At 69.4% G+C, this 57,671-nt stretch carries 51 protein-coding genes, 3 tRNA genes and 1 riboswitch (2 of these 55 running past the window's edge); of the genes, 22 read left to right on the top strand and 32 right to left on the bottom strand.

The annotated features are described in order from the left end of the window. The 7 genes from AS25_RS02190 to AS25_RS02220 all read right to left on the bottom strand — a co-directional run. A protein-coding gene (locus AS25_RS02190) for an AbgT family transporter (protein WP_035960870.1) crosses the window boundary here: on the bottom strand, positions 1-483 show its 5' portion. It extends 1,152 nt beyond the left edge of the window; 483 of the gene's 1,635 nt are visible here — the first part of the coding sequence; the start codon lies at positions 481-483; the stop codon falls past the left edge of the window. A gap of 59 nt (positions 484-542) precedes the next feature. After that, the gene (locus tag AS25_RS02195) at positions 543-1,937 is read right to left on the bottom strand and encodes an amidohydrolase (protein WP_084117959.1); all 1,395 of its coding nucleotides are present in this window, start codon (positions 1,935-1,937) and stop codon (positions 543-545) included. A gap of 119 nt (positions 1,938-2,056) precedes the next feature. Continuing rightward, positions 2,057-3,079, bottom strand: coding sequence for a class II fructose-bisphosphate aldolase (fbaA, locus tag AS25_RS02200; RefSeq protein WP_035960871.1), 1,023 nt, complete (start codon positions 3,077-3,079; stop codon positions 2,057-2,059). Between the two features lie 248 nt (positions 3,080-3,327). Continuing rightward, positions 3,328-4,701: a lipase family protein gene (locus AS25_RS02205; protein ID WP_253270438.1), complete on the bottom strand. Its 1,374-nt coding sequence runs from the start codon at positions 4,699-4,701 to the stop codon at positions 3,328-3,330. An 85-nt stretch (positions 4,702-4,786) separates the two neighbouring features. Beyond that, a complete protein-coding gene (locus AS25_RS02210) occupies positions 4,787-5,482 on the bottom strand; it encodes a TrmH family RNA methyltransferase (RefSeq protein WP_035960874.1) in 696 nt (231 codons plus the stop codon). Next, positions 5,475-6,056, bottom strand: a complete 582-nt coding sequence (gene pyrE / locus AS25_RS02215; RefSeq protein ID WP_035960876.1) for an orotate phosphoribosyltransferase — start codon at positions 6,054-6,056, stop codon at positions 5,475-5,477. The genes AS25_RS02210 and pyrE overlap by 8 nt, the downstream gene beginning before the upstream one ends. 30 nt (positions 6,057-6,086) lie before the next feature. Further along, the gene (locus AS25_RS02220; protein WP_035960877.1) at positions 6,087-6,710 is read right to left on the bottom strand and encodes a thymidine kinase; all 624 of its coding nucleotides are present in this window, start codon (positions 6,708-6,710) and stop codon (positions 6,087-6,089) included. Between the two features lie 132 nt (positions 6,711-6,842). Here AS25_RS02220 and AS25_RS15160 point away from each other — a divergent pair, with 132 nt between their 5' ends. The 3 genes from AS25_RS15160 (at position 6,843) to AS25_RS02235 (ending at position 9,387) form a co-directional block, all read left to right on the top strand. Next, positions 6,843-7,196, top strand: a complete 354-nt coding sequence (locus AS25_RS15160; protein ID WP_239317171.1) for a hypothetical protein — start codon at positions 6,843-6,845, stop codon at positions 7,194-7,196. Between the two features lie 101 nt (positions 7,197-7,297). Next, on the top strand, positions 7,298-8,320 hold the full coding sequence (locus AS25_RS02230) for a DMT family transporter (RefSeq protein ID WP_035960879.1): 1,023 nt from the start codon (positions 7,298-7,300) through the stop codon (positions 8,318-8,320). A 146-nt stretch (positions 8,321-8,466) separates the two neighbouring features. After that, entirely contained in the window at positions 8,467-9,387 is a 921-nt protein-coding gene (locus AS25_RS02235) for an NADP-dependent oxidoreductase (protein ID WP_172644397.1), read from the top strand. 208 nt (positions 9,388-9,595) lie between these two features. On the opposite strand, the gene AS25_RS02240 is transcribed toward AS25_RS02235, so the two are convergent. Beyond that, complete coding sequence (locus AS25_RS02240) at positions 9,596-10,354, bottom strand: SDR family NAD(P)-dependent oxidoreductase (RefSeq protein ID WP_035960881.1); 759 nt, start codon at positions 10,352-10,354, stop codon at positions 9,596-9,598. A 277-nt stretch (positions 10,355-10,631) separates the two neighbouring features. On the opposite strand from AS25_RS02240, the gene AS25_RS02245 reads away from it, so the two are divergent. After that, positions 10,632-12,569, top strand: a complete 1,938-nt coding sequence (locus AS25_RS02245) for an AMP-binding protein (protein ID WP_035960883.1) — start codon at positions 10,632-10,634, stop codon at positions 12,567-12,569. A gap of 79 nt (positions 12,570-12,648) precedes the next feature. Here AS25_RS02245 and AS25_RS14855 read toward each other — a convergent pair whose 3' ends face one another. Next, positions 12,649-12,795, bottom strand: a complete 147-nt coding sequence (locus tag AS25_RS14855) for a hypothetical protein (protein WP_216594095.1) — start codon at positions 12,793-12,795, stop codon at positions 12,649-12,651. A gap of 226 nt (positions 12,796-13,021) precedes the next feature. On the opposite strand from AS25_RS14855, the gene AS25_RS02250 reads away from it, so the two are divergent. After that, positions 13,022-14,101: a permease gene (locus tag AS25_RS02250; RefSeq protein WP_253270439.1), complete on the top strand. Its 1,080-nt coding sequence runs from the start codon at positions 13,022-13,024 to the stop codon at positions 14,099-14,101. Between the two features lie 147 nt (positions 14,102-14,248). Here the strand turns inward: AS25_RS02250 and AS25_RS02255 are convergent, their stop codons facing one another. Further along, complete coding sequence (locus AS25_RS02255) at positions 14,249-14,881, bottom strand: hypothetical protein (RefSeq protein WP_035960884.1); 633 nt, start codon at positions 14,879-14,881, stop codon at positions 14,249-14,251. Positions 14,882-14,890: 9 nt separating this feature from the next. Continuing rightward, positions 14,891-15,184 carry a putative quinol monooxygenase gene (locus tag AS25_RS02260; protein WP_035960885.1) on the bottom strand — a complete coding sequence of 98 codons (294 nt, stop codon included), beginning with the start codon at positions 15,182-15,184 and terminating at the stop codon, positions 14,891-14,893. Positions 15,185-15,630: 446 nt separating this feature from the next. Between AS25_RS02260 and AS25_RS14080 the strand changes: the two genes are divergently transcribed. Both AS25_RS14080 and AS25_RS15165 read left to right on the top strand, forming a co-directional pair. After that, a complete protein-coding gene (locus AS25_RS14080; protein ID WP_437123703.1) occupies positions 15,631-15,903 on the top strand; it encodes a P-loop NTPase family protein in 273 nt (90 codons plus the stop codon). Continuing rightward, complete coding sequence (locus AS25_RS15165; RefSeq protein ID WP_239317143.1) at positions 15,894-16,115, top strand: hypothetical protein; 222 nt, start codon at positions 15,894-15,896, stop codon at positions 16,113-16,115. Before AS25_RS14080 ends, AS25_RS15165 begins: the two co-directional genes overlap by 10 nt. Before the next feature lie 330 nt (positions 16,116-16,445). Here the strand turns inward: AS25_RS15165 and AS25_RS15595 are convergent, their stop codons facing one another. The 4 genes from AS25_RS15595 to AS25_RS02290 all read right to left on the bottom strand — a co-directional run bounded on the left by AS25_RS15595 (position 16,446) and on the right by AS25_RS02290 (position 20,278). Continuing rightward, positions 16,446-18,182 (bottom strand): ABC transporter permease, encoded by a 1,737-nt coding sequence (locus AS25_RS15595; protein WP_035960888.1) that lies wholly within the window; start codon positions 18,180-18,182, stop codon positions 16,446-16,448. Further along, a complete protein-coding gene (modA, locus tag AS25_RS02280; RefSeq protein ID WP_253270440.1) occupies positions 18,179-18,949 on the bottom strand; it encodes a molybdate ABC transporter substrate-binding protein in 771 nt (256 codons plus the stop codon). Before modA ends, AS25_RS15595 begins: the two co-directional genes overlap by 4 nt. A 20-nt stretch (positions 18,950-18,969) precedes the next feature. After that, on the bottom strand, positions 18,970-19,371 hold the full coding sequence (locus AS25_RS02285; RefSeq protein WP_035960891.1) for a TOBE domain-containing protein: 402 nt from the start codon (positions 19,369-19,371) through the stop codon (positions 18,970-18,972). Positions 19,372-19,495: 124 nt separating this feature from the next. Beyond that, positions 19,496-20,278: an enoyl-CoA hydratase gene (locus AS25_RS02290; protein ID WP_035960893.1), complete on the bottom strand. Its 783-nt coding sequence runs from the start codon at positions 20,276-20,278 to the stop codon at positions 19,496-19,498. Between the two features lie 89 nt (positions 20,279-20,367). On the opposite strand from AS25_RS02290, the gene nadE reads away from it, so the two are divergent. From nadE to AS25_RS02305, 3 genes are all read left to right on the top strand, one after another. Continuing rightward, entirely contained in the window at positions 20,368-21,195 is an 828-nt protein-coding gene (gene nadE, locus AS25_RS02295) for an NAD(+) synthase (protein ID WP_035960894.1), read from the top strand. A gap of 130 nt (positions 21,196-21,325) precedes the next feature. Beyond that, positions 21,326-21,456: riboswitch (TPP riboswitch) on the top strand. 45 nt (positions 21,457-21,501) lie between these two features. Beyond that, positions 21,502-22,266 (top strand): 3-oxoacyl-ACP reductase, encoded by a 765-nt coding sequence (locus AS25_RS02300; RefSeq protein ID WP_035960896.1) that lies wholly within the window; start codon positions 21,502-21,504, stop codon positions 22,264-22,266. Between the two features lies 1 nt (position 22,267). Beyond that, positions 22,268-23,644: an LLM class flavin-dependent oxidoreductase gene (locus AS25_RS02305; protein ID WP_253270441.1), complete on the top strand. Its 1,377-nt coding sequence runs from the start codon at positions 22,268-22,270 to the stop codon at positions 23,642-23,644. 108 nt (positions 23,645-23,752) lie between these two features. Here AS25_RS02305 and AS25_RS02310 read toward each other — a convergent pair whose 3' ends face one another. After that, positions 23,753-25,012 carry a phospholipase D-like domain-containing protein gene (locus AS25_RS02310; RefSeq protein WP_035960898.1) on the bottom strand — a complete coding sequence of 420 codons (1,260 nt, stop codon included), beginning with the start codon at positions 25,010-25,012 and terminating at the stop codon, positions 23,753-23,755. A 245-nt stretch (positions 25,013-25,257) separates the two neighbouring features. Here AS25_RS02310 and AS25_RS02315 point away from each other — a divergent pair, with 245 nt between their 5' ends. The 3 genes from AS25_RS02315 to AS25_RS02325 all read left to right on the top strand — a co-directional run bounded on the left by AS25_RS02315 (position 25,258) and on the right by AS25_RS02325 (position 28,093). After that, a complete protein-coding gene (locus tag AS25_RS02315; RefSeq protein WP_052160633.1) occupies positions 25,258-26,091 on the top strand; it encodes a TIGR04086 family membrane protein in 834 nt (277 codons plus the stop codon). Between the two features lie 277 nt (positions 26,092-26,368). Next, positions 26,369-27,175, top strand: coding sequence for an exodeoxyribonuclease III (locus AS25_RS02320; RefSeq protein ID WP_035960899.1), 807 nt, complete (start codon positions 26,369-26,371; stop codon positions 27,173-27,175). Positions 27,176-27,178: 3 nt separating this feature from the next. Then, positions 27,179-28,093 (top strand): DUF8083 family protein, encoded by a 915-nt coding sequence (locus tag AS25_RS02325; RefSeq protein ID WP_035960900.1) that lies wholly within the window; start codon positions 27,179-27,181, stop codon positions 28,091-28,093. Between the two features lie 205 nt (positions 28,094-28,298). Here the strand turns inward: AS25_RS02325 and AS25_RS15180 are convergent, their stop codons facing one another. Further along, a complete protein-coding gene (locus AS25_RS15180) occupies positions 28,299-28,634 on the bottom strand; it encodes a putative endonuclease domain-containing protein (protein ID WP_253270442.1) in 336 nt (111 codons plus the stop codon). Positions 28,635-29,512: 878 nt separating this feature from the next. On the opposite strand from AS25_RS15180, the gene AS25_RS02335 reads away from it, so the two are divergent. Beyond that, positions 29,513-31,315 carry a glycoside hydrolase family 13 protein gene (locus AS25_RS02335; RefSeq protein WP_436433921.1) on the top strand — a complete coding sequence of 601 codons (1,803 nt, stop codon included), beginning with the start codon at positions 29,513-29,515 and terminating at the stop codon, positions 31,313-31,315. Between the two features lie 112 nt (positions 31,316-31,427). Here AS25_RS02335 and AS25_RS02340 read toward each other — a convergent pair whose 3' ends face one another. From AS25_RS02340 to AS25_RS02360, 5 genes are all read right to left on the bottom strand, one after another. Then, on the bottom strand, positions 31,428-31,886 hold the full coding sequence (locus tag AS25_RS02340; protein ID WP_035960901.1) for a hypothetical protein: 459 nt from the start codon (positions 31,884-31,886) through the stop codon (positions 31,428-31,430). A gap of 360 nt (positions 31,887-32,246) precedes the next feature. Beyond that, a tRNA-Phe gene (locus AS25_RS02345) sits at positions 32,247-32,319 on the bottom strand. A gap of 75 nt (positions 32,320-32,394) precedes the next feature. After that, a tRNA-Asp gene (locus tag AS25_RS02350) sits at positions 32,395-32,468 on the bottom strand. Positions 32,469-32,557: 89 nt separating this feature from the next. After that, positions 32,558-32,630: transfer RNA gene (locus AS25_RS02355), tRNA-Glu, on the bottom strand. A 214-nt stretch (positions 32,631-32,844) separates the two neighbouring features. Then, complete coding sequence (locus AS25_RS02360) at positions 32,845-33,792, bottom strand: universal stress protein (RefSeq protein WP_035960902.1); 948 nt, start codon at positions 33,790-33,792, stop codon at positions 32,845-32,847. A gap of 262 nt (positions 33,793-34,054) precedes the next feature. Here AS25_RS02360 and AS25_RS02365 point away from each other — a divergent pair, with 262 nt between their 5' ends. Continuing rightward, entirely contained in the window at positions 34,055-35,389 is a 1,335-nt protein-coding gene (locus AS25_RS02365; protein WP_035960903.1) for a D-arabinono-1,4-lactone oxidase, read from the top strand. A 171-nt stretch (positions 35,390-35,560) separates the two neighbouring features. On the opposite strand, the gene AS25_RS02370 is transcribed toward AS25_RS02365, so the two are convergent. Beyond that, on the bottom strand, positions 35,561-37,042 hold the full coding sequence (locus tag AS25_RS02370) for an FAD-dependent oxidoreductase (protein ID WP_084117961.1): 1,482 nt from the start codon (positions 37,040-37,042) through the stop codon (positions 35,561-35,563). 134 nt (positions 37,043-37,176) lie between these two features. Between AS25_RS02370 and AS25_RS02375 the strand changes: the two genes are divergently transcribed. Next, positions 37,177-38,637, top strand: coding sequence for an NCS2 family permease (locus AS25_RS02375; protein ID WP_172644394.1), 1,461 nt, complete (start codon positions 37,177-37,179; stop codon positions 38,635-38,637). 71 nt (positions 38,638-38,708) lie between these two features. Here the strand turns inward: AS25_RS02375 and AS25_RS02380 are convergent, their stop codons facing one another. Both AS25_RS02380 and AS25_RS02385 read right to left on the bottom strand, forming a co-directional pair. Then, positions 38,709-39,641, bottom strand: coding sequence for a spermidine synthase (locus AS25_RS02380; RefSeq protein ID WP_035960905.1), 933 nt, complete (start codon positions 39,639-39,641; stop codon positions 38,709-38,711). Between the two features lie 91 nt (positions 39,642-39,732). Beyond that, complete coding sequence (locus tag AS25_RS02385) at positions 39,733-40,086, bottom strand: thiamine-binding protein (RefSeq protein ID WP_035960907.1); 354 nt, start codon at positions 40,084-40,086, stop codon at positions 39,733-39,735. 195 nt (positions 40,087-40,281) lie between these two features. On the opposite strand from AS25_RS02385, the gene pta reads away from it, so the two are divergent. The 3 genes from pta (at position 40,282) to AS25_RS13710 (ending at position 45,412) form a co-directional block, all read left to right on the top strand. Beyond that, on the top strand, positions 40,282-42,375 hold the full coding sequence (gene pta, locus AS25_RS02390) for a phosphate acetyltransferase (RefSeq protein WP_035960908.1): 2,094 nt from the start codon (positions 40,282-40,284) through the stop codon (positions 42,373-42,375). Between the two features lie 118 nt (positions 42,376-42,493). Next, complete coding sequence (locus AS25_RS02395; RefSeq protein ID WP_035960909.1) at positions 42,494-43,726, top strand: acetate/propionate family kinase; 1,233 nt, start codon at positions 42,494-42,496, stop codon at positions 43,724-43,726. A gap of 792 nt (positions 43,727-44,518) precedes the next feature. Beyond that, positions 44,519-45,412 carry a putative endonuclease domain-containing protein gene (locus tag AS25_RS13710; protein ID WP_052160635.1) on the top strand — a complete coding sequence of 298 codons (894 nt, stop codon included), beginning with the start codon at positions 44,519-44,521 and terminating at the stop codon, positions 45,410-45,412. A gap of 615 nt (positions 45,413-46,027) precedes the next feature. On the opposite strand, the gene AS25_RS02405 is transcribed toward AS25_RS13710, so the two are convergent. After that, a complete protein-coding gene (locus AS25_RS02405; RefSeq protein ID WP_035960911.1) occupies positions 46,028-46,432 on the bottom strand; it encodes a DoxX family protein in 405 nt (134 codons plus the stop codon). 136 nt (positions 46,433-46,568) lie between these two features. Then, on the bottom strand, positions 46,569-47,072 hold the full coding sequence (locus AS25_RS02410; RefSeq protein ID WP_035960912.1) for a phosphoribosyltransferase: 504 nt from the start codon (positions 47,070-47,072) through the stop codon (positions 46,569-46,571). Positions 47,073-47,236: 164 nt separating this feature from the next. On the opposite strand from AS25_RS02410, the gene AS25_RS02415 reads away from it, so the two are divergent. Further along, positions 47,237-48,802, top strand: a complete 1,566-nt coding sequence (locus AS25_RS02415) for a nucleobase:cation symporter-2 family protein (RefSeq protein WP_035960913.1) — start codon at positions 47,237-47,239, stop codon at positions 48,800-48,802. A gap of 37 nt (positions 48,803-48,839) precedes the next feature. Here the strand turns inward: AS25_RS02415 and AS25_RS02420 are convergent, their stop codons facing one another. The 3 genes from AS25_RS02420 to AS25_RS02430 all read right to left on the bottom strand — a co-directional run bounded on the left by AS25_RS02420 (position 48,840) and on the right by AS25_RS02430 (position 53,353). Further along, a complete protein-coding gene (locus AS25_RS02420) occupies positions 48,840-50,534 on the bottom strand; it encodes an ABC-ATPase domain-containing protein (protein ID WP_035960914.1) in 1,695 nt (564 codons plus the stop codon). A 53-nt stretch (positions 50,535-50,587) separates the two neighbouring features. Further along, positions 50,588-51,898, bottom strand: a complete 1,311-nt coding sequence (locus AS25_RS02425; RefSeq protein WP_052160636.1) for an MFS transporter — start codon at positions 51,896-51,898, stop codon at positions 50,588-50,590. 90 nt (positions 51,899-51,988) lie between these two features. Next, positions 51,989-53,353, bottom strand: coding sequence for an MFS transporter (locus tag AS25_RS02430; protein ID WP_216594096.1), 1,365 nt, complete (start codon positions 53,351-53,353; stop codon positions 51,989-51,991). 211 nt (positions 53,354-53,564) lie between these two features. On the opposite strand from AS25_RS02430, the gene AS25_RS02435 reads away from it, so the two are divergent. Beyond that, positions 53,565-54,764 (top strand): chromosomal replication initiator protein DnaA, encoded by a 1,200-nt coding sequence (locus AS25_RS02435; protein WP_035960915.1) that lies wholly within the window; start codon positions 53,565-53,567, stop codon positions 54,762-54,764. A 45-nt stretch (positions 54,765-54,809) separates the two neighbouring features. Here AS25_RS02435 and AS25_RS02440 read toward each other — a convergent pair whose 3' ends face one another. Next, a complete protein-coding gene (locus tag AS25_RS02440) occupies positions 54,810-55,883 on the bottom strand; it encodes an ArgE/DapE family deacylase (RefSeq protein WP_052160637.1) in 1,074 nt (357 codons plus the stop codon). A 293-nt stretch (positions 55,884-56,176) separates the two neighbouring features. On the opposite strand from AS25_RS02440, the gene AS25_RS02445 reads away from it, so the two are divergent. Continuing rightward, positions 56,177-57,526, top strand: coding sequence for a VWA domain-containing protein (locus AS25_RS02445; RefSeq protein WP_035960917.1), 1,350 nt, complete (start codon positions 56,177-56,179; stop codon positions 57,524-57,526). Positions 57,527-57,549: 23 nt separating this feature from the next. Here the strand turns inward: AS25_RS02445 and AS25_RS02450 are convergent, their stop codons facing one another. Further along, positions 57,550-57,671: the end of a glycoside hydrolase family 15 protein gene (locus AS25_RS02450; protein WP_035960918.1), read on the bottom strand. The gene runs 1,990 nt beyond the window's last position; only the last 122 of its 2,112 coding nucleotides appear in the window; its start codon lies beyond the right edge, outside the window; it ends in the stop codon at positions 57,550-57,552.

Consider the following 57,671-nt stretch of genomic DNA (forward strand, 5'->3'; position numbering starts at 1 on the left):
ACGGCCGGCTGCTTTGAACGCGAGGGCGGCCAGGGGCGGAATCACTACGAACGCGGAATCGGCCATGATCGACCCCACCACGCCCACGAAACCCACGGTGTACGGCAGCAACCAGCGCGGGGCTCCACCGATCGTGAATCGGATGGCCGCGGCCAGGAACCCGGACTTCTCCGCGATCCCGATCGCCAGCAGAATGGTGGCCACGGTGACCAGCGGCGGGAACCCGATGTAGTTCTCACCCAGGGTCGTGGTGAACCACGCGAGACCTTCCCCGGTGAACAGACCCTTGATCGCCAGGGAATCATCCTTCCCCGGTACGTGTACGACCACGTTGCCCCAGGCCATGGCGGTGGACACGACCGCCGTGATGAGGAACAGGATGGTGAACAGGGCGAAGGGCTCGGGCAGCTTGTTGCCCACCCGCTCGATACCGGTGAGGAGTCTGTCTCCCACATTCGATCTCTTGGTCGCGGTGGCGGTCATGTGTACTCCATCGAGGTCAGTGGTCGAAAAATGTCGATGCGTGGCCCGCCGGCTCCGGTTCAGTCGAAATAGCTCTCCACGGCAATGCCGCCCCCGCCGGCGTGGAAGTCATCACGGACGTGTTGAGCCAGTGCATCATCGACCAGATAGTCGAGAGCCACCGCTGCCAGTCCGTAGGCGCCGTCGACACCCGCAGCTTCTGCCTGCGGGGTAGCTGCAGCAGCCGCGAAATCCCGGGTGTGCAGGCCCATGTCCTGGTCCGTGATGCTGATCAACGGGTGGATACCGGGAATCCGATAGCTGACGTTGCCGAAGTCCGTGGACGCGGCCAGCACCTCGGACACAGTGCCCGCCGGGTAAGGATCGCGCCCGCGGCGTCGCTGAGCGAGGACCCACCGATCGGAGAGGGGCGAATTGCCCAGCACGGGAAGGGCGGCGGGGGACGAATCCCAATCGATCTCGACATCCACCCCGGCCATCAGCGCGGCACCCTGGAGAACCTCGGTCACCCGTTGGGACAAGGCCTTTAGGGTCGCAGGGCGCTGGGAACGGACGTACAGCTGCAGGGTGGCTGCCTCGGTGATGATGTTGGGGCGTTCTCCGCCCTCGGGTGGTACGGCATGGATCCGATCGGTGGGCGGGGTCTGCTGTCTCAGCAGGCCCAGCCCCTGGTAGGCGAGCACCGCGGCGTCGAGAGCGTTGCGTCCCATGAACGGGTGCGACGACGCGTGAGCTGCCGCACCGCGATAGTGCACCGTGCACTGACGGCGACCGAGCCACACCTGGTCCACGAGATCCGCGATGTAGGAGTGCACCATGACCGCGGCGTCGATACCCTCCAGTGCACCTGCTCTGGCCATGATCTCCTTGCCACCTTCACCCTCCTCTGCGGGCGTTCCCAGGTAAACCACGCGGCCGGAAAACGCGGAGGGTGTGCCCCGGATGAGCTCGACGAGTGCCACGAACGCACCCAGGCCGGTCACGGCGATCACATTGTGTCCGCAGCCGTGGCCGATACCGGGCAGGGCGTCGTACTCCGACATGATCGCGATGGTGCGGTGACACGCCGGGTCGAAGTCCTCGGAGGTCACCTCAGCGCGAATGGCGGTGTCCAGACCGAAAGCGGGGTTCTCCGCGGGAATGTCATGGTCCGCCAGATGATCCACGATCAGCTTGACCGCACGATGTTCCTGGAACGCCGTTTCGGGGTTCTCATGCAGTTCGTGCAGTACGTGACCGAGCGCCGCGGTCTGGCCGTCGATCAAGGATTCGAGACGCTCGTGCAGCTCATCCGCTGCGCCGTCGTGGCTGGCCAAGTGATGTTTCAGCTCGTTCTTACGGCGTTCCGTGTCCTGCTCGAGCTGTTCGAGGTAGGCCCGGGAGGGCTCGGAATTGATCGTCAGGTGGTGGCAGTCGCGGTCTGGGGTTTCTTCCGGTGAGTGGCTCGTTCCCATACTTGGGGAGCGTAACAAGTGATTCGAATCACCCAGGAGAGCGACCCTGCGGTGTCGCGGCCCGAGACACGACGGTGCCCCGCACCACGGGGTACGGGGCACCGGAGGAGCCGGGGGACCTACTTGATGGAGGTACCCGCGGAACCGAGGTTCTGGCACGCTTCCACCACGCGGGCGGCCATGCCGGTCTCGGCCTCGGCGCCCCACACGCGGGGGTCGTACTTCTTCTTGTTGCCGACCTCGCCGTCGACCTTGAGGACGCCGTCGTAGTTGTCGAACATGAACCCGGCCACGGGGCGCGTGAACGCGTACTGGGTGTCGGTGTCCACGTTCATCTTGATCACGCCGTAGGACACCGCGTCCGCGATCTCCTGCGCGGTGGAGCCGGAGCCGCCGTGGAACACGAGGTCGAACGGGCGGTCCTTGCCGATCTTGGCGCCCACCTCGTCCTGGATCTGCTTGAGCAGTTCGGGGCGCAGGCGCACGTTGCCGGGCTTGTACACGCCGTGCACGTTACCGAAGGTCAGCGCCGTGATGTAGCGGCCCTTCTCGCCGGCGCCCAGGGCCTCGATGGTCTTCATGCCGTCCTCGACGGTCGTGTAGAGCGTGTCGTTGATCTCGCCGACGACGCCGTCCTCCTCGCCGCCCACGGCCCCGATCTCCACCTCGAGGATGATCTTGGCCTTGTGGGTGCGCTCCAGCAGTTCCTGGGCGATCTTGAGGTTCTCGTCCAGGTCGATCGCGGAACCGTCCCACATGTGCGACTGGAAGATGGGGTCCTCACCGCGGGCCACGGCCTTCTCCGACTCGGCCAGCAGCGGCAGCACGAAGCCCTCGAGCTTGTCCTGGGGGCAGTGGTCGGTGTGCAGGGCAATGTTGACGTCGTAGTTCTTGGCGACCTCGCGAGCGAACGCGGCCATGGCCAGCGAGCCGGTCACCATGTCCTTCACGGAGGAACCGGACCAGTAGGCCGCCCCACCGGTGGACGCCTGGATGATCCCGTCCGAACCCGCCTCGGCGAAACCGCGGATCGCGGCGTTGAGGGTCTGGGAGGAGGTCACGTTGATGGCCGGGTAGGCGAAGCCCTTCTCCTTGGCCCGGTCGATCATCTCGGAGTAAACGTCAGGGGTTGCGATGGGCATGAAACACTCCTTCTACTGGGTTCCCGATGCACGGCTGGACCGTGGCCTGAGGCCTGTTTCCAGTCTAGGCGACGGGTCTGCTCGTGACCCGGGACGGCACCGCAAAATTGCGGCCCACCACGGGATGAACCGTGGCGGGCCGATCGTCTCAGAGCCGCGCCGTGGTCACGCCGCCGTGACCACGTGCGGACCCACGGGTGACCTCCTCGGTGGGTGCGCGGCGCCCGGGGGTCGTTGCCCCGTGGCGCTCACAACCGCCAGCACGAGCTGGTCTGCGGGATGCCCTTGAACCGTGCGTCCAGGTAGACGAGCATCGAGGGAATGCCTTCCAGAGAGGCCCCCACATGGGTGGGCGTGGCGAGCGTCTGCATGGAGACGTTCACGCCGGAGGCGCACCATTTCTGGGCGAGCCGTCGGCCCGACTGGTAGGGCACGACGTCGTCCGCCACGGTGTGGGCGATGCGCACCGGGACACGAGGGTGGCGGCCCGCAGCACCGATGGTCTGCTCGTCCAGGTACGCCTTCAGAGCGGGGTCCCCGAGCAGCTGGGAGAAGGAGCGCCCGTCAGCCGTGAGCTTCTCGGACGGCACCAGGGCGTCGGCGAGGACGGTGCCCACCAGGCAGCTGTCCTGGGCCTTGTCATAGCGCCTCTGTCCTTCCGCATTGAGTCTGTCCCGAACCGCCACCCCGGAGTCCTCGGCCGCCCCCATCACGTAGAAGGACAGGCCGGAGAAGAGAGAGGAGTCGATGTGCTGACCCGTGAGTGTGAGGTCCGCGGGCGGCGCACCCACCCAGGCACTCTTGAGCTGCACCTCTGGGGCGTACTCAGGGGCGCTCTCCGCGGCTGCAGCCGTGGCACCGCCGCCCTGCGAGTATCCCACGGCGGCCACGGGGGTCTTAGCGTCCACTCCCTCCATGCCGAGCTGCTGCGCACCGCGCACGGCATCGAGCACGGCGTGAGCCTGGTCCACACGGTTCATGTAGGTGTGGGCGCCGTCAGTGCCCAGACCGATGTAGTCCGGGGCCACCACGTTGTAGCCGGCATTGATCAGACCGGCCAGGCTGAGGCCTTCGTAGTTCGTGCCCATGGCCATCTGACGGGACGGCGCGCACGAGTCACCCATACCCTGGGTGCCCGAGGACAGCACCACGAGCGGCCGTGGGCCGGGCTTGCGCCACGCCGCCTTGGACTGCAGCACGGTGCCCGTGGTGGCCACGGCCTGGTTCTTGCTGTTGGTGGTCCTGTACATGATGCGCGTGGCGGACGCATTGGGCTTGATGAGCTTGACGGGGTCCAGGTAGAACGTGGACGGCTCCGAACGCACCACACCCCCGTTGGCGGCAGGCAGCTGCGCCGGGGTGCTGTAGAAGTCCGTGTCCGTGGAGCTGCGGAGCTTCTTCAGCGCATCCTCGCGAGCAAGATCATCGCGGGTCAGACCCTGCTCCTGGAGCTTCTGGTCCTGCTCGCTGCGCGGCAGCTCGGAGAAACCGCCATCCGGTGCGGAGCCTGCTGCGCTCTGCGCATTCGCGGGCTGCAGTCCAGCAAGCAGCAGCCCAACGCCCAGGGTGAGGGCACCCGCAGAACGCCGCAAGGACGATGGCCGTGTGGTCGAGGCAGCCATGAGCATGCGAACCTTTCATCATGTGATTCAACTCACATGACCCTACGGTAACTTCTGCCTCCTGGCTATGGTCGGCTGGCGTTTTTCACGCTCCCGCGCCCTTCGTGACGTCGGACGAGGGCGCAGGACGCTGCTCGAACACGTGGCGGCGGATCCATGCATGCATGGTCACGGCGGCGGCCGCTCCGGCGTTGATGGAGCGGGTGGAGCCGAACTGCTCGATGGCCAGCACCGCGTCCGCCTCCGCGACGAGCTCCTCGGAGACCCCCGGGCCCTCCTGACCGAACACCAGGACGCAGCGTTCGGGCAGCTCGAACGTCTCGAGCAGCTGGGAACCGGGGACGTTGTCGATCGCGAGCACCGCGAGTCCCTCGCCGCGTGCCCAGGCCGTGAACTCCGCGACACTCGCGTGGTGGCGCACGTGCTGGTAGCGGTCCGTGACCATGGCTCCGCGGCGGTTCCAGCGGCGTCGCCCGATGATGTGCACCTCACGAGCCAGGAACGCGTTGGCGGTGCGCACCACGGAGCCGATGTTGAAGTCGTGCTCCCAGTTCTCCACCGCCACGTGGAAGGCGTGGCGCCTGGAGTCCAGGTCCGCGATGATCGCGTCCATGCGCCAGTAGCGGTACTGGTCCGCAACGTTGCGGCGGTCGCCCTCGCGCAGCAGCTCGGGGTCCCAGCGCTCGCCGGCGGGCCACTCGCCCTGCCAGGGGCCCACGCCGACGACGCGGGGCGCAGCGTCGTCGTCCTGCCGAGACCCGGACGCGTCCGGCTCAGTCAAGCCCGAGCTCGTCCTTGGAGTAGGCGTACAGGCACGGGACGCCCGCGGTCTCCTCGATGCGCTCCTTGGCGCCGGTGCGGCGGTCTACGATCACGGCAACGGCCACGACGTTCGCGCCCGCCTTCTGCAGCGCCTCCACGGCGGTCAGGGCGGAACCGCCGGTGGTGGAGGTGTCCTCCACGACCACCACGTCCCGACCCACCACGCTGGGGCCCTCCACCTGACGCCCCATGCCGTAGGACTTCTGAGCCTTGCGCACCACAAAGGTGTCGACGGCGCGGCCCTGGTCCCCGGCCGTGCGCATGATCGCGTTGCCCACCGGGTCCGCGCCCATGGTGAGCCCACCGGCGGCGTCGAACGCGATCCCGGCCTCGTCCAGCAGACCGAGCATGACCTGACCCACGTACCGGGAGGCCTCGTGGTGCAGGGTCACCCGGCGCAGGTCCACGTAGTAGTCCGCTTCGATGCCGCTGGCCAGCGTGACCTTGCCCCGCACCACGGCGAGGTCCTTGATCAGTTCGCGCAGGCGCTCACGGGCGGTGGCCAGGTCCACGGGAGAGAAGTCGGTGCTCATACGGGCAGTTTACGTCTCGGGGCTAACCCCTCAGCCCAGCCTGCCGCCGGATTCTCGCAGGTAGCACGCCGCGCACAGGGACTCGTAGGTGACGGCCACGCCGTCGATGGCCACCTGGTCCCCCTCGAACACGAAGTCGTCGCCCACCTTCCGCGTGTTGAACAGGGCCTTGCGTCCGCAGCGGCAGATGGTCTTGAGCTCCTCCAAGGTGTGGGCGAGCTCCATGAGCCGCTCGGAGCCGGGGAAGGAACGGGTACGGAAGTCGGTGCGGATGCCGTAGGCCATCACGGGCACGTCCAGCAGCACGGCGATCCGTAGCAGGTCGTCCACCTGCCCGGTCTCCAGGAACTGCGCCTCGTCCACCAGCAGGCACGCCACGGGCTGGGCGTCCACGTGCTCGAGCAGGGCCTCCGGGTCATCGCCGGTGGAGTGGCGCTTGAACAGGCCCATGGCGCTCTCGCCGGGCTGGATCAGGAAGTCCACCGTGCGGGTGACACCCAGCCGGGAGAGGATTTGGTCCTCGCCCTTGGTGTCCACGTGGGGTTTGGCGAGCAGCACGCGCTGCCCGCGCTCCTCGTAGTTGTAGGCGGCCTGGAGCAGCGCCGTGGATTTCCCGGAGTTCATCGCGCCGTAGCGGAAGTAGAGCTTGGCCACGGTCGGTCAGTCTATCGCCGCCCGCAGCCACGCCTTCGACGGGCGCGGCCAGCGCTGCACGCGGCCGTCCTCGGGGGTCGCCTCGACCGCGTACTCGATCTCACCCGAGGCCGGGCCTGCGGCAGGTGGGCCGTGTACTCGCCGTTCAGTGCGGTCTCCCGCATGGGCGTGCGGGTGGTCTCCGCGTCGTCCGCTCGGCGGCTCAGCAGCGTCACCGCCTTCACCGGGGTGCCGCCGCAGCCTTCCGCGCGGACGCGCACCCGGGAGAACGCGCAGCTGGCCACCGTGCTCGCGGAGGAGCGCGTGCGGCTCGAGGGGCAGGCACGCGAGCTGCTGCGGCTCAGCGGGTGCACCACCGTTCCCGCGGAGCTGGTGATCTCCCTGGGGGAGGGCGTCATGTTCAAGCTGCACGTGGAGAACCGCACGGGGATCGCCCGGGAGACCGTGGCGGCCATGGCGGAGCTGCTGAGGTACCGGCGGGACTGAACCGCCCCGGACGCTGCCCGCCGCCCGGCGGGCGTGGCGCGGCGACACCATCCGCGCTCCGATTCGGCCGCGCGTCCCCGCGTGCGCTCCAATGGACGGTGATGTCCACCCTCAGCGTGTCCCTGATCCTCCTGGCCGCCGTGGTGCACGCGGTCTGGAACATCCTCGCCAAGGGCATCCGCGGCAACGGGACCCTGTTCGTGTGGTGGTACGGGCTCGTCTCCTCGGTGGTGCTGATCCCCGTGAGCCTGCTGGAACCCGGGGCGTGGCAGTCCTGGGGGTGGCCCCTCGTGGGCGCCGCCGTGGCCTCCGGGCTGCTGCACACCGTCTACGGCACCGCCCTGCAGACCGGCTACGACCGCGCACCTCTGGGCGTGGTCTACGCAGTGGCCCGCGGCACCGGGCCCATGATCACCATGATCGTGGCGGTCCTGTTCCTGGGTGAGCAGCTCTCCCTCACGGCCGCCGCCGGGGCGATCGCCGTGCTCGTGGGCGTGGCCGTGGTCGCCACGTTCGGTACGCCCACTTCCACCCGGGACGACGACGCCGCCCCGCCGAGTTCGTCCGACGCGTCGGATCCCGGCGCGATCATCGCGCGCGACGCCGCCCCGCTGGACTCCTCCGCGTACGGAACGTCGACCCCGGAAGGGGCGGACGGGCACTCACCGGGGGGCGACGCCGCTGCCACACCCACCCGCGAGTCCGCCCTGACCGGCGTGCTGTGGGGTGCCGCGGTGGGCGCGTGCATCGCCGGGTACACCCTGTGGGACAACCACTCCATGGCCACCCTGAACCTGCCGCCCGTGCTGTACTTCGCGCTGACCTCGGTGGTCCTGGTGCTCACCCTGACGCCCAAGGCGTGGCGGCAGCGCCAGGACATGGTGCGCTCGTGGGCCGTGGACCGGAACCGGATCGTCGCGGTGGGCCTGCTGTCCCCGCTCGCGTACATCCTGGTGCTCTTCGCCATGCAGTCCACCCCGGTGGCGCTCGTGGCTCCCCTGCGGGAGTCGAGCATCGTGGTGGGCTCGCTGCTCGCGTGGTGGATCTACAAGGAGAACCGCCTGGTGCCGCGGCTCATCGGCTGCGCCGCCGTGCTCACGGGCATTGCGCTGATCTCCGCCTGAGGCTGCTCCCCCACTCGCCCGGGTACCCCCGGGGAGACTGGAAGACCAAGGCCACCGGGCGGCGTCGTCCGGCAGCGCGCACGAAAAACTTGCTGCGGCATGGAATAAGGTCCCCGCCCGGGGCTGTTGAGACAGACATGACCACAATGAAGGCGCAGACATATCAGCAGTACGGCGACACCTCCGTGCTGGAACTCACCGACCAGCCCATGCCCAAGGTGGGCCCCGGCGAGGTCCTGGTGAAGGTCAAGGCCGCGGGCATCAACCCGGTGGACTGGAAGGTCATGTCCGGCGGGCTGGATCCCATGATGACCGTCCAGTTCCCGGCGGCCCCCGGCTGGGACGTCGCGGGCGTCGTCGTGGGCAAGGGCTTCGACACCCCCAGCGTCTCCGAGGGCGATGAGGTGATCGCCTACGCCCGCAAGGACTGGATCCACGGTGGCACGTTTGCCCAGTACGTCTCGGTCCCCGTGCGCGCACTCGCCCCCAAGCCGAAGAGTCTTTCCTGGGAACAGGCCGGAGGGCTGCCGCTCGCGGGACTCACCGCGTACCAGGTGCTCACCCGACTGGGTCTCGCGGAGGGCAAGACCGTGCTGATCCACGCGGCCTCCGGTGGTGTGGGGAGCATGGGCGTGCAGATCGCCAAGGCATTCGGCGCGCGGGTGATCGGCACCGCATCGACCAAGAACCACGACTACGTGCGTGAGCTCGGCGCGGAGCCCGTGGAGTACGGGGACGGCCTCGTGGAGCGCGTCAAGGAGCTCGCCCCGAACGGGGTGGACATCGTCGTGGACTTCGTGGGCGGCGTGGTGGAGGACACCGTGGCCGTGCTCGCCGACGGCGGCCAGCACGGCTCCATCGCGGACCCCGAGGTGGAGGAGCACGGCGGGCGCTACATGTGGGTCTCTCCGGACGCAGAGCAGCTCACCGAGCTCGCTCGCCTGGCCGACGACGGCAAGCTCACCGTCCGCGTGGACCGCACCTTCCCGCTCGCGCAGCTGCCGGACGCATTCACCGCCAGCCAGGAGGGCCACGCCGTGGGCAAGATCGTGCTCACGGTCGACTGATCCGCGGAACGCCCCGGGGGCGTCTCGACCTCAGCGAGGCGACTCCCGGGGGCCTTTCGGGCAGGCCGCAGCCATGGAGCTCTGACCACATCACGACGATGCCTCGTCACGGGTGGACCGTGACGAGGCATCGTCATGTGCGGGGGCCGTGCGGTGTCGTCGCTCGTGGCTGCGTGGCCGGGACGGAACAGGCGTGCGGCAGCGAGGATCAGCGCGGCGCCATGCGCAGGGCGCCGTCCATGCGGATGGTCTCGCCGTTGAGGTAGTCGTGCTCCACGATCATCCCCGCGAGCTGGGCGTACTCGTCCGGGCGGGCCAGGCGGTGCGGGAAGGGGACGGACTCCGCGAGGGCGGAGCGGTAGTCCTCGCTCACCCGGCCGAGCATGGGGGTGTCCACGATCCCGGGGGCGATCGTCATCACGCGCACCCCGCGGGAGGACAGGTCACGCGCCGCGGCGATCGTCATCGAATGCACACCGCCCTTGGACGCGGCGTACGCGGCCTGGCCGATCTGTCCCTCGAAGGCAGCCACGGAGGCGGTGTTGATGATGACGCCGCGTTGACCGGCCTCGTCCACAGGCTCCTGCGCGGTCATGACCTCCGCGGCGAGCGCGAGCACGGTGAACGTGCCCACCAGGTTGATGCGCACCACGCGCTCGAACAACGCGAGATCATGCACGCCGTTCTTGCCCACCACACGCGCGGAGGTCCCGATGCCCGCGCAGTTGACCACGGTGCGCAGCGGCGCCACGTCCGCGGCGGTGGCCACGGCGGCCCGCACCTGCTCCTCGTCGGTGACGTCCGCGGACACGTACTGCACGCCGTCGACCGGCGCGGCGGCGTCCACGACCTGCGGCAGATCCAGGCCGATCACGCGCGCCCCACGCGCCACGAGTTCCGCGGCCGTGGCCGCCCCCAGCCCGGAGGCCGCGCCCGTGACGATCGCCGTCAAGTCCCTGATGTCCATGTCCGCTCCGTTCCCCGCCTCGTGGGCGGTCCTGCACGCTGTCGACGACGCCGTTCGTCGCCTTCTCCGCCCGATCGTACGGCCTCGGTGCGCGCAGGTCGACGGGCCCCATGAGCCGGCAGGCCCCGGTCAGCGCCCGACCAGGGACGACACCCCGGTACGGTGCAGTAAATTTGAGGAACCAGCCACCCCGGTTCGAGGCGCGAGCACCACCGGCGCGCCGGGCCGCCCTCCCGTGGACGGGCCGGGGATCCGCACACGTCGCAGCGAGGATCCCATGAGCGAGACCACCGCCTCAGAACAGTCCGTCACGCAGCGGTTCCGCGCCGCACGGGACCAGCTGCTGCGCCTACGCACCGACCTGGACGCCGCGCACCGCGAGTTCGAGTGGCCCCGGTTCGAGTACTTCAACTTCGCCCTGGACTGGTTCGACGTCCTGGGCAGCGGCGAGGAAGCGGACCGCGAGGCCCTCGTGATCGTGGAGGAGGACGGCACCGAGACCCGCCGCACCTACGCGCAGCTGTCCCGGCGCTCGTCGCAGCTGGCCACGTGGTTGCGCTCCCGGGGCGTGTGCCGCGGTGACCGGGTCATCCTCATGCTGGGCAACCAGGTGGAGCTGTGGGAAACCATGCTCGCGTGCACCAAGCTGGGCGCACCCATGATCCCCACGACCGTGATGCTCGGACCCACCGACCTGCAGGACCGCGTGGAGCGCGGCCGGGCGGCCTGGGTCGTCACGTCCCACACGAATGCCCTGAAGTTCGAGGACGTCCCCGGGGACTTCACGATCATCGAGGTCCCCGACCAGCCCGATCACCGTCCCCGTTCCGCACCGTCGGTCTTCGAGAGAACCACCGCGCACGACGACGCCGCGTCGTCGCCCGCTGCTGCCGACCTCGAAGACACCGCATCCGGCCGCGAGAACGGTGCGGGGGCGCCGGAAGCCGGGAGCGCGGCGTCGTCGGGCGAGGGTGAGGAACCGAGCCCGCGGAAGATCGGGGAGCACCCCGTGATCGACTACCGGGACTCCTTCGCGGGGCCCGAGGAGTTCGAGGTGACCGAGCCCTCGCCCGCGGATGACCCGCTGCTGCTGTACTTCACCTCCGGGACCACGTCCCTGCCGAAACTCGTGGAGCACACCAACGTCACCTACCCCGTGGGGCATCTGTCCACGATGTACTGGATCGGCCTGGAACCCGGGGACGTGCACCTCAACGTGGCGTCGCCGGGGTGGGGCAAGCACGCATGGTCCAACTTCTACGCGCCGTTCATCGCGGGCGCCACGGTGTTCCTCTACAACTACTCACGCTTCGACGCCGTGGCGCTCATGGACCAGATGGACCGCGAGGGCGTGACGTCCTTCTGCGCACCGCCCACGGTGTGGCGCATGCTCATCCAGTCGGACCTGTCCCACCTGAAGAACCCGCCGCGCAAGACGGTGTCCGCGGGGGAACCGCTCAACCCGGAGATCATCGCGCGGGTCAAGGCCGCGTGGGGCACCGAGATCCGTGACGGCTACGGTCAGACGGAGTCCTCGCTGCAGATCGCCAACACCCCCGGGATGCCCGTGAAACCCGGGGCCATGGGCCGGGCGCTGCCCGGGTACGAGACCGTGCTGATCGACACCACGACCGGTGAGGTGAGCGAGACCGAGGGCGAGTTGTGCTTGCGCCTGGACCCCCGCCCCGTGAGCCTGACACCGGGGTACCACGGGGACGCCGCGAAGACCGACGAGGCGTTCCGGGACGGCGTCTACCACACCGGGGACGTGGTCTCGCGGGACGAGAACGGGGTCTTCACCTACGTGGGCCGCGCGGACGACGTCTTCAAGGCCTCCGACTACCGACTCTCCCCCTTCGAGTTGGAGTCGGTGGTGATCGAGCACCCCGCGGTGGTGGAAGTGGCCGTGGTGCCCTCGCCGGATCCCATCCGCCTGGCCGTTCCCAAGGCGTACGTGGTGCTCGCCGCGGGTCACGAGCCCACCGCCGAGACCGCGGAGAGCATCCTGCATCACTGCCGCGTGAACCTCGCGCCGTACAAGCGCATCCGACGCCTCGAGTTCTTCGACCTGCCCAAGACCATCTCCGGCAAGATCCGCCGGGTGGAACTGCGCACCCGGGAAGCCCAGCTGCACCCGGGCGGCCCGGAGGGCGGGACCACCGGGGAGCACACCGAGTTCGCGGACTCGGACTTCCCGTCGCTGCGCGGAAAGTAAGGACCCAAGCCGCTCACCCACCTCGCGCGGCACCCGACAGACCGCGCGGCAGGATAGCGCCGCAGCGGCGTCGTCGTCCTTACGTGGCGATCCGCGCTATCGCAGCGAACGCCACCCTCCTGGACACGTGCAGGGTATCTTCGTCCAGCACACCGCAGGAATAGGCGTTGTTGTCCGCGACGTGGGCGGGCAGTGCGGCGGGCACGATTCCCTGACCACGGGTCACGGGAACTCCTGGAGGCGACGACTGTTGATCCACCAGCCAGCCTTCCAAAGCGCTGTGACGGGTGCAACAGAGGGGTCCAGCGCGTCACTCCCACGTCACGGCGTGATGTCGGGGTCGCGCGTTCCCGTGCCTGTGCTCCGAAGCTCCGGCGCGGACGTAAGCTTGCCGGGCGTCGTCGTCCCCGGATGACAGCGCTCTGGAACCTCCTTGCTGCGAAAGGCCCGCCGTGAGCATCACCGTCACTCCCGTGGAGACCACCGACCGCTCACGCGCCCGCGTCCTGGGGTGGGTGGGACTTGGCATCACCCTGGCGATCCTCGTGGGCGGGCTGTTGTGGGCCAAGTGGCTCCCCTACGAGGCCAAGACCCAGACGCTCGCCGAAACCGGGGTGTGGAACGGTGCGGCGATCTTCGGCTCCGCAGGCGAACCGGGGTCCGCACCGTCGTTGCGGGGTGCGATCGACTTCACCGTGGCCTACCTGAAGGCCGTGTGGAAGGCCGCACTCGTGGCCCTGCTCGTGGCTGCGGCCCTCGAATCGCTGGTCCCCCGGCGCTGGTTGCTGCGAGTGCTCAGCCGCAAGACGCCGTGGGGTCAGGGGATCTCCGGGGCGCTGCTGGCGCTGCCCAGCATGATGTGCACGTGCTGCACCGCGCCGGTGGCCATCGGGCTGCGCCGCAGCGGTGCACCCGCGGGAGCCACCATGGCCTACTGGCTCGCGAATCCCCTGCTCAACCCGGCGGTGCTGGTGTTCCTGGCACTGACCATGTCCTGGCCCTTCGTGACCACGCGCGTGGCCGTGGGCGTCCTGGTGGTGTTGATCGCCGCAGTGCTCGTGAGCCGCACGTTCTCGACCGTCACGGTGCAGACCCCCGAGGCCCTCCCCGCCGATCCGCAGCACTGGGGTGAGCTGGTCACCCGGTTCGGGCGAGCACTGGGCCGGTACCTGGTGGTGATCGTCCCGGAATACGTGATCCTGGTGCTGCTGGTGGGGTTGTTCGCCGGATGGCTCTCGGACTTCGCGGGTCTCGCGGACCACGCCGGGCTCTTCTCGCTGCTCATCGTGGGCCTGATCGGGGCGGCCCTGGTGATCCCCACCGGCGGCGAGATCCCGGTGATCGTGGGGCTCACCGCGGCGGGCGCAAGCTACGGGGTGGCCGGGGTCCTGCTCATCACCCTGCCAGCCCTGAGCATCCCCTCGATCATCATGGTCGCCCGGCATTTCGGGACCAAACAGACGCTGCTGGTCACCGGGTGGGTCGTGATCGGCGGGTTGGTGGCCGCAGCGCTGCTCACCGCGCTGGTCTGAGCCGGCGGGTCAGGGCCGGTTGGTCCGGGCAACAAACCAGGTACTCGAGTCGCCCGCATAGCGGTCGACGCCGCGGCCGCCCGTACATGGGCCGACGGCACGATGACCCCTGGCACGGCGACGGCACCGGGCCGCGCGGCGTCGTCGTCAACCGGCGATCAGTGCGTAGATCCCGCCCAGGACGACGATCCCGAAACCGAAGCCCGCGAACAACTGGGCCCACGTATGGGCGCGCAGGACGCGGCGGCTCACGCACACCGCCACCGCGACGGGCAGGAACAGCAGACCCCACGGCCCCACCGCGACGGGCAGGATCACCGCAGTGCCGCCCATCATCATCCCGTGCACGGAGATTTTCCAGAACGGGCTCACGAGCGCGACCACCGCGCTCGCCGCGAGCGTGGCCATGAGCAGTCCGGTGATCTCCACGGGTCCGTGGAACGCGAGGTTGACCGCCAGGAACACGGCCACCAGCGCGAAGGTCCCCAGCATCACGGGTCGGCGGTGCTCCTTGACGCTCACGTGGTGGTCGGTGAGCACACCCCGGCGCGCCAGCACCGTGACCGTGGCGAGTGAGACCCCGCAGACCGCCAGCGCCGCCGCCACGCCCCACAGCAGTGCCCCGAGGCTCCTGTGCACGGTCCACGGCAGGACCACCAGCAGCGCGGCCAGCACGAGCGGCGCCTGGAAGACCTCGCTGAGGACAAGGGCCCACGCGGGCCCTCGTTCAGCCGGGGCAGGATCCGGGCGCGGCGGCGTTGTCCCCTCGTAGTTGGTCACGTGTGGCGGTCAGAAGTCGAGCGTCTCGTAGGTCTTGTGCGCACGCTCCGCCAGGGCGGGGATCGCCTGGCTTGTTCCCCACTGGTCGAAGTGCTCGGAGCTCACATGGGCCGTGAACGCATCCTCGTCCGTGTACACCTCGAAGATGCGGAACACGGCAGGCTCCTCCGGGCTCTGGTACGCCTGGTAGTAGAGGTTCCCGGGCTCCTGGCGAGCGGCCGGGGAGAGGTGAGAGAGCGCGTCACGCACGGTGTCCTCCTCTCCGGGCTTCGCAGTCCAGGTGGCGCTGCAGACGAAGGCCATGGGTTGTCCTCTCTCGATGTTGACGCCGGACGGTCACCGGCCCGACTCATGCTACCGACCCGAGCTGGCGCGGTTCTGCAGGGCAGGGCGGATGTGCCCTGCGGGGAGGCATGCGCTGCCGTGCACCGTGGCCCCGGCAAGATGTCCCCACCACGCGTTGTCCGCCCACCCGAGAGCACCGGCCATGGCAGAACCACCCGTCGTTCGCATGTTCAACGAGTACACCTGCAGCTGGCCGTTCTGGGGAGAGAACGGTCTCCCGGACCAGGAGGACTTCCCCCCTCCCGCCGAAACTCACCAGGGACGTCCTGGTCTGGACTCGGAACTTCGACCACGAGAGGGGCTGGCCAACGGCAGAGCAGCGGGAGGCCGGCCGCCATGAGGGCGAACGACTCGCAGGGAGGGTGCAGGATTCGGTGGGCCCAGGGGTCACCATCGACCTGGACATGTGGGAGGCACATGTCCACAAACCCCGCCTGCCTCGGTGGCTGCGGATGCTCACCGGTCTCACGCCGGCGAGCTCGGGTGAGGCGCTCGTGCTGGGCCGCCGCTACGCGGAGCTGCCGAACCCCAGCCGACACGTGGGCGTGATGCTCGACGCCGCTGCGCAGCACCCCGGACGCACCGGCCGCGAGGTGCCGCAGCTCTCCACCACCATCACGGATGCGGGCAGGGCGCGGGTGGACGAGATGCTGGACCTCGACGCCGTGTGCCCCTGACCCTGCCACGCGTCGAGCTGCGCAAGCAGGTGGACACCCGCGCCGGGCGCGGTCTGCTGATCGCCATCGGCGTGCTGACCGCTCTGGCCCTGGGCTTGTTCATGTGGGTCGCACGCAACGACGGCGCACCCTTGTCGGCGGCCCTGGCCGTGACCACGACCCCCCCAGGGTCTGCTGCTGCCCGTGCTCGGGATCATCACGGCATGCAATAAGTGGAGCCAGCGCACCGCGCTCATCCCCTTCACGCAGGAACCCCGCAGGCTGCGCGTGGTCCTCGTCAAACTGCTCTCGGCTGCGGCGCTGGGCACCATCGCGGTGGCTCTCGCCTGGGTCATGGCCCTCGTGGCCTTCCTGATCCTCGCCGCGCTGACCGGCCAGTCCCTGAATCCCGATCCGGACTGGGGACAGCTCGCGGGCGGGTGGCTCACCCAGCTGATCGCCGTGCTCCAGGGCGCGGCGTTCGGTCTCGCCCTGCTGTCCGTCCCGTTGGTGATCGGGATCTGGCGTGTGCTCACGCGCGAGGTGAAGTGGGCACGCCGCGCTCAGTCGGCGGTCGTGCGCGGTGCCGGATCCCGGTTGCCGGCCCGCTCCAGCCGCACCACATGGTCCGCGAGCTCGGCCACGTCCTGCGGGTCGTGCGTCACGATCATTGCGGTGCGCCCGGCGAGCACCCGCTGGAGCACCTTCCTCATCCGAGGCCGCGCGGTCACGTCCAGGGCGCTCAGGGGCTCGTCCAGCAGGATCACGCGCGGCTCTGCGGCCAGCACCCGCGCGATCGCCACGCGCTGGGCCTGCCCGCCGGACAGCTCGTCCGGCATGCGCTGGGCGAACTCCTGCGCGTCCACCTCGCGCAGCCATGCCCGGGCACGACGCCGCGCCATCGCCTTCCCTGCGCCACTCGCCCGGGGGCCGAACGCCACGTTGTCGAGCACGCTGAGGTGGGGGAACAACAACGGTTCCTGGGCCATCAGGGCCACGCCGCGGCGATGCGCCGGGACCCACACGTCCCGTGTCGCCCCACCGGTGCGCAGCACGGATTCGTCCCCCATCCGGATCGCGCCGCGGTCGGGGGCCAGCAGCCCCGCGATCACGTCGAACACGGTGGACTTCCCCGCGCCGTTGGCCCCGATCAGGGCGGCGGTGGTTCCCGGTTCCACCGTGAACTCGGCGGCCACGCGGCGGCGATCATGTTCCACGCGGACCGTCAGTCCGGGCGCCTCCCCCGCTGCGCCGGGTGTGCTCACCCCTACGCCCGGCGCGCCCCCGGGTGCAACCGCGGATGCGGCTGCGGTCCTGACCACGGCGCCATTCCGCCCGGCCCCGGCGTCCGCCGTCCCAGACCCGGCCGCGGGTCGGTCACCGACCGCATGGGCAGTGCGGCTGTCCTTCGAGGACTGCGTCGAGCCGCCGGACCGGGGCCGTGATCCCTCCGGATCGGGACCCCGCTGCGGACCCGGCGCGAACCACCGGGTGAGGTTGGCGCGGAAGCCGGCGCCGCGGCGTCGTCGGGAGGGAGCGCTGACCCCCACGACGAGCAGCGCGACGAGCACGAGTAGCAGGGAGAGGGCCACGGCGGCGTCGGGGTCGGTCTCGCGCTGCAGGTAGATCTCGAGCGGGAGCGTGCGGGTCACGCCCTGCAGGCTGCCCGCGAACGTGAGGGTGGCGCCGAACTCGCCGAGGCAGCGCGCGAAGGACAGGGCGGCCCCGGAAAGCACCGCGGGCAGCACCAGGGGCAGCGTGACCCGGAACAACGTGCGCGTGGGGGACGCGCCAAGGCCCGCCGCGACCCGTTCGTAGCGCACGCCCGCGGTGCGCAGGGCACCCTCCAGGGAGACCACCAGGAACGGCAGGGCCACGAAGGTCTGGGCGAGCACGACCGCCGCGGTGGTGAACGCGATGTCCACGCCCGCCGAGGACAGGGGGCCGCCCAGGAAACCCATGCGTCCGAAGGTGTACAGCAACGCGATGCCGCCCACCACGGGTGGCAAGACGAGCGGCAGCAGGACGAGCGAGCGCAACAGCGTGAGGCCGCGCGCCGTGGAACGGGCCAGGACCAGGGCGAGCGGGCACCCCAGCACCAGGCACAGCGCCGTGGACGCGACCGCGGTGCGCAGGCTCAACCACAGCGCGGCGAGCGACGACTCGCTCGTGAGCAGCTCCCCCAGGTGCGCCCAGTCGATGCGCAGCACCATGCCGAGCAGCGGCAACAGGATGACCAGCGCCCCCGCCACCGCCGGGACCAGGACCCATCGGGGGGTCGTGACGAACCCGCGCGTCACGGTGCGCCGAAGCCCGCGTCCCCCAGGACCTTCCGGCCCTCGTCACCCCGGACGAGGTCCACGAACTGCCGGGCGAGCTCCGGCTCCGCGGAATCCTTGAGTGCGACCACGGGGTAGCTGTTGACCGCCTGATCCGTGCGCGGGATCTCCACGGTCGTGACGCGCTCCCCCGCAGACTTGGTGTCCGTGACGTAGACGATCCCGGCGTCCGCCTGTCCGGAGGTCACCTTGCCGAGCACGTCCGTAACCGCGTTCTCCTGGCTCACGGGATGGAGGGTGACGCCGTTGGCCTTCTCGATCTTCTGCGTGGCCGCACCGCACGGGACTTCCGGGGCGCACGTGACCAGCTTGACGTCCCGGTCCACCACGTCCCGGAAGGAGGTGATGTCCGCGGGGTTGTCCGCGGGCACCGCGAGGGTGAGCACATTGGTCGCGAACACGCTCGGCTCCCCCGCGGCCAGGCCCGCGTCCGTGAGCTTCTTCATGTTCTTCTGATCGGCGGAGGCGAAGACGTCCGCGGGGGCACCCTCGGTCAGCTGTTGCACGAGCCCGGACGACCCGCCGTAGTTCATGCTGACCTCCACCCCCGGGTGGGCCGCCTCGAACGTGCGCGCGAGCTCGTCGAAGGAATGGGTCAGCGAGGCCGCCGCGGACACCCGCAGGGTCGTCTCCTGCTCGGACGACGACGCCGCGGCCCCTCCCCCGTCCGACGCCCCCGCACATCCGGCGAGCGCCACCGTGCTCACCGCGGAAGCCAGGGCGATCATGCGTCTCGCCGCGCGCCCCATCACTTGCGCCCCTCGGTCTCGACGATGACCGCGGTGGACTTCACCACGGCCGTGGCCACGGACCCCGGTTCCAGTCCGAGGTCCCGCACGGCTTCCGTGCTCATGAGCGAGACGATCCGGTGCGGGCCGCACTGCAGTTCCACCTGGGACATCACGGGATCGGACGTCACGGCGGTCACGAGTCCCACGAGCCGGTTGCGCGCCGAGCTGTTCACACCGGCGGGATCCTGAGGGCTCACGGCGTTCTTGCGCGCGTACGCCGCGAGTTCGGCCCCGTCCACCACGGCGTACCCCGCGGAATCCTTGTGCCCGGTGAGCGTTCCCTGCTCGATCCACCGCCGCACGGTGTCGTCGCTGACGCCCACGAAGGTCGCGGCCTGGGAGATCCGGAGGTGGGTCATGGGAGCAGCTTATCCGCATCTGCGGTTTCCTGATGCCACTTGGTCCGCATTTGCGTGGTGAAGGCACAAAAGGCGACGACGCCGCGCGGACCGGGCCACGCGGCGTCGTCATCCCTTGCGGGGCTCACTCGTGGGAGAACTGCGCCTTGCGCTTCTCCGCGAACGCGGACATGCCCTCCTTCTGGTCCGCGGTGGAGAACAGCCCGTGGAAGACCCGCCGCTCGTGCTGGACGCCGGCCCACAACCCGGACTCGTACGCGGCGTTGACGGTCTCGACCGCGTGCTGGGCCACGGGCTTGGACATCTCCGCGATCTTCCCGGCGACCTCCAGGGCGGTGTCCATGAGCTCGTCCGCCGCGACCACGCGGGAGACCAGACCGGAACGCTCGGCTTCCTCGGCGCGCATCTGCCGCCCGGTGAGGATCATGTCCATCGCCTTGGCCTTGCCCACGGCGCGGGTGAGGCGCTGGGTGCCGCCCATCCCGGGGATCACGCCCAGGGTGATCTCCGGCTGACCGAACACCGCGGTGTCCGCGGCGAGGATCAGATCGCACATCATCGCGAGCTCGCACCCACCGCCGAGCGCGTAACCGGCCACCGCGGCGATCTTGGGGGTGCGTAGCCGGGCGAAGGCGTCCCACCCCGCGAAGAAGTCCTCGTGGTACATGTCGGACGCGGACTTGCCGGACATCTCCTTGATGTCCGCGCCGGCCGCGAAGGCCTTCTCCGAACCCGTGAGGATCAGCGCGCCGATCCCCGGGTCACGGTCCAGCTCGGTCGCGGCGGCCACCACGTCCCGCATGGTCTGTTCGTTCAGCGCATTCAAGGCCTTGGGACGGTTCAGGGTGATGACACCCACGCGTCCCTCGCGGCGGACTTCAATGGTCTCGTAGGAGTTCTCGTTCATGTGATCAGCATCTCATGAGGCCCCCGGGCCTCGGGACGGTCCGGCGGTAGGCCCCTGTTCCCGCGGGAACCGGCCACTAGCATGGACGCATGCGTGAATTGCAGGCACAGATCATCGCCGAGCTCGGCGTCTCCCCGCAGATCGATCCGGAGCGGGAGGCCCGACGCCGCGTCGACTTCCTGAGCGACTACCTCAAGGCCACGCACACCGCGGGGTTCGTCCTGGGGATCAGCGGCGGCCTGGACTCCACCCTGGCCGGGCGCCTCGCCCAGCTCGCGGTCGAGAAGCTGCGCGAGGACGAGATCGAGGCGGAGTTCGTGGCCATGCGGCTGCCTCATGGGATCCAGCACGACGAGGCCGACGCCCAGGCCGCGCTCGAATTCATCCAGCCGGACCGGGTCATCACGTACGACGTCGCTCCGGCCGTCCGCGGGTTCGAGTCCGCCTACGGCGCCGCGACCGGCGAGGAGCTCACCGACTTCACCCGCGGTAACACCAAGGCCCGCGTGCGCATGACGGCGCAGTACGCGGTGGGCGGGGACCACAACCTGCTGGTGATCGGCACGGATCACGCGGCGGAATCGGTCACCGGGTTCTTCACCAAGTTCGGTGACGGCGGGGCGGACGTCCTGCCCCTGGGCGGGCTCAATAAACGGCAGAACCGCCAGGTGCTCGCGTACCTGGGGGCCTCCGAACAGCTCGTGGGCAAGGTCCCCACCGCGGACCTCCTGGACGAGAACCCCGGGCGCACGGACGAGGACGAACTGGGCCTGCGCTACGACGACATCGACGACTTCCTCGAGGGCAAGGACGTCCCCGAGGAGGTGGCCCGCACGATCGAGGGCACGTTCCTGCGCACCCGCCACAAGCGCACGGTCCCGGTGACCCCGGCGGACGAGTGGTGGCGGGAGGGCTGATCCTCCGCCTCCGCGCGATGCCCGAGGGGCCGACCCCGGCCTGACTGCGCTGGACAACCGCATTGCCCACGCCCGCGGGTGGGCTGTGCCACGCCCGGCCCCGGTCGCGGCCTCCTGTGCTTAGACTGGGCCCAGTGACACGGGGTGCCGCTGCACGTTCCCACGACCCACCGGGCCGGGGACTCCGGATGCAATGGCTGAGATGACACCCGTCGAACCTGTCCAGTTAGTACTGGCGAAGGGATGTCACGGTGGCACCGCACGGGTGGCGCACCGCCTTCTTCGCCGTGAGCCACAGGAGTGAGCATGCGGATCGACACCACCATCGTCCTGGTCACCGGGGGAGCCCGGGGTCTGGGTGAACACCTCAGCCGAGCCTTCGCCCGCGAAGGCGCCCGGGTGGTCGTGAACTACCACGCGAGCGAGGACCGCGCCCGCGCACTGGTGCGCGAACTCGGTGAGGACAAGGCCATCGCCGTTCGGGCGGACGTGACCGATGCCCGCCAGGTGCAGGAGATGGTGGCACGCGCCCACGACCACTTCGGCGAACCCATCACGGTGGCCGTGAACAACGCGCTGGTGGACTTCAGCTTCAACGGGGACGCCCGCCCCACGCTCGAGAACCTCACTGCCGAGGACCTCTCCCAGCAGTTCACCGGCGCGGTCGTGGGCGGACTCAACGTGATCCAGGCGGTCGTCCCGGGGATGCGCCGGGCCGGACACGGGCGCATCATCAACATCGGCACCAACCTGTTCCAGAACCCCGTGGTCCCCTACCACGACTACACCGCCGCCAAGGCCGCCCTGCTCTCCCTCACCCGCACGGCGGCCAAGGATCTGGGGCCCCTGGGCATCACCGTGAACATGATCTCCGGCGGTCTGCTGCGCACCACGGATGCGAGTGCCGCCACCCCGTCCGAAGTCTTCGACGCCATTGCCGCCGGCACTCCCCTGGGGCGGGTCACCACCCCGGAGGAGTTCGCGGACACCGCCCTGTTCTTCGCCTCCGACTGGTCCCGCGGCGTCACGGGGCAGAACCTCGTGGTCGACGGCGGACTGGTGATGGACTGACATGACTGCCCCGCACGACGCCGCCCGGACCGTATCCGCCGCCCCCGCGGCGTCGGCGCGTCCCACCCAGGTGAACCAACCGCCCGGGACACCCGCCCGGACGCTGCACCTCAACGCCTTCCTCTTCGGCGCCGGCCACCACCAGGCCGCGTGGCGCGCGCCGGGTTCCCCGGTGCACCGCCTCACGGACATCGCCTATTACGAGGAGCTCGCGCGGACCGCCGAACGCGGCCTGTTCGACGCGGTGTTCTTCGCGGACGGGCACAGCGTGGGTGACCTCTCCGGCGGGCCCCGCTGGAGCCTGGAACCCCTGACGGCGCTGTCCGCGATGGCGCGCGCCACAGAACACATCGGCCTGGTGTGCACGGTGTCCACCACGTTCTTCACCCCGTTCCACGCGGCCAGGATGCTCGCGTCCCTGGACCACATCTCGGGCGGGCGCGCGGGATGGAACGTGGTGACCTCCATGTTCGACGACGAGGCCCGCAACCACGGCTACCCCGCCATGCCGCCCAAGCCCGAGCGGTACGCCCGCGCCCGGGAATTCGTGGAGGTGGCCCGCGCCCTGTGGGCCAGCTGGGACGAGGACGCGGTCACGGCGGACCCTCGGGGACACTGGGCGGATCCCGGCAAGCTGCACCCCGTGAACCACGAGGGAGACCACTTCCTGGTGGACGGCCCCCTCACGGTTCCGCGCTCCCCCCAGGGGGAACCGGTCCTCTTCCAGGCGGGTGCCTCCGGGCCCGGCAAGGCGCTCGCGGGCGACTTTGCGGAAGGGATCTACGCCGTGGCCTACGATCTGCCCGCCGCGCAGGAGTACTACGCGGATGTGAAGGCCGAAGTGGCCCGCGCCGGGCGTGATCCCGGTTCCGTGATCGTGATGCCCGGGCTGGTCACGTACGTGGGCCGCACGCACGAGGAGGCCCTGGAGAAGCAGGCCCGCGTGGACCGTTTGCTCCCCGTGGAGCAGTCGCTCGCGCAGCTGTCCGTGTTCGTGGAGCAGGACTGCGCACAGTGGGACCTGGACGCCCCCGTTCCCCTGCTGCCTCCCCTGGAGGAGTTCACGGGCCCGCAGGGTCGCTACGGCACCATCCTGCGGATCATCGAGGCCGAGCACCCCACGGTCCGCCAGTTGCTCGGCCGCCTGGCCGCCGGTGGGGGTCACTGCACGATGGTGGGCACCCCGGAGTCCATCGCGGATCGCATGCAGGAATGGTTCGACAACGGCGGCGCGGACGGCTTCAACCTCATGCCGCCGGTCCAGCCGGATTCCCTGGACGACTTCGTGGACCTGGTGGTCCCCGAACTCCAGCGCCGCGGCCTGTTCCGCACCGCGTACACCGCCACCACGCTGAGGGGTCACCTCACGCGGGGCTGAGGCCCCGCTGCGCAACCCCGCCACAGGACGACGACGCCGCCCCGCACGGTGGGCGGGGCGGCGTCGTCGGCGGCGTCAGCGGCGTCGTCGTCGACCGGGAAGGTCCGGTCAGAGGAACGGGCGCAGCGGTACCAGGACCGTCTCGGCGACCCGGGCCATGGGGTGGCGATCGCGCCACTGCGGGGAGGACAGCTCCTCACAGTGCTCGCTGTCGGCGAGGAAGACCTTCTCCATCTCGGCCGCGAAATCCGGGTCCACGACCTCCACGTTGGTCTCGTAGTTGAACGAGAGGGAGAGCCGGTCGATGTTGGCGGTGCCCACGGTGGACCACTCGCCGTCGATCGTGGCGGTCTTGGCGTGGATCATGCAGGCGGCGTACAGCAGGATGGTGACCCCACCCTCCAACAACTGGCCGTAGAACCCGCGGGACACCCAGTCCGCCAGGATGTGGTTGGAGTCCTTGGGGACCATGATCCGCACATCCACCCCGCGAGCGGCCGCGTCCAGGAGGCAGTCCAGGATCTGCTGGTCGGGGATGAAGTAGGGCGTGTTCACCCAGATGTGGTGCTGCGCCCTGTTGATCGCGTTCATGTACATCTCGCGGATGGGGTACACGAGCTGGATGGGCAGGTTCGCGGAGACCCGCACCTCCGGGTCCCAATTCTTGGGCGCCACCCAGTCGATGGCGTGTTCCGGGTCCCGGTCCTCGTTCCACACGCTCGCGATGGAGCTGCGTAACCCCCATACCGCAGGCCCGATCTCCCGGATATGCGTGTCCCGCCACTGCCGGGAATAGAGAGAACCGAAGTTGTAGCCCCCCACGAAACCGATGTTGTCGTCCACCACCAGGATCTTGGAATGGTTGAAGCCCGAGAACCGCAGGGGCCCCTTCCAGAACGGGCGGCGCACCACCGGCATCCGGTACACGTGGACCCGGTCCGAGAAGTCGTAGAAGGAGGACGGGATCACGAGGTTCGCGAACCCGTCGTAGATGATGAACACCTCCACGCCCCGATCCGCGGCCCGGTTGAACGCGTCCAGGAAGCGCTGACCCGTCTCGTCGTTCTTCCAGATGAACGTCTCCATGTGGATGGAGTGCTGGGCGTTGTCGATGGCCTCGAGCATGTCCTCGTACACCGACTCACCCGACGTGTAGATGGTGATGTCCGAGTCCTGCACGTGCGCTTTGAACGTCCCGGGGTGCGGGGCGTCACGCTGCTGACGCCCGTGATGCTTCCACCAGTCGAGCCCGGCGAGCGAGGCGATCACCACGGCCTGCGCCCCCAGCAGGGCACCAGCACCCGCACCGGCCGCTTTCAGGAGGATACGGCGTTCTCTGATCTCGGCTAGCGCCCACCTTGCGTCCATGACCTCACACTACTGCGGCGTCACATGGCGCGTCCCGGATCATGACCGGACCGGCCCTGGGAATTCACGCCACCCACCCCGCGACCAGGGGTAATGAAGTGTTACGCGGCGGGAATCCGCCGAATGGAAACTCACCCCGGCGACCACGTAGCGTCGAAAGTGCTCGAACAATCAGCTTGCTTCCTGCGCTACCCCTTCCCAGCTCTTTCGAGGCAGCCCCTAGCGAAGAAAAGAGGATCTGAACGATGTCGAACAACACTCCGTCCACCCCCGGTCCGGAGTCCACGGCTTCCACCGTCTCCCCCGCGAGCGAGTCGACCGCCGTGCGCACCCAGTCCACGCAGACCACCCAGCCCGCCCGGACTTCCCACTCCACCCCGTCCCACAAGCCGTCGTGGAAGGACGACCTCGTGGGCGACCGCCGCTCGGGCGACGTCAAGAACGTCTCCTGGGGCGCCATCATCGCCGGTGTGGTCACCTTCCTGGCCCTGACCCTGCTGCTGTCGCTCATCACCGCGGCACTCGGCCTGGGCATGGCGGACCTCGATTCCAACAACCCCGGTGAGGGTGTGGGTGTCGCCACCGGCATCTCCTCGATCATCACCCTGGTGCTGGCACTGGCCGGCGGCGGGTACGTGGCCGGTCTGCTGGCCGGGCGTGCGGGTCTGATCCACGGGTTCCTCACGTGGGCCACGTCCCTGCTGACCGCCGTGGTGCTCTCCAGCCTCCTGATCGGCAACGTCCTGGGTGCTGCCGGTGGCCTGGTCGGTTCCGTGGCCTCCACCGTGACCGACGCCGCCACGCAGAACCCGGGCGCCGCCGCGTCCGTGGCCCCGGACGTCAACGCGAACGAGGCCAGCCAGGCCGCGAACGAAGCGCAGGACCAGGCCGGCGAAGCCGTGGAGTCCGCTGCCCCGCAGGCCGAGCAGGCCGCTGACAGCGCGTCCTCCGGTGCCATCTGGACCTTCGTGGGTCTGCTGCTCGGCGCGATCATCGCGTCCCTCGCGGGCATGCTGGGCTCCCGCTCCGTGGCTCGCGACCACGAGAACGAGCGCCAGGTCCGCACCACGCCCGCCTGATACGACATCTCGGGGGCCGATCCGCTCGGTCTCTCGTACGGGAACCCGGTCCGTCGTCCGCGACGGGCCGGGTTCCTTGTCGTCGGGGCCGGCCCGGGTTCTCGGCCGCGGCGGCTGATGCTCGGTTTTGGGGGACGACGACGCCGCGGCCCCCGCACGCTCGCGGCCGCGGCGTCGTCGTCTCCCGGCCGTTCCCGCGGACAGCTGCCGCCGCGCACCCGGGCCGTACCCGCCCGCGGTTTCCCAGCGCGGGCCGCGGCTCGCTACGGTGGACCCCATGAGAATCGCCACGTGGAACGTGAACTCCATCCGCGCCCGCGCCGACCGCATCGAGGCGTGGCTCGACCGCTCGGACGTGGATGTCCTGGCCATCCAGGAGACCAAGGCCAAGGACGAGAACTTCCCGTGGGAGCTGTTCGAGTTCGCGGGCTACGAAGTGGCGCATTTCGGCGTGAACCAGTGGAACGGCGTGGCCATCGCGTCCCGCGTGGGGCTCAAGGACGTGGAGCGCACGTTCCCCGGCCAGCCCACGTTCGGCAAACCCGGCCAGGAACCCGCCCAGGAGGCGCGCGCGATCGCCGCCACGTGCGACGGCGTGCGGATCTGGTCCCTCTACGTGCCCAACGGGCGCGGCCTGGAAGATCCCCACATGCCGTACAAGCTCGAGTGGCTGCGCGTCCTGGAGGGCCACGCCGAGCGGTGGCTGCAGGAGGACCCGCAGGCCCAGATCGCGCTCGTGGGCGACTGGAACGTGGCCCCGCGTGACGAGGACGTGTGGGACATCCAGCTCTTCCGCGACGGCGGGTACACCCATGTGAGCGAACCCGAGCGCGCGGCCTTCAACGCGTTCATCGAGGACGCCGGGTTCCAGGACGTGGTCCGCGAGCGCCACCCCGGGCCGGGCGTGTACACGTACTGGGACTACACGCAGCTGCGCTTCCCCAAGAAGGAGGGCATGCGCATCGACTTCCAGCTGTGCTCCCCCGCGCTCGCGGCGCGTGTGCGGGACGCGTGGATCGATCGCGAGGAGCGCAAGGGCAAGGGTGCGTCCGACCACGCCCCGGTCGTCATCGAGATCGACTGAGCCATGCCCCTGATCAACGTGGGCAGCGCCTACCGCAGCATCACGGGCCCGCCCATGCGCTTCGCGCTGCGGATCTACGTGCCACAGCAGGATCTCGACGCCGCCTACGCACCCGGCATCCCCCGCGCCCTGGACCCCTTCACCGCGGGCGTGCACGAACTCTCGGAGCAACTGGCCCGGCTGTCCGACACCTCACAACCATTGCTCCCGCCCGCACGTGAGCCGCTGTGGACCATGCCGTTCTCCACCGCGCCCGCCGGTTCACGGCGCCTGCCCGGACCCACCGGCGACTTCCCGGTCTTCCACCCCACGCAGCGCTTGCGCCGCTCGCTGCGCCTGTTCACGGCCGCGGAGAACGAAGACAGCGCGCAGTTGTTGCCGCTGCTCGTTCCGGAGAAGCAGGTCAGCGACGCCGCCAAGGCCACGTCCCGCGAGACGTTCGACCCCGTGTACACCCGTGAGTCCGCGTACGTGGTCCCGCTCGCGTGGTTCGCGGCCTTCGCCCCGGAGGACCACGTGACCTCCTACCACTCCGGGCACGAGGTGCACCGGCTCATCGCCCCCGCGGACACCGCCGCACGCCGGGTGATCCAGGCCGCCCAGACCGTGGAGGACGCCGCCCAGCAAGCCTCAGGGGGCGCCGACGAGCACGACCTCCCGGACGAAGCCCGCCAAGCGGCCGCGTTCGCGCAGGACCTCACCCGCCTGGGACGGTGGCTGGGCACGTTCAGCGCCGCCTCCGTGGTGAGCCTGGACTACGGGTCCATCGCGGATCGGCTCCAGCCGGACGAGAGCCCCCGGGACATGGCGGACGCCGTGGAACTGTTGCGCGAAGGGGATCTGGCGGCGGCTACCGCGGCGCTGCGCCGGATCTTCATGCGCTGGGCGCCGCTGGCCCACCTGCAGCAGGCGAACTGAGGCGGGGAGGGGAGGCGGCGTCGCCCGAGGTAGGTGGTGGCAGCGTCGTCGCCCGAGCTCCTGCCGCGACGCGCCCCCACCCACCCCACCCCCGTGCTTTTACTCAGCTAAAGCAGAATTTCGGGCCCTGAGCTGCTTTTGCTCCACTAGAAATTCACTGCGCTGAGCCCTCAGCCCGCCGCGCTCGGAGCTCAACCCTTCGTGCTCAGCGCAATGCCCGCCGCACCCGCGTCAGCCATGCTTCCCGACGGGCTGGGGAGCGCAGATCGTCCCATGTGAGGACCGAGACGTCCCACCCCGCATCCCGCAGCAGCCCCAAGCGATACATCTCGTCCCGGTACTGATCGATCTCCCGGGCGTGAACGGCGCCGTTGTACTCCAGAGCGATCCGGGCCTCGGGCCACGCCAGGTCCAGGATGAAGGTCCGCCCGGCCACCGTGACCTGGACATTCAGCTGGGGTTCGGGGAGACCGGCGCGGTCGATGAGCAAACGGTCAGGGTCTCGGGCGCGGACCAGCACGGTGAACGTGCATCCCGCCATGCACGGCGCATTCGAGCGGTGCCGTGAGAAGTGGGAGGGAGCTGGTCCAAGCACTGTTCTACGTGATCCCGGGTGAAGCTCACGGGTGTCGTGCTCCCCGGAAGCACGAATTGCGTGGAGATCATTGCATCCAAACATGCGGTGATCCGCCACGGAGCGAGCAGTTTCGACAAACGGGCCAGGACTTCCACCGGATGAGCGATGCACCCACCCCACGGGCCCTCGAGACACGGCAGCCCCTGGGATTTGGCGATCCGGATACCCCGCTGCTGTGACTGGACCCGATGATGGGTCCACAGGAGCTCGGTGCGCTGCCGGGCCGCAGCAAGCTCATCCGCCCTGCCGCCGTTTCTGTTGCGCCCACTGCCCGACTTTCCCCCGGTGAGAACAGGCTGCACCCATGCTTCCGTGCCACCCACGGGCAAGCGGAACAGCTCCAAGGCGTGGACGCCGCCCACCGCAAGTCCGGCATCGGGTCCGCCGATGTGCTTTTGCAGCAGCACGGACCTCTCGAGTCCGGACAGCGGCTCCTCCCGTACGACCCACAGCCCCCGGGCAAGTCGCTGGACCCCGGGGTTCTTCATCAACTGGGAAGCACGGGCTCCGGTGTCAGCGGTGACCAGCACGGTGGGTTCGGGTGGGAAGGGTACGGGACGTTGGCGGTACAACATGCCCGGACTCTATGGCTCGATGCGGTGGAGCTGCCCGGGTTGTCCACAGCTCGGCCAGCCCATCGAATTTCTAGTGGAGTAAAAGCAGCTCAGCGGCCGAAATTCTGCTTTAGCTGAGTAAAAGCGGGGGGTGGGGGCGTTCGGCGATGGTGGGCGGGGGGGGCGGCGGGTGCGAGGCCCCCGCGGGAGATGGGTAGCCTGGATCCCGTGACTTCCGACCCCGCAACGCACCCCGACCACCGCGCCACGGCTCCCTCCGCCCGGTCCGATCGGACCGCCTCGGTCTCCACTGCCAGCGTCAGCGGCGCCAGTGCCCGCACCCCCACCGGCACCGAATGGTGGCGCGACGCCGTCATCTACCAGGTGTATCCCCGCTCCTTCAAGGACTCCAACGGGGACGGCATGGGGGACCTCGGCGGGGTCACCCAGAAGTTGCCGTACCTCAAGCACCTGGGCGTGGACGCGGTGTGGCTCTCCCCGTTCTATCTCTCCCCGCAGCACGACGCCGGGTACGACGTCGCGGACTACCGCACCGTGGATCCGCGCTTCGGTTCGCTCGAGGACTTCGACCGGATGCGGGAGGAAGCGCACCGGTTGGGCCTGAAGATCATCGTGGACCTGGTGCCCAATCACACGTCCGAGGACCACGAGTGGTTCCGGGCCGCCCTGGCTTCCGAGCCGGGCTCCCCGGAGCGGGACCGGTACATGTTCCGCGAGGGCAGGGGTGAGAACGGCGAGGAGCCGCCCAACAACTGGAAGTCCCTGTTCGGGGGTCGGGCGTGGACCCGGGTGCCGGACGGGCAGTGGTACCTGCACCTCTTCGATTCCTCCCAGCCGGACCTCAACTGGGAGAACCCGGAGGTGTGGGAGGAGTTCCGGGCGATCCTGCGGTTCTGGTTGGACCGCGGGGCGGACGGTTTCCGGGTGGACGTGGCCCACGGCATGATCAAGGCCGAGGGCCTGCCGGACTGGGACGAGCAGGTCCACATGGTGGAGGGCACGGATGCCCAGGGCGCCGAGGACGAGCCGGACGGCCCCAGCAAGACCATGGACACCGGCCCCTACTTCGACCAGGACGGGGTGCACGAGATCTACCGCGACTGGCACAGGGTCCTCCAGGAGTACCCCGGTGATCGGATGCTCGTGGTCGAGGCGTGGGTGGGCCCCGCCGAGCGCCTGGCCCGCTACGTGCGCCCCGACGAGGCACAGCAGGCCTTCAACTTCGATTTCCTCGTGGCCGGCTGGCACCGCGACCGGATGCGGGACACCATCGAGATCTCCCTGCGCGCCAACGCCGCCGTGGGCGCGCCGTCCACGTGGGTGCTCTCCAACCACGACACCGTCCGCCACGCCTCGCGCTACGGGCTCAGCTCCCGCACGGCCTACCCCAACGGGATCGGCGCGCAGGACGAGCAGCCCCACGCCGGCCAGGGCCTGCGCCGGGCGCGCGCCGCCGCCCTCGTGGAGCTCTCCCTGCCGGGTTCCGCGTACATCTACCAGGGTGATGAGCTCGGTCTGCCCGAGCACACCGAGCTGCCGGATGCGGCGCGGCAGGACCCCACGTTCCATCGCACCGCGGGCTCGGAGCTGGGGCGCGACGGCGCTCGCGTCCCTCTCCCATGGTCTCCCGTGGGTGACGGGCTGGGTTTCGGTCCGGATCCGTGGTTGCCGCAGCCCGAGTCCTTCGCCGGGATCACCGTGGACCACCAACTGGGCGACCCGCAGTCCACGCTCAACCTGTACCGCCGGGCCCTGGAGCTACGGCACCGCCTGGACCTGGGCGCGGCCGAGTTCGCGTGGCATCCCCTGAGCGAGGGTGACCAGGACGTCCTCGCCTACACCATGACGTGCGGGACCGGCGAGACCGTGTTGGTGGCCGCGAACCTCGGGGAGAGCGAGGTCGGATTCGACGAGCTCTCCCGCGGTGAGCTGCTCCTGGCGAGCGGTCAGAACGCCGTGGTCAACGACCGGCTGAGCGTGGACAGCGCGGTGTGGCTACGCCTGAAGTGAGCCCCGCTCCCGAAGTGAGCCCCGCTCCCGAGGTGAGTTTCGTTCCCGGGCCGGCCCTCATCGTCAGCTGAGTCTCGCCCCCGAGGGGCAAAGCTCGATACGAATCCCTGGGTCAGTGGCGCGGCGTGCTCGCGCAATTGGCCCGCAACCACGACTCGGCCGGCTCCAGCGCCCGGTGGATCCGCACGGCCTCCGCGGGCTGCAGGGTGGCGCCGGCGTCGTCGAGGATGTCCCGGACGTCGTCGAACGCCGGACGCACCGCGGCGGGAAGTTTCCCCCGCAGGCGGCTGACGGAATCGCGGGCCTGTTCCAGGGCGTCCTCGTCCGCGTCCTCCTCCTCGCTGTGGTCGGTGAGGGGCAGCAGTTCCAGGCCGCTGTAGACCTCGGCCACATCGAAGCACGTCTGGGTGTCCGCGGGGGTCGCGGCCGGCGCGTGTGGCGCGGGGGCGCTCGCGGTCGGTGTGATGGGCGAGAGTTCGATCGTGGTGGTCTGACCCTGCCGCGCGCCGCACGCCGTGAGGAGCACGATGAGACCGGCTCCCGCCAGCAGTGCGCGCACTCGATGATTCACGGCTGATCCTTCCGATCCGGGGCGCCCGAGCCCGTCCGATCCGACGTCGGGTTCCGCTGTGACGACGCCGCCGCCCGCGACGTCGCGACTGGCCGCGCTCGCGGGCCGACGAGATCCAGAGCGGCGGGACCGCGAGAGCCTTCCGCAGCGTCCGCGAACGGCCCTCACCACGCTAGGGTCCCAACCTCCGCGCACCCTGGGGGTCGGGTGCGAGCCACCACGACGACGTCGCGGCCCGGCACGTGCCGGGCTGCCCGACGAGAGGCCGTCCGTCGCCCGCCGGGCTGCCCGAAAGGATGTCCCGAGAAATGGGGAGGGCATGAAAGAACCCCCGCGTGTAGAAGCCACGCGGGGGTTCAGTGGCTCCGACCGGCGTCGATCCGGTGACCTTACGATTTTCAGTCGTACGCTCTACCAACTGAGCTACAGAGCCAGGCACGTTCCCGGAGGCAACCTCCGGTGATATGCCGCGACGGCGCGAAAAGTTTCCTTTTCATCGCCGCCTGAGCGACCCTGACGGGACTTGAACCCGCGACCTCCGCCGTGACAGGGCGGCGCGCTAACCAACTGCGCTACAGGGCCTTGATTGTTTCCAACGAGTGAATATCCTACCAGGACGAACGACTCACTGTGCAAATCGTTCACCCCGCGGTACCTCACACCGGAAACCGTACCCCCAACGGGATTCGAACCCGTGCCGCCGCCGTGAAAGGGCGGTGTCCTAGGCCGCTAGACGATGGGGGCCAGAACGCCGTCCGAGCATCACCAGCGGCAATATCGGACGATGGACCGTGAGTAGCTTAGAGGCAAACGGCTCGGTTGCACAAACCCGCGCGGTGTCCCGCCGGGCCCGCACACGCCGCGGAACGGCGGGGATGGCACCCCGGGGGCGGCGCCCCGATGGGACACATCGCGTTCGACACCGAGCCCCGGCACCGAGCAGCGGCGCCGCCTCGATTCAGATCGCGACGTCCGGCCGGTCGGAGAGTCGCGGATCCCGGATGCACGGCACGATCATGGCCGGCCCCGCGCTGTTGTGCAGCACCCCCTGGGACGTGGAGCCCAGCAGCATGCCCGCGAACCCACCGCGACCGCGGGTTCCCGTGACGACCAGTTGGTTCTGGGCGGAGCGTTCCACGAGCACCTGGATGGGTGACCCGTCCACGAGCTCACCGGTGATGTCCACGTTCGGGAAGTGCCCGCGCAACCACCGCACACTGGCGTCGATCGCGGCCTGGATCTCCCCGCGCAGGTTGTCGAAGTCCACGGGCGAGGGCAGCCACGCGGAGGATCCGGAGTCCGACGGCGCGGCGCACACCACGGTCAGCGGCACCCCCAGCTGTTCGGCCTCCTCCGCGGCCCACAGCATCGCCGAACTCGCCTGTTCGGAACCGTCCGAGCCCACGGTCACGCCGTCCACGAACGACTGGCGGCGGCTCACGTTCTCGTGCAACTGGTACTCCCTGCCCCACTGCAGGGGGACGATCCCCACGGGGCAGTGCGCGTGGGCGGGCACCGCGGTGGAGACCGAACCCAGCAGGCGGCCGATCAACCCGCCCCGGCCACGCGAACCCAGGACCAACAACTGGGCGTCCTCGCTCAGCTCGAGCAACACGCCGGAGGGGTCCCCGGCCTGGACGGTGGACCGGACATCGACGTCCAACTCGGCCACGCGGCGTCGTGCCTCGCCCACGAGGTCCTCCACGGCGCGGTTCATGGCGGTGTCGTCGAACGCCGCATAGCCCACGTCGAACGTGGAGCCGCCGAACATGGGGACGGAATAGGCGGTGACAACGTGGAGGGGCGCGCCGCGGCGCCGGGCCTCACGGGCGGCCCAGTGCAGTGCGCCCATGCTCTGCTCGGAGCCGTCCACGCCCACCACGATCTCGGCAGTACGTGTGTCCATGATGATCCTCCTGCGCCCTCGGTTCCTGGCCCCAGCCTAGTCACGCGGGGAGCGGATCGGGCGGGGTCGGTGACATGATGGTGTGGTTCGGAACCGACGCCTCGGTCGCACGCCACGGCACGCACGGGGACGGGGAGACACTCGACGGATTGATCCCGGGGGCGGCACGGCCTGCGGCACCGGCCCGTCCTGCACAGGGGTCCCCGGGACCCCGGAACGGAGACGAACCGTGAGCACACGCGGATCAGCGCACCAGCCCGCCATGACGGCGCAGGTGAGGAGCACCGCATGGCATTCCTGGGGCGGCAATCTCACCGCGAGACCCTCCGTCACGGTGCGCCCGGACGACTCGGACCAGGTGTTGCACGTGCTCGAGGAGGCCGTGGCAGCGGGCAAGAGCGTCCGGCCCTCGGGCTCCGGTCACAGCTGGTCCCCGCTGGTGCCCACGGACGGGGTCCGCCTGGACACCTCCGCACTCACCGGACTCGCAAGCGTGGACGAGGACCGCCAGCAGGTCACGGTCTTCGCGGGCACCACGGTGCACCAGCTCAACCTGATCCTGGAGGAGCACGGCCTGGCCCTGGCCAACCTGCCGGACTGCGCCCACATGACCGTGGCGGGAGCAATCGCCACGGGAACCCACGGCACGGGGCTCGGCCAGCCCTCACTGGGGGACCAAGTGATCGGGGTCAGCCTCGCGACGCCCTCCGGGGACGTGGTCACGTGCTCCGAGACCCACCGCCCCGAGCTGCTGCGCGCGGCCCGCGTGCACCTGGGCGTGCTGGGCGTGGTCCTCACGGTCACGCTGCGCTGCGTGAGCGCGTTCCGCCTGCACTGCGCGGAGTTCCGCGAACCCGTCGCCGGGCTGGTGGACTCGCTGCAGGAACGGATGTCCGGCGCGGACCACTTCGAGTTCTCCTGGATGCCCGGCACGTCCGTGGCCCACACACGCATCATGAGTCGCCTGCACCGGCTCTCCGCGACCTACACGCGCCCCGCCTCCCCGATCTCCCGTGCGCTGCGCCGCACGGACGACGCCGTTCTGCGCACCTCCCTCTCCGCCGGCCTGGGGCGCGTGGGCGCCCTGATGCCCCGCGCCGTGGGCGGGTTGAACAAGATCGGCTCCATGGCCGTGAGTTCCCGACGCTACACGGACATCTCATACCGGGCCTTCACGGCCTCACGGCCGGTGCACTACGTGGCCAGCGAGTACGCCCTACCCCTGGAGGCCACCGCCCCCGCGTTCCGGGAGCTGAAGGCCCTCGTGGAACGCGACGGGTACGAGCTCACGTTCCCCGTGCACGTGCGCTGCTCCCCGCCGGAACAGGGCTACCTCTCCCCCGCGGCAGGCCGGTACACGGGGTGGATCAACCTGCGCCAGTACGGCAAGCGCCCCCACAAGACGTTCTTCCGCGCGGCGGAGGAGATCTTCGTGGCCCACGGCGGGCGCCCGCACTGGGGCACCCTGCACACCCGTACCGCCCAGGACCTCGCGCCGAGCTATCCCCACTGGGACGAGTTCCTCGCGTTGCGCGCCGAACTCGACCCCGACGGCGTACTGCTGGGTGAGCACACCCGGGAGGTCCTGGGGGTCTGAGCCCCCGCTCCGCCCCGCCCGCGCGATGCTGGGGGCCCAGCCCCGATCGGCGCGGCGTCGTGAATCGGGGACCGGCCGGAGCTGCGTCGTCAATCCGACCCCGGGAACGGCCGCGGCCCGCACCCCGGTGTCATGAACCCGGGTGCGGGCCGCTGAAGCGTCGGCGCGTGGTTACTTGGCGACGCCCTCGCGCGAGACCGAGATCATCTCGTCCCGCTCCACGACCTTGACGCGCTCGCGGGGGTTGCCCTCGGCGTCGTGGGAGGACTGACCCAGGCTCTGTTCGTACTCGTCCAGCACGAGCCAGCCGTCCCACGTGGTGTACTGCACGCCCTTGTCCTCGAGCAGTTCCACCACGGCCTCGGGCTGCGGGTGATCGGGATCCGCGAGGGACGCACGGTCCTCCATGATGTGGTTCACGGTCTCGAGGGCGTCGGACTTGGTGGCCCCGATGAGCCCCACGGGGCCGCGCTTGATCCAGCCCGTGGCGTACACGCCGGGAACCGGGGAGCCGTCCGCCTCGATCACACGGCCCTCCTCGTTGAGGATCACCCCGCGCTCGGGGTCGAACGGCAGCTCGGGCAGGGGCGAACCCAGGTACCCGATCGCGTGGTAGACGGCCTGCACCGGGAACTCGGTGTACTCGCCCGTGCCGGTCACGGAGGCGTCCCCGTTGAGGCGGGTGCGCTCCATGCGAATCGCGCGGACCTTGCCGTCCTCGTCCCCGAGGATCTCGTCCGGGGTCTGCAGGAAGTGCAGGTGCAGGCGGCGGGACGCCGTCTTGGGGGAATCGTCCTCGCGCCACTTCTGCAGCGTCTTCATCATGACCTTGATCTGGTTGTTCTCGGTCATGGCCTTCTCGGAGGCCTCGTCGAACTGGAAGTCGTCGTCGTAGACCACGATGTCCACGTCGCGGGACTTGGCGAGCTCACGCAGCTCGAGCGGCGTGAACTTGATCTGGGCGGGACCGCGGCGGCCGAAGATGTGCACGTCCGTGACGGGGGACTTGCGCAGCCCCTGGTACACGTTGCCCGGGATCTCGGTCACGAGCATGTCCTCGGCGTGCTTGGACAGCACGCGGGCCACGTCCAGGGCCACGTTGCCGTTGCCGATCACCGCGATCTCCTTGGCCTCCAGGGGCCACGTGCGCGGGTAGTCCGGATGACCGTCGTACCAGGCCACGAAGCGGGCGGCGCCGTAGGAGCCGTCCAGATCCGCACCGGGGATCTGCAACGGCGCGTCGTTGACGGCGCCGGTGGCGAAGATCACGGCGTCGTAGTGGGTCAGGAACTCCCCGAGGGTGATGTCCTTGCCGTACTCCACGTTGCCGAAGAACCGGATGTCACCGCGGCCCAGGATGGAACGCAGCGCCGTGATGATGCCCTTGATCCGGGGGTGGTCCGGGGCCACGCCGTAGCGGATGAGCCCGAACGGGGTGGGGTACCGGTCGAACAGATCCACGCTGACCTCGAGCTCACCCTCACGGACCGCCTCGGTCTTGGTGAGCATGTCCGCGGCGTAGATGCCGGCCGGTCCTGCGCCGATCACGGCCACGCGCAGCGGACGCTGGGTGTTGGAAGTTGTCACGGAATTCCTTTCGACGCGCACGCGTGTCTCACGTGCTTGCGGGGACTGCCTCCACGGTAGTGACATCAACTCAGTAGTGCCTAACCACGGGCGGACGAACGAGCATCTGCGGAGGGTGCGAGCGGCGTCGACGTAGTATTTCTACACAAACACCCCCGCCGTTGTCGGTGCTCCCTGCCCAGCCGTCCGTGAGGATCCCCATGTCGTCAAGCACTCCGCCAGCCACCCGGACCGAACCACGAGGCGGACTGGACCGCTACTTCTCGATCACCCGTCGCGGCTCCACCGTGGGCCGTGAGATCCGCGGTGGCGTGGCCACGTTCATCGCCATGAGCTACATCGTGGTGCTCAACCCCCTGGTCCTGGGCTACGGCGAGGACGGCGCGGGCAACATCCTGGGCGGCGAGCGCGTCGCGGCCATGACCGCGCTCGTGGCCGGCGTGCTGACCATCCTCATGGGCGTGTGGGCCAAGTCCCCGTTCGGGATGGCCACGGGCCTGGGCGTGAACGCGTTCCTCGCGGTCACGATCGCCACGAACCCCGGGCTCACGTGGCCCGAGGTCATGGGACTGGTCATCTGGGCCGGTGTGATCATGGTGGTACTCGTGCTCACCGGGTTCCGCACCGCCGTGTTCAATGCCGTGCCGGACTCCCTCAAGACCGCGATCGTGGTGGGGATCGGGCTGTTCATCGCCCTCATCGGTTTCGTCAACGCCGGCTTCGTGCGGCGCATCCCTGACGCCGCGCACACCACGGTTCCCGTGCAACTGGGCAACGGCGGTCAGCTGTTCGGTTGGCCCACGCTCACGTTCGTGGTGGGACTGCTGCTGACCATGGCGTTCGTGGTGCGCAACGTCAAGGGCGGGATCCTGATCTCCGTGGTGCTCACCACCATCCTGGCGCACGTGCTCGAAGCGTTCTCCCCCGCGGGCTCGGCGGCCGAGAACCCCCACGGCTGGTCCCTCGTGGTGCCCGCCAACCCCGAGGGCCTGTTCGCGCTGCCGGATCTGTCGCTGCTCGGTTCGGCCGCGCCCATCGACGCGTTCCGCCAGCTCGGGGTCATCGCGTGCGCCCTGTTGATCTTCACGATCCTGCTCTCCATCTTCTTCGACGCGATGGGCACCATGGTGGGCCTCTCCCAGCAAGCAGGCCTCGTGGACGCGAACGGGCGGATCGAACGCGTGGACCGCGTGCTGCTCGTGGACGCGCTCGGTGCAGTGGCCGGCGGTACCGGTTCCGTGTCCTCGAACCAGATCTTCGTGGAGTCCTCCACCGGTATCGCCGAGGGCGCCCGCACCGGCCTGGCCAACGTGGTCACCGGCGTGCTGTTCCTCGCGGCCATGTTCCTGACCCCGCTCGTGAACGTGGTGCCCTTCGAGGCCGTGGCCCCGGCCATGGTGGTCGTGGGCTTCCTGATGGCCCGCAACGTGGTGCACATCGACTGGACCGACTGGGGCGTCTCCGTCCCCGCGTTCCTGACCTTCGCGGTCATGCCGTTCACCTACTCGATCGCCAACGGCATCGGCGCGGGCTTCGTCTCCTTCGTCTTCATCCGCCTGGTGCAGGGCCGCGCCAAGGATGTCCACCCGCTCATGTACGTGGTGGCGCTGGCCTTCCTGCTGTTCTTCGGCATGGGCGTCATCGAGGGCTGGACGCGCTGACGTCGTCCTTCTCCTGACGACGACGCCGCTCCCACCCTCCCGCGCTCAGCCCGCGCGGGTGCCGCGGCGGGTTACCCCTCGGAAGCGCTGCCGGATGGGGGCACCGGAACCGGGTCCGCGGGTTTGTCGTGCCACGGCTGGGCGTCCCCGGCGAATTCCCGGCACCACGCGGTGTCCTTGTACTGCGCGGGCAGGGAACCGCCCAGAAGCTCCTTGGCGAGCGCGGCGGCGTCGGCGGAACCGGCTGCTGGAAGCGCAGCGTGGGAGGCCGCGAGCACCACGTTGCCGTAGCGGCGGCCCTTGAGCATCGCGGGGTCCGCGACCGCGGCCACGTGCTCGAAGACCTCGAACAGCGCGGCGACCTCCGCGCGCGTGCCCTTGAGGTTGCGCGTGTCCCCCACGTTCAGCACGTAGATCCCCTCCGGGGACAGCACGCGCTCCACGTGCCGGGTGAACTCCACCGTGCGCAGGTGCCCCGGGGTCTGCTCCCCCGCGAAGACGTCCCGCAACACGACGTCGCGTGAGTCCCCCGTGAGCGTCTCCGTCACGGCGCGGGCCTCCCCCGCGCGGATCCGCAGCAGCGGTGCGCGGGGCAGATCGAGCCATTCACGCACGAGGCGCGTGAGAGCGGCGTCGAACTCCACGACCACCTGGCGCGCCTGCGGATAGCGCCACGCGAGGTAGCGGGCCATGGAACACGCACCACCGCCCAGGTGCAGGACGCGCAGCGACGTGGGGTTCAAGTGCGTGCTCACGTGCTCCTCGACCACGGTGGAGAACCAGCGCATGTACTCGAACTCGAGCTGGTCCGGGCGGTCCGGCACGATGTGCGAGGACGGCACCCCGTTCACGCGCAGCAACCACGCCCCCGGCACGTAAGGATCCCGCTGCAATTCCACGGTGCCGGTGTCCGTGGTCCAGGTGCGCTCCACGAGCCCCGGGGCGTCCGACGACGACGCCGCGCCGCCCGCTTCCGCGATCTTCTTCCGGTTCTTCCTGCTCACCTGTGTGACGTCACCCGCGTGCTCTCCCGTTCTTGCTCACCCTTACTCACCCGTGCGCTCGCCGCTGGACACTCGCAGGGCGGGGAGGCCGCTACTTGTCACCGGTCGTGATCCCGCGCCGCTCCTGGGACCTGCCGAGCTCGTGGGTATGCAGGGCGGATTCGAGGCGCTCCACCTTGCCCGCGAGCTCACCGGTGTGACCCGGGCGGATGTCCGCCTTGAGCACCAGGGACACGCGCGGGCCGTACTCGGCCACCGCGGCCGTGGCTTCCTTGACCACGGCCATGCACTCGTCCCACTCACCCTCGATGGTGGTGAACATGGAATCCGTGCGGTTGGGCAGCCCGGACTCGCGCACCACGTGCACCGCCGCGGCCACCGCGTCGTGGACGGAGGCGTCCGGGTTGTCCCCGCCGCTGGGGGAAACTGAGAAGGCAACCAACATGGATCCAGTCTCGCACCGGTGTCGGGCGAGCGCGACCCCCATCACAATGTGTTCCACCGGCGTCGGCCCAGAGGCCCGCACGCCGCCCGTTCATGCGATTTTCGTACGAAACCGGCCCGGTGGGACGACTCGTGGCCGGGGGTGGGTTCCCTAGACTGGGACGCACAGCCGGTCGACCGTGAGGGAGTTCGTTCCATGACGCAGGGCATCTACGTTTCCGCCATGACACCGTTGTCCGGCAAGACACTGGTGGCCCTGGGTCTCGCGGACAGCCTCTTCAAACGCACGGACGCGCTGGGGTTCTTCCGTCCCGTGTTCGACGGCGCCGCACCCGAGGACGATCCGGTCCTGCAGCTCATGAAGCGCACCTTCGACCTGCCGGATTCGCGCTGCCGTGCGGCCGTGTCCCTGGAACAGACCCGGGAGATCCTGGCGTCCGGCGCGCACGACGATCTCGATTCCGCCGCGATGGCCGTCTACTCCGAGATGGCCCGCGAGTGCGATGTGATCCTCGTGGACGGCACGGACCTGCTGGCCCACAACGCGGTCACCGCCGAGTTCGACCTCAACGCCCGGCTGGCCAACAACATGGGGTGCAGCGTGGCCGCGGTGATCAGCGCGCACGAATCCCGCCGGGTCGAGGACGTGCTCAACGCCGTGGACGTGACCCGCACCGAACTGCGCCAGGCCGGGTGCGACATCTACGCGGTGATCGTCAACCGCGCGGTCCCCGAGCAGGTGGCCGAGATCAAGCGCCGCGCCAAGCCCGGCAACCACAACCTCCCCGCGTACGTGCTCCCGGAAATCCCCGCGATCTCCAACCCCACGGTGGCCGAGCTCGTGGACGCGCAGGGCTACGGCACGGATCTCAACCCCAGCTCCCTGGACCGCGACATCAAGGCCGTGAAGGTCGCCGCGATGACCGCGGGCAACTTCCTGGACCAGATCGCGGACGGGGACCTGGTGATCACCCCCGGGGACCGGACGGACGTGGTCTCGGCGACCCTGGCGTCGTCGTTCGCCTCGACCCTGCCCGTGCCCGCGGGAATGCTGCTCACGGGCGGGTTCCGTCCTGAGGGCGCGGTCGCGTCCCTGCTGGCCGCAGCACCGTTCCCCGTGCTGACCACCGACCATGACACGTTCTCCACCGCTGAGGCCGTGGGCACCACGCGCGGCACCCTGGCCGGCGCCCACTCGCGTAAGATCGCCGCCGCACGCGGCGCTTGGGCAGAGTACGTGGACAGCGACGAACTCTCCGACCGGCTCTCCCTGCCGCGGCCCGTCAAGCGCACGCCGCTGCGCTTCCTGCACGAGCTCGTGGAATCCGCGCGCGCGGACCGCAAGCACATCGTGCTGCCCGAGGGTGACGACCCTCGCATCCTGCGCGCCGCGGAGATGATCCACCGCCGCAACTTCTGCGACCTCACCGTGCTGGGCGAGCCCGAGAGCGTCCGGGCGCTCGCGCAGTCGGAGGGCATCGATCTCGATTTCGACGCCGAGGGTCTGCACGTCGTCGACTTCCAGCACGACGACGCCCTGCGCGAGAAATACGCCGACGAGTACGTGAAACTGCGCTCCCACAAGGGCATGAGCCAGGAACAGGCCCTAGAACGGATGACCGACGGTTCCTACTTCGGGACCATGATGGTCCAGATGGGAGACGTGGACGGAATGGTCTCCGGGGCCGCGCACACGACCGCCAACACCATCCGCCCCGCCCTGGAATTCGTGAAGACCCGCGAGGGCGTGAACATCGTCTCCTCCGTGTTCTTCATGCTGCTCGCGGACCGCGTCCTGGTCTACGGCGACTGCGCCGTGAACCCCAACCCGGACGAGCAGGCCCTCGCGGACATCGCCCTGGCCTCCGCCCAGACCGCCCGGGAGTTCGGGGTGGAGCCGCGCGTGGCCATGCTCTCCTACTCCACGGGCGGTTCCGGTTCCGGGGAGGACGTCGAGCGCGTGCGTGCCGCGACCGACCTCGTGCGCGAGGCCCACCCCGATTTCGAGGTCGAGGGGCCCATCCAGTACGACGCCGCCGTGGACGCCTCGATTGCCAAGTCCAAGCTCCCGGGGTCCCAGGTCGCGGGACAGGCCACCGTGTTCGTGTTCCCGGACCTGAACACGGGCAACAACACGTACAAGGCCGTGCAGCAGTCGGCGGGCGCGGTGGCCGTGGGGCCCGTACTCCAGGGACTGCGCAAACCCGTGAACGACCTCTCGCGCGGGTGCACCGTGGACGACATCGTCAACACGGTCGCGATCACCGCGATCCAAGCACAAACGCTGTGACGCCTCGGCGGCCCCGCGCCCGGGGCCGCCGTGCCCGCGTTGGTGACGCAGCGACGTCGTCAACCCCGAACTCCGCCACCGGCAACCGCGGCCCGCGCGCCGCCGAAGGGAAACCACCATGCTCGTACTGGTCGTCAACTGCGGCTCGTCCTCCATCAAGTACCAGGTGCGGGAGGTCGACGCCGCGGACGGGGAACCGCAGGCCTACACCTCCTCCATGCCCGCGATCAACGAGAACGTCCCCCTGGCCACCGCGACCGCGGGCGTGACCGGCGGCGAGGTGATCACCAAGGGACTGATCGAGAACATCGGCACGTCCGAGATCAAGGACCACACGCAAGCGCTCGAGATCCTCGCGCAGCGCCTCGACGAAGAGCTCGGCGGGCGCACGATCGACGCCGCGGGACACCGCGTGGTGCACGGCGGCGAGCGCTTCTCCGCGCCCGTGCTCGTGAACAACGAGATCATCCGCGCGATCGAGCGGCTGGCTCCTCTGGCGCCGCTGCACAACCCCGCCCACGCGCTGGGGCTGCGCGCGATCCAGAAGACCTGGCCGCACATGCCGCAGGTGTGCGTGTTCGACACCGCGTTCCACCGCACCATGCCGGAGAAGGCATGGCGTTACGCCATCCCCGAGGAGATGTACGTGATGAACGGGATGCGCCGCTACGGTTTCCACGGCACGTCCCACGACTACGTGACCGGCAAGGCCGCCGAGTTCCTGGGCATCCCGCGCGACCAGTTCAACGCCGTGGTGGCGCACCTGGGCAACGGGGCCTCGGTGACCGCGATCCGTCACGGTGAATCCTTCGACACCTCCATGGGCTACACCCCGCTCGCCGGGCTGGTCATGGGCACCCGCTGCGGCGATCTGGATCCTTCCGTGGTCACGGCCATGCTCGAACGCAATCCCGAGATGACGGTCAGGGAACTGGACCGGATCCTCAACAAGGAGTCGGGGCTGGAGGGCATTTGCGGTGATTCCGACATGCGGGCCGTGCAACAGCGCGCCGACTCCGGGGACGAGAAGGCCCAGCTGGCCCTGGAGATGACCGCGTACCGCCTGGCCAAGTACATCGGCGGGTACCACGTGGCGGTGGGCGGCGCTCGGGCGTTGATCTTCACGGCGGGGATCGGGGAGAACTCGTCCGAGTTCCGGGAGCAGGTGTCCAACGAGCTCGGAGCGCTGGGGATCACCTTGGATCCGGGGGCCAATGCCTCCCCCGAGGGGGATGTGGCCCGCATCAGCACCCGGGATTCGGCGATCGAGGTGCTCGTGGTCGCCACGGACGAGGAACGGGCGATCGCGGAGGCCACGGCTTCGCTGGTGCGGGAGCGGGTGAAGGGGTAGGGGGTTGCTTGGGCTGGCTCGGGGGTGGGGCTGGCTCGCGTGATTGGGCTGGCGCGGGTATAGAGGCTGGATCGCGTGATTGGGCTGGCTCGCGTTTTGGTGCTTTAGGTGCTGGGGCCTCGCCGGGATGCTGCGGCGAACTTTGAGGCACTCCTACGCCAGCCCGAACATTTGAGACGCCCCCGCGCCACCCGCAACATTTGAGGCACTCCCACGCCATTTCGCCCCCTCCCCCTGGCTTTGGAATGCCCAGGAGTTCCCCCATGGCGTCCGAGTGACTGAAATATCCGCGGTGAACTCTGAGGCACACCCACGCCATCCGCCAACGTCCAGGCTCTCCAAGGCCACCCGCAAACTCTGAGGCACGCCAAAGCCACCTCCGCACCCTCCGCGTGGCCTCAGAGTGACTAAGAGTTCCACCGTGGCTTAGAAGTGACTGGATCATGCGCGACAAACTTGGGGGCACTCCCACGCCATCCGCCAAATCTGAGGCATCTCCAAGCCGCCTCCGCCCTATGGGGGTGGCTTCCGAGTGACTGAATGTGCGCCTATGGCCTCAGAATGCCCAGAAGTTTCACCATGGCCTCCGGGTGCCTCGACAGTACGCGGCCGTGAGGTTGTCCGTTGACCCTCACTCCACAGTTCCGTGCTTCCGCGGCTGCACGATGACGTACGACATACGCTCCCACCATGCCGCAACCCCTCCGCATGCCAGACCTCGGACCCCGACCGGACGTTCGCACGAGTGACGGTTGGGGTAAACGTGCTCGAGCGCTGAACGGTGACCCCCGCATGCAGCGGGTGACTTTCAACCACTGGGTGCGATTTCCCGGCCAGAGCCCGGTGGCCATGACCTCGGCTCAGCGTGCGGCACTGATGCAGACCGTCCTCGATCGCCCGAGTTCCGCCGTGCGCGTGACCGGGTTGAGCGCCTTGTCGCTGTACGGGCTGCCCGTGGCGCCCCCGGATGCCACCTTCGACCGCGCTCTGGGGCACCGCCCCGCGGATCGAGCCCACGACTACGCGAAAATGCTCTCCACGGTTCATCTGTCATGGTCCGGACAGCGGATGAGGACGCCCGCCAGGGATGTATTCGTCAGCAAGTCATACGGCCTGGACCGGTTCCCCGGACCCTGGGGTGCGCGATTGGCCGACCCCGTGGAGGCATTGGTCGTCGCCGCACCCTACTTGTCCAGGTGGCGCCTGACCGCTTGCCTGGACACTCTCGTCTCCCAGAACATTCGGCAGCAAGACGGAAACCATGTGTACCAGTACGACCGCGCTCTCATTCGACAGCGGCTGGGGCAGCTACCCCCGACATCCCCGCGGGTGCACCGGGTCACCACGGCTCTGGCGGACGTCGCGGAGAACACGTGGTCACCCCGGGAGACTCTCACCCGACTCCTGGTCATGGCCCATGACCTGCCGGCACCGGTCATGAACTTCCGGGTGGTGCTGGACGGCACGGACCGCTACCTGGATCTGGCGTGGCCACATGCCAAGGTCGCGGTGGAGTACAACGGCGCGGACCACACGGATCGGCGCCTGTACGGTGATGAGCTGTTCCGCCGCCAGCGCCTCGAGGACAGTGGGTGGAAGATCCGGTTCCTGGTACTTGAGGACCTCCTGAACCCCGCCCGGCGGGCATTGTGGCTCGAATGGCTCGCCACAGAACTCACCCCTTGAATTTCCGGGTACGTGCAAGCCATAGCCGATTTCTGAGGCACGCGGAAGCCACCAGTGGCCTCACCACATGGCCTCTGCGCGCCCCACATCTCGCCGGTGGCGCGGGAATGCCTTAAAGTCCGCCAGTGGCGCGGGGATGACTCAGAGTCTGCAGCCGAAATCCTGGTCACTTCGAGGCCACGGCGGGATTCTCAGTCACCCCCAGGCCGCTCGGAGGTGGCAGAAGTGGCGTGGGAATGCCCTAAAGTTCGCCGGTGGCGCGGGAATGCCTCAAAGTCTGCGACGGAACTCCTGGTTACCTCGAGGCCGCGGCAGGATTCTCAGTCACCCCCAGGCCGCTCGGAGGTGGCAGAAGTGGCGTGGGAATGCCTCAAAGTTTGCGCCCGGCGTGGAGGTGCCTCAGAGTCTGCAGCGGAACTCCTGGTCACCTCAAGGCCATGGCAGGATTCTCAGTCACGCCCAGGCCATTCGGAGGTGGCAGAAGTGGCGCGGGGGTGCCTCAAAGTTCCCGGATGGAGCGGGAGTGCCCCAGAGTTCTCGCCCAAGGTTGCTGCAACGTACGCACCCCGCACGGGGCCACCTCCCCAACCCCCGCGGGACTCCCCTGCGGACGGGTCAGTCCGTGCCCGCCACCGCGAACAGGAGGCCACCGATCATCGCCGCGTTCTTGCAGAACTGCACACGCTGGAGCTTGCGGGCGGCAGGGTCCTCGATCTTCCAGAACGCGTGGCCGGCCAACGTGGTGGGGACCATGGATCCGGCGAGCGCGAGACCCGAGAGCCGCGGTGCAGCACCCAGCGCCAACAACGATCCCGCCACGGCCTGCACGGTGCCGTTGGCGCGGACGAGCATCTCGTTGTCCCGCGGCAGCGGAACCACGGTGCGGATGGCGTCCAGGGTGGGCTCCGCCATGGCGACCCGCCCACCCGGGGTGCGAGCGGCGTCGTACCCGAGCAGGACGTAGGTGGTCCCGGTCAGGAAACGGGCTGCGGCACGCAGGGTGCTCTGGGTCGTGGTCATGGTGGGGTTCCCCTTCGTGAGTTTCGCGAGTGTCGTGAGTCCCGAGTGCGCGGACGGCGCAGCGGAGGCGGACTCCGCTAGGCGGTCGCGGTCGACCGCCTCCCAGCCTATGACCCGGCCGGGTGACACCCGTGAGTCACTTGCTCCGTGTTACGGGCTCCTCGGCGGACCACGGGAAGACGATCCACTCGTCGGTGGACTTCCAGGAGAAATCGGGGCGGACCTCGGAACGGGGCTTCTCGTAGATCACGGCGGAGCGGCACTCGGCGCCGTACCCGCGCAGCAGGTCGAGAACGAGGGCCAGGGTGCGCCCGGAGTCCACGACGTCGTCCACCACGAGGACCTGCTTCTCGTTGATGGACTCGGTGTCCAGCATGGGAGCGAGCAGGACGGGGTCCGGCAGGGTCTCGTGCACGTCCGTGTAGAACTCCACGTTCACGGCGTCGGAGAGCTTCACGCCCATCGCGTAGGACAGCGAACCGGCGGGCAACAGGCCACCGCGGGCCACGGCGATGATGATGTCCGGGGTGAAATCCGAGTCCACGATCTGCTGCGCCAGCTCCCTGGTCGCCAGGCCGAAGCCCTCCCAGGTGAGAACTTCCTTGGTGTCCAGTTCGGATGAGTCCGCGTGAAAAGCCATGTCCGTAGGGTAGACCGTTCGCGTACAAAGTGCCCGTTCGCGCGGTACGACGCCGCTGGGCCCCGGTATCCGGTCATCTCACCCTTGTGGGTGTCGCGGACTGTCTACACTCATGGCGACACGAATCTTCCCCGCAGTTCTGCGGCCTATTCCCGAGGATCACCATGGCCAGTGGCTCAGCTTCCGTCATGCCCGACGCACGGGGGACCCGCCCCGAGGACGAACGCCTGGGTGCCAGACGCACCACCGTCTACGCCCTGCAACACATCCTGACCATGTACGGCGGGCTGATCGCCGTTCCACTGGTCGTGGCCAGCGCCGCGGGCTACGACGCGCAGACCACCGCCCTGCTCGTGGCCGCCGCCCTGTTCGTGGGTGGTTTCGCCACGTTCCTGCAGGCGTGGGGGCTGCCCAAGATCGGTTCCCAGTTGCCGCTCGTGCAGGGCGTGTCCTTCACGGGCATCGCCACTATGCTGTCCGTGCTGGCCACCGGCGGGGGCATGCAGTCGGTCATGGGCTCGATCATGGTGGCCTCGGTCATCGGTTTCCTGGCGGCGCCGTTCTTCGCGCGCGTGCTGCGGTTCTTCCCGCCCGTGGTGACCGGGTCCATCATCACGACGATCGGCATCACCCTGGTCCCCGTCGCGGCGTCCTGGTCCATGGGCGGCACCAGGGAGGCACCCGACTACGGCGCACTGGAGAACATCGCCCTGGCCGGGTTCACGCTGCTCGCGGTGTTGCTGCTGTCCAAGTTCGGCGGGGCGATGCTCTCCCGCCTGGCCATCCTGGTGGCCATCGTGCTCGGCACGGCCGTGGCGTGGGCGGTGGGTCTGGCCGACTTCTCCGGGGTGGGACAGGGGCCCTGGGTTTCCCTGCCCACACCCTTCCACTTCGGCCTGCCCACGTTCCACGCCGCGGCGATCGTGGCCATGACCATCGTGATCCTGGTGAACATGGCCGAGACCACCGCGGACATCCTGGCGCTGTCCGAGATCACGGGGTCACGGATCAACTCGGCCCGGATCGCGGACGGGCTGCGCGCGGACATGCTCTCCTCCGCCGTGGCACCCGTGTTCAACTCGTTCACGCAGACCGCGTTCGTACAGAACGTGGGGCTCGTGGCGATCACCAAGGTCAAGAGTCGCTACGTGGTGGCCGTGGGCGGTGTGTTCATGGTGTTGCTGGGCATGCTGCCCGTCCTGGGCCAGGTGATCGCTGCCATCCCGTTGCCGGTGATGGGCGGGGCCGGTTTCGTGCTGTTCGGGACCGTGATGTCCTCCGGCATCCGCACCCTGGCGCGCGTGGACTACCGGGGCGGGATGAACCTCATCATCGTGGCCGTGTCCCTGTCGTTCGGCATGGTGCCCATCGTGGAACCGGACTTCTACGCGGCGTTCCCCGAATGGGTGGGCATCATCTTCTCGTCCGGCATCTCCTCCGCCGCCGTGGCGGCCCTGGCGATGAACTTCTTCTTCAACGAGCTCAGCAACCACAGGCGCTCGACCGAGACGATGGGGCTCGGCACCGTGGGGTTGCGCGTGCTGTCCCCGCGGGAAGCCGAGGCCCTGCAGGACGGGGACCAGTTCGTGGACGGTCGGCTCCTGGACGCGCGCGGCCGCGAGATCCCGTTCGCCACGTCCCAGGAGCAGTACGAATCGGTGCGCGAGCGCATCAACGCGGGCGAGCTGAAGTCCCTGGACGACATCCGGGCGGCGTGCCACGAGAAGTGATCCGCCCCTAAGACGGCCTACCCCGCCCGGACACAGGTCACCGCCGCACCCGGTGGTACGCCGCCGCCACGTCTTGCGCCCGCGGCAGGGCCAGGTGGCCCGGGTGCCCCCGGTGGTGGGACAGCGCATCCAGCCCGTCCCGCCGGATCTCTTCGAGCGCCGCATCCACCAGTTCCGTGAGCGTGCTGCGCCCGTCCGCGGCGGCGTCGATCCCGTCCAGCAACCGGGCGATGGCCTCCGTCTGCGAGGAATCGACGAGCTGGCTCAGCGCGGAAACGTCCACGTCCTCCCGGCCGCGCTGAATGGTTCCGAGGCCCCGGGCCCGCGCGGGTTTCGCAGCGGAACCGGAGGACGCACGAGGAACGTGTGACCGCACCTCCCCGAAACTCTCGGCGGGGCCCACGTCCTCGGGCCGCAGGAACCGTCCTACGACCTCCCGCGCACCCTCCGTGAGGTCCGACGCCCGATAGGCGTCCATCCCGATCACGAGATCCGCGACGTCCAGGAACGCCCCGGAGCCACCCGTGACGAGCACCGTGGAGATGCCCCGTTCGGCATACAGCGCTCGCACCCGATCCACGAACGGCGTGATGGGCTCGCGCTCCCCCGGGACGAGCGCGCGCATGCGCTGGTCACGGCCCATGAGGTTGGTCGCGCACGTGTCCTCATCCAACAGCAGCACGCGCGATCCGGCCTCCACGGTCTCCACGGTCGAGGCGGCCTGGGACGTGGAGCCGGACGCATTGCCCGTGCTGAAGTGGCGGGTGTCCGCGCCCGTGGGGAGGTTCGTGATGAACGGGGAGACGTCCGTGTCGGTGACCGCGCGGCCGTCCTCCGCCCGTACGGACATCGCGTCACCCACGGTGATCACGAGCTCGCGGCCGTCACCCGGCACGTGGTTGTACACCCCTCGCTCGAGGGCCTGCAGCAGCGTGGACTTGCCGTGGTACCCGCCGCCCACGATCACGGTCACGCCTTCCGGGATGCCCATCCCGCTCACGGTGCGCCCGTGGCTCAGCTCGAGCGTGACCCGCAGGCTGGGCGGCGTTTCGAAGGGCACCGCGTGCCGGGTGAGCGGCTCGTCCCGGTTGCCGGACGCGCGGGGCAGGACGGCGCCGTCGGCGACGAATGCCACCAGTCCGCGGTCCGGGAGCTGCGAGCGCAGCCGCTCGGCGTCCAGATGGGTGCGCACGTGCAGTTCGAGTGCCGCGGCGTCGGGGGCGAGGAAGGTCAGGGTGCGTTCGACGACGCTCGGCAGCACCTCGGTCAACAACCGTTGCGCGGCCCGGCCCTTGATGCGCCGGCCCGCGGCGGGCAGGGCGATCTCGCAACGGATCTCCGCGTACGAGTCCCCGCGCGAAGGGTCGTCCAGAAGGACGGAGGACCGTTCCAGGATCTCCTGCCCCGCGCGCTGGACGGAGATCCCGCCGGTGTCCTTCCCGCCGCGCGGCCCCAGCTCCCGCGCCGCGTGAGCGAAGCGCCGGGTCAGGAAGTCCCCGGCGGCGATCCGCATCTCCCGGGTGCGCAACAGCTCCCGCGGGATGCCGGTGTCCGCGAGCGGGATGCGCAGCCGCGCGAGGGACGGCGGGGCGTACGGGTCCGACTGCACCCGGTCCAGGATCAGCTCGGCGCTCCCCAGCCACCACGAGTCCCGGAGCTGCTTGTAGGCGCCGTAACTGTTGCCGTCCAGACGTTGCAGCGCGCGGGACAGGTCATTCCGGGGTGAACTCATGCCTCCATGGGATCACACGCGCCACGACGGAAAACAGCGCGGCCCGCGCCCGCTCAGGCCCCCGCGGGTGACGGACCCGCGGCGGACGGCCCCGCATCGCGGGCCTGCACCCGGCCCAGGACGACGGCGACCACGAAGCACAGCACGTACGTGACCCCCACACCGAACCAGCCCGCGGTGAATCCGCCCGTGAGGTCCACGAGCTGTCCCACGATCACTGGCCCCAGCGCGAATCCCAGGTACATACCCGTGGCCACGAGCCCGGAGGCCACCCCGATCCTGTCCCGGGAGATCGCGGAGACGATGCCCGAGTTGATGACCACGTTGGCCGCCAGGGGCAGCGCCGCATGGACGGCCACACCCACCCACATGAGCCAGTGCTGCTGCAGCGTCTCCGCCAGGATCAGCAGGACGAGACCCACGATCCCGCCCAGGGTCATGACCTGGATCAGGGGTGCGGGCCGACCGAGCCGCCCGGTCACCCGACCCCAGCCGATCCGGCTGAGGATACCGATCACCCCGATCACACCCAGCAACAGGCCGGCCACGGTGATCGTGTACCCCATGGCCCGCACCGCGAACAGGGACGCGTAGACGTTCACGCCCTGCGTTCCCACCGCGTTGAGGAACGAGGTGAGCGCGAACAACCACACGGCCAGCGGGATCTTGGCCTTACGCGCATCGGCCCCGGCGGAGCGGGCGGAGGAGGTGGGGTGCGGCGTCGTCGTCGGCGCAGGGGTCGGGGTGGGAGGCGGCGCGGCGGACGACGGCGCTCGGCCCGCCCGGCGCTGCAACCGGGTGATCACGAGCCACCCGAGGACGAGCGCGGGGGCGCACAGCGCCGCGCCGAAGAGGGCGGCGCCGCGCCAGCCGAAGCTCGCGCCGATCAGGGGGAAGGTGAGCCCGGAGACCAACAGGCCCACCTGCACGCCCGACTGTTTCCACCCCATCCACGTGGAACGCTGGGCCAGCGGGACGCGCTGGGCGATGATCCGGTTGGTCACGGGATTGGAGAAGGACTGCGCGACACCGGCGATCAGCGCGGCGATCAACAGCATCGCGTAGGACTGCCACGTGGCACTGAGCAGGAACGCCACGAGCACCCCGCCGAAGATCAGGCTCAGCTGCAGCCGGGTGTTCAGGCGGTCGGCGAGCACGCCCAGGAACGGCGCCGTGAGCCCCGCCATCACGAACACCGCGGTGATGATGAACCCGTACTGGCCCTCGGTGATCCCGTAGGTGTCCACGATCTTGGCGCTGAGCGCCCCGATCCCGTAGTTGAAGATGGGCCCACCGGCCATGGCGGCCATGAGCACCGCCAGCAGGACGCCGGGGGCTCTGCGCGTGGGAGTGGAATCAGTCATCGACGATCACCTTAGCCGGGCTAAGCACCGCGGCGTAGGCGGGTTGCGGGGATGACGAACTACAGCGGTTCGACGACGCCGCCGCGCCCTTCACGCCCCGTGAGCCAGCCCGGCTTGTCGCTTACTGACCAGGAGCGTGGCCAGGGCTGCCACGGCCAACGGAATCGCGAGAGCGACGAAATACCCTGCCGGTTGGAAGGTGGCCAGAAGCCAACCACCGAGAGCAGAACCCACGATGGATCCCAACCGGCCAACCCCGATGGCCCATCCGGTAGCCGTGGATCGCAGAGAGGTCGGGTAGGCATTGGCGATCAAGTAGTTGAGGACCAGCTGTTGTCCACCCACGCCGAATCCGGCGAGCGCCAGCAGTATGAATACCCACGTCCATTGAGTCCCCGCCAGGCCAAGACCGATGGCGACTGCAATGCCGATACCGAACATGATGAGCAAGAGGGTCCGCGGGTTGACCTTCGGGAGGATGACGGACAGCGGGATGGCGAACAGGATGAACGCGCCGTTGACCGTCACCGTGCCCAAAACCGCACTGGAGGTGGGCAGGCCCAGCATGTGCAGAGCACTCGGCATCCACTGCAGGAGCAAGAACCATGCGATCCAGTTCGCCAGGTAAACGGCCCACACTGCGATCGTGACGGTTCTGTAGCGAGGGGAGAACAGGCCCCGAACACTACTGCGTTCCACGGCCGGATCGGCGGAGAGTTCGGTGCGCAACCGCACGTCGTCATCCACGGCCCGCCCGGTCATGACCCCGAGCAGCTGACGAGCCTTGGCATGACTCTCCCGCGTGTTCCGGCCCACCAGATACCCGGGTGATTCCGGCATGACAAAGACACTGATCGCCATCAGAACCAGCGGCAGCACGCCTCCGATGAGAAAGATTCCACGCCACCCGACAGCTGGGAGCCAGGCTGCAGCAATGAGACCGCCCATCAGCGCTCCCCCTGGGAGCCCCAGGAGTACCAGCGTCATGAACGTCCCGCGTCGACGCCGGGGACTGTACTCAGCCACCAATGCGAGGAGGGAGGGTGTGGCGCCACCCATGCCCAGGCCGATGAAAAACCTCAACACGATGATCGTGGTTGGATTCGGGGCGAAGGCACCGCAGAGTGAAAATACCCCGAAGAGTGACAAGGCGATCAGAATCGCCTTTTTACGCCCGATCTTGTCCCCCAGGCTGCCCAACGTCATGGCACCCAAGGCCATGCCTATGGTGCTAGCCGTAATGACCCATGTCAGCTCGGCCGTCCCCATCGAGAAATCGGCGGCGATCGCGGGGCCGATGAACGCGATCGGCTGGGTGTCGAAACCGTCCAGGAGGGCGATCACGAAACACAGGACGACCACGAGACCCCGCCGGGCATTCATGGGGGATTGATCGATGAGGTCCTGCACCAGATGGGTGCGCTCACCCTTCCCGGCCATGTACTCCGCTTGCATGAAACCCTCCGCAGTTCTTCCGTAGCCCGTGAGTGACAACACATATCTAACACATTTACAAAACCCCGGTTCTATATGTATTGCGTCAATATGTCGGCGTCACTGCTGGCCTCGCGCATTCCTCGCACCCAGTCTGAGCTCCCAGCCCGATACCTGGGAGCCCCCACCCGACTCACGTAGGCTCGGGGCAGGACGACGGAAGGCTGATGACATGAGTGAGTCACTCGACCCCGAGCTCGCCCGGGCGCTTCAGGAACCCGCGCGGTTGGTGCGCGCCGATCCCGCCCTGCTGGACCTCGTGCGGGACGCCGGATCCCCCGCGCAGACGGAGCTGTTGAAGCAGAGCTCTGACGCGACGACGCCCGGGGACAGATATGCCGCGGCGGCCATGTTGGCGGCGCTGTTCCACGACCGCGGCCCCCTGGACCAGGCGGCCCGCGGCTACGGGGGTGCCCCGCCGCGCGAACTCGTGGCACTCACGGAGGTCCACGCGTTGCGTCCGGCGCTGCGCGAGTCGCTGTCCTCCCCGATCCTCACCGGCCTCCTGGAGTGGGCCACGAAACCCGATCCGGCGGCCCCGCCCCTCGAACTCGCGATGGCCGCGCGGGACCTCGAACTCTCCGACTCCTCGGTGCTGCGTTCCGTGGCGAGCCGCGCGGACCAGGTGGCACAGCAGAGTGCACGGCGTGGCCAGCAGGGACCGCTGAACCGGTTCTCGGAGGTCCTGCGGCAAGCGGCGGACGCGGATGCGACGACCCCGGGGTCCGCGAGCGCGCCGTCGCGCCCCACCAGCCAGGAACCCGCGCAGGATCCCACGCACGACTCCACCCCGGAGCGCACGCGGGAACCCGCACAGCCGTTCCCGTCCACGGGCGGACCCGAGGTCACGACCACCGGCATCCCCGCGTCCGAGATGCTGAGCGAGGACGAGAAGCGCGAGCCGGATCCTTACGGCAAGGACTACCCGGGCACCGGGGTCCCGGTGCGGGACTCGATCTCGGGTCCCCGCCCCGACGCGCCGGCGCAGCCCTCGGACCCGACCCGAGCGCCGTCGGACACCCCGGGTAGCTCGAGTGACACGGGCCCGCGGGACGGCAAGGGCAAGATCTTCGACGCGGAACGCTTCTGGCCCATGGGCCCCCGCAGCACGGACGGCCCCGGGGCTCCGCAGGGCGGGAGCGACGTCGCCCGCGGAGACCGTGCGGACACCGGCGCACCTGCGGGACCGCCCCCGCCACCGCGCGAGCCCTCCACGAGTGAGCTGTACTACGGGGTGGGCAGTGACCGCTACGCGAACCGCAACCCGGACAGCGAGGAGACCCGCACCGAGGAACGCAACGTGGTCCGGAACTGGGCCATCACGTTCGGGGTGATCGTGCTGATCCTCCTGATCCTGGTCCTGCTGCTGTAGTCGACACCGCCGATTGCTACAACCGACAGTAAGAAGACGGGCGCCTCAGCCTTCCCGCACCCCACACCAGCGGGCCATGTAGAGCGCATAGATCTCGGTGCAGCGCTTGACGGATTCCAGGTTCGCCCGTTCGTCCTTGCCGTGCAGGGACTCGGCCACGGGCCCGAACACGAGCGACGGGACACCCTGGTAGTTCCCGTACACGCGCGAGTCGATGTACGCGGGTGTCGCGAAGGCCTCGAGCTCACGCCCGGCCACGTCCGAGAAGAGTTCGCGCAGCAGACCCTCGGCCTCGGAACCGGGCTCCAGGACGTACCGGTCGGAGAAGAACCCGGAACGGCTGACCGTGGCGTGACCGCGCGAGACCACGGGATCCTGTTCGCGCGCTTCCTCCACGCACTGCTCGATCTGCTCCCACGCCCGTTGGGACCCCAGCGACGGCGGGACCGCCACACGTACCGAGAAGTGGCAGCGATCGGGAACGGACGAGGGCCACTCGCCGGCCTCGAGCACACCCACGTTGAGGTTGATGGGGTGCTCCTGATCCCCGAAGTGCTCGTCCCCCACGGTGATCTCGTTCCAGTGCTGCTCGAGTTCACGCAAGCGCACGATCAGCGCGAACGCGGCATCCAACGCGTTGAAACCACGGGACATCTCCTGGGCGTGGGCGGCGGTCCCGGTGACGTCCACGTCGAACCAGATCACCCCCAGGTGGGCGCGCACGAGGGCCTCGCCCATGGGCTCGGAGATCACCACCGCGTCCGCCGTGTACCCGTGCTGCATCGCGGACAGTGTCCCGTTGCCCGTGCATTCCTCCTCCGGGACGGACTGCAGGTGCACGCGCCCCTCGGGGAGCAGTCCGGCCGCACGCAGCGCCTTGTACGCGAAGAGGTTGGCCACCAGCCCACCCTTCATGTCCCCGGCGCCGCGGCCGTAGAGCCAGTCCACCGCGAGTCCCGCGTCCTCGAAGGCCCGGGCCATCAGCCGCTGCGCGTCCGCTTCGTCCGTGCGGCGCGACGGCGTGGCCACGAGTTCCTGCAGGAACCTCACCTGGTCGTCGAATCCCCGGGCGACGGCGTCCCGGATGGCCTGTTCCTGCTCAGCGGTGGGTGCGGGCATGGTCAACTCCTTCGTCGGCTACACGCCCACTGTACGACTCGCGCGGTCCGGGCCCGCCGGCGTCGTCGTACGAACCGTTCATGACGCATCCAGGCGACGGAACCACGGGCCCGGCACCCGCCCCGCGTGACGGCGGACACGTTACGTAGCCGTGTTTCCCGGACGGGGGCGTTCGGACGCGATACCGTTCTGACATGGGGGTTCAGCGCTGCGCGCTGACGAATTCCACGCCGTGGGGGCGGCTGAGCGTCGAGCCTCAGCATGCGTGGCGAACGAGACGGGGGAACACCGACATGACCGATCCTGGTAGGCCGCGGGACCGTGCCGCGCATCGCGCCGAGCGCAGTGGGCCGAGCAGCAAACTGCTGTTGTGGGCGGCACTCGCGATGGCCGCGCTGTTGCTTCTCGTCGCGGCGATCTTCTGGTTCCCTCGCAACGGCGACGACGCCGCGAGCGTCTCCCCGACCGACGGCGCCGGTTCCGGCGCGGCCACGGGAACGGGCGCATCGGGTGAGGCGAACGACGACGCGCAAGCACCCGTCGTCGTCGGCCACGCGAACACCCGAGCGGGCACCTGGTCCGCCGTGCTCGCGGACCCGGCCGTGGAGCTCGGGCGCCCGAGCGAGGACGCGGGGACCCGCGGGCTGATCTCCCGGGCGTTGTGGGAGGCCCAGGACGACCGCGCGAACCGCAGCGCCACGGACGAGGCGCTCAAGCTGCGCGCGCGCACCGAGGGCGACGCCGCCCCCGTGCTCGCGGCCCCGGAGCGGTTGCAGCAGCTCGCCGATCACCCCTCCCCCGAGGCTCCCGCGTCCCCGGAGAACGCTGCGGTCGCCGCGGGCGCGGCGTCGGGCGGCCCGCAGCCGAACGCGACCGTGGTGACCCGGGCGCAGTGGGACGAGTACCACTCGCAGCACCCGGACACACCCCTCGTGGCGAGCACCCCGGGAGACCGCCCCGCCGCGGACTCCCCCGCGGTGGACGACGACGCCCTTAAGCAGGCCCTGGGGCAGTGGGCCCACCTGGCCGAGCCGTTCCACGCGCTCGTGGCGATCGACGTGTCCGGGTCCATGGGCGCCCCGGTCTCCCCGGACGGCGCCACCCGCATGGACCTCACCAAGGCCGCGGCCACCACCGCCGTGACCCTGTTCCCGGAACACGACGCGCTCGGGGTCTGGGCGTTCGGCCACCGGCTGGACGGGGACAAGGACTACCGCGAGATCACCCCCGTGAGGGAGATGTCCGCCCCAGTTGACGGCATGACCCAGCGGGAGCGACTGGCCCAGGACGCCCAGGCGCTGAGCTACGTCCCGAAGGGGTACACCGGCCTGTACGACACCACGCTGGCCGCCTTCCGCAAGGTCCTGGACGACGACGCCCCGGACTCCCTCAAGACCGTGATCATCTTGACCGACGGCATCGACCAGGACCCCGATTCCCAGGGGTTGGACCACCTGTTGACCGCGCTCGAGAGCGAGCAGGACCCGAGCAACCCCGTGCGCATCATCACCGTGGGTATCTCCCAGGACGCGGACGAGGACGTGCTGCGCCGGATCTCAGAAGCCACCGGGGGCACCTCCCACATCGCACGCGCGCCCGAGGACATCCAAGAGGTGTTCGTCCAGGCGCTCACGGGGGCGTGAGCCCGCGCACCCGAACCGCACGGTCAGGCAGTTGCCGTGCCCACCCGGGAGACCCGATCCTGACCCGACCGCTGCGCCCGCAACAGGGCGTCCGCGGCGCGGATCAGTCCCAGGTGACTGAACGCCTGGGGGAAGTTGCCCGCCA

This window comes from Kocuria marina (assembly GCF_000786655.1).
GTDB lineage: Bacteria > Actinomycetota > Actinomycetes > Actinomycetales > Micrococcaceae > Kocuria > Kocuria marina_A.

Coding starts and splice junctions, on each gene's coding strand:
- AS25_RS02240 (WP_035960881.1), bottom strand. CDS start 10,354: ATGGACATCAGGGACTTGACGGCGATCGTCACGGGCGCGGCCTCCGGG.
- AS25_RS02375 (WP_172644394.1), top strand. CDS start 37,177: ATGTCGTCAAGCACTCCGCCAGCCACCCGGACCGAACCACGAGGCGGA.
- AS25_RS02365 (WP_035960903.1), top strand. CDS start 34,055: ATGACGGCGCAGGTGAGGAGCACCGCATGGCATTCCTGGGGCGGCAAT.
- AS25_RS02235 (WP_172644397.1), top strand. CDS start 8,467: ATGAAGGCGCAGACATATCAGCAGTACGGCGACACCTCCGTGCTGGAA.
- AS25_RS02410 (WP_035960912.1), bottom strand. CDS start 47,072: ATGGCTTTTCACGCGGACTCATCCGAACTGGACACCAAGGAAGTTCTC.
- AS25_RS02405 (WP_035960911.1), bottom strand. CDS start 46,432: ATGACCACGACCCAGAGCACCCTGCGTGCCGCAGCCCGTTTCCTGACC.
- AS25_RS02300 (WP_035960896.1), top strand. CDS start 21,502: ATGCGGATCGACACCACCATCGTCCTGGTCACCGGGGGAGCCCGGGGT.
- AS25_RS02415 (WP_035960913.1), top strand. CDS start 47,237: ATGGCCAGTGGCTCAGCTTCCGTCATGCCCGACGCACGGGGGACCCGC.
- AS25_RS02310 (WP_035960898.1), bottom strand. CDS start 25,012: ATGGACGCAAGGTGGGCGCTAGCCGAGATCAGAGAACGCCGTATCCTC.
- AS25_RS02430 (WP_216594096.1), bottom strand. CDS start 53,353: ATGCAAGCGGAGTACATGGCCGGGAAGGGTGAGCGCACCCATCTGGTG.
- AS25_RS13710 (WP_052160635.1), top strand. CDS start 44,519: ATGCAGCGGGTGACTTTCAACCACTGGGTGCGATTTCCCGGCCAGAGC.
- AS25_RS02305 (WP_253270441.1), top strand. CDS start 22,268: ATGACTGCCCCGCACGACGCCGCCCGGACCGTATCCGCCGCCCCCGCG.
- AS25_RS15180 (WP_253270442.1), bottom strand. CDS start 28,634: ATGGCGGGATGCACGTTCACCGTGCTGGTCCGCGCCCGAGACCCTGAC.
- AS25_RS02440 (WP_052160637.1), bottom strand. CDS start 55,883: ATGCCCGCACCCACCGCTGAGCAGGAACAGGCCATCCGGGACGCCGTC.
- AS25_RS02195 (WP_084117959.1), bottom strand. CDS start 1,937: ATGGGAACGAGCCACTCACCGGAAGAAACCCCAGACCGCGACTGCCAC.
- AS25_RS02245 (WP_035960883.1), top strand. CDS start 10,632: ATGAGCGAGACCACCGCCTCAGAACAGTCCGTCACGCAGCGGTTCCGC.
- AS25_RS02325 (WP_035960900.1), top strand. CDS start 27,179: ATGCCCCTGATCAACGTGGGCAGCGCCTACCGCAGCATCACGGGCCCG.
- AS25_RS02420 (WP_035960914.1), bottom strand. CDS start 50,534: ATGAGTTCACCCCGGAATGACCTGTCCCGCGCGCTGCAACGTCTGGAC.
- AS25_RS02205 (WP_253270438.1), bottom strand. CDS start 4,701: ATGGCTGCCTCGACCACACGGCCATCGTCCTTGCGGCGTTCTGCGGGT.
- pta (WP_035960908.1), top strand. CDS start 40,282: ATGACGCAGGGCATCTACGTTTCCGCCATGACACCGTTGTCCGGCAAG.
- AS25_RS02260 (WP_035960885.1), bottom strand. CDS start 15,184: ATGGCCTTCGTCTGCAGCGCCACCTGGACTGCGAAGCCCGGAGAGGAG.
- AS25_RS02385 (WP_035960907.1), bottom strand. CDS start 40,086: ATGTTGGTTGCCTTCTCAGTTTCCCCCAGCGGCGGGGACAACCCGGAC.
- AS25_RS14080 (WP_437123703.1), top strand. CDS start 15,631: ATGTGGGAGGCACATGTCCACAAACCCCGCCTGCCTCGGTGGCTGCGG.
- AS25_RS02320 (WP_035960899.1), top strand. CDS start 26,369: ATGAGAATCGCCACGTGGAACGTGAACTCCATCCGCGCCCGCGCCGAC.
- pyrE (WP_035960876.1), bottom strand. CDS start 6,056: ATGAGCACCGACTTCTCTCCCGTGGACCTGGCCACCGCCCGTGAGCGC.
- modA (WP_253270440.1), bottom strand. CDS start 18,949: ATGATCGCCCTGGCTTCCGCGGTGAGCACGGTGGCGCTCGCCGGATGT.
- AS25_RS02290 (WP_035960893.1), bottom strand. CDS start 20,278: ATGAACGAGAACTCCTACGAGACCATTGAAGTCCGCCGCGAGGGACGC.
- AS25_RS02370 (WP_084117961.1), bottom strand. CDS start 37,042: ATGTCACTACCGTGGAGGCAGTCCCCGCAAGCACGTGAGACACGCGTG.
- fbaA (WP_035960871.1), bottom strand. CDS start 3,079: ATGCCCATCGCAACCCCTGACGTTTACTCCGAGATGATCGACCGGGCC.
- AS25_RS02395 (WP_035960909.1), top strand. CDS start 42,494: ATGCTCGTACTGGTCGTCAACTGCGGCTCGTCCTCCATCAAGTACCAG.
- AS25_RS02425 (WP_052160636.1), bottom strand. CDS start 51,898: ATGACTGATTCCACTCCCACGCGCAGAGCCCCCGGCGTCCTGCTGGCG.
- nadE (WP_035960894.1), top strand. CDS start 20,368: ATGCGTGAATTGCAGGCACAGATCATCGCCGAGCTCGGCGTCTCCCCG.
- AS25_RS02445 (WP_035960917.1), top strand. CDS start 56,177: ATGACCGATCCTGGTAGGCCGCGGGACCGTGCCGCGCATCGCGCCGAG.
- AS25_RS02230 (WP_035960879.1), top strand. CDS start 7,298: ATGTCCACCCTCAGCGTGTCCCTGATCCTCCTGGCCGCCGTGGTGCAC.
- AS25_RS02315 (WP_052160633.1), top strand. CDS start 25,258: ATGTCGAACAACACTCCGTCCACCCCCGGTCCGGAGTCCACGGCTTCC.
- AS25_RS02285 (WP_035960891.1), bottom strand. CDS start 19,371: ATGACCCACCTCCGGATCTCCCAGGCCGCGACCTTCGTGGGCGTCAGC.
- AS25_RS02360 (WP_035960902.1), bottom strand. CDS start 33,792: ATGGACACACGTACTGCCGAGATCGTGGTGGGCGTGGACGGCTCCGAG.
- AS25_RS02435 (WP_035960915.1), top strand. CDS start 53,565: ATGAGTGAGTCACTCGACCCCGAGCTCGCCCGGGCGCTTCAGGAACCC.